We start from the raw sequence: 57,671 nt of genomic DNA on the forward strand, positions 1-57,671 counted from the left end.
TCGCTGAAGCTGAAAATGAAGTAAACGGACCGACTCAGAAAGTATATGATGCCGTGAACCAGATCCGTGTACGTTCGGGACAACCGGAACTACCTACGGGACTGACCAAAGAACAGATGCGTGAACGTATTCGTAATGAATGGCGCGTGGAATTTGTATTTGAAGGTCATCGTTATTTTCAGTTAAAACGTTGGAAATTAATGGAAGAACTGGTGAATGGAGCTGCAGATCCTGCTTTACCTACTTACATAAAAGTATTTAAACCGGCATTCTATTATTTCCCGTTGCCACAAACAGAAATAGATAAGGCTGGCGGTGTTTTGGTTCAGGATCCCAATTATAAATAAGCCTACTCGCTAACTTTGACAGACGATACCGGATGAACAATTTATTTAACCTGATAACCCCGGTATTGCCATTGATAATTAGTCGATTAGTATGCGTATTATAGTGACTAAAAAAAACGGTCGTTTTTTTTAGTCACTATTTTTCAAGAAAATCATTTGATTTTTCTACCCTCTGGTGAATGGTATCTCGCACATTATTAGTATTTTTAGAGGTCTGAATCAATTTTGTGAGGTCAATATAAAAAATGACTAAATAAAACGACCGTTTATTCTAGTCATCCATAGTTTTTAATAAAACTTCATGTAATAGATATTGTGCTGAAATTTAAATTGATACGGGTGGTTTGTGGTAATGTCTTTAATGTGTTATGATGGATACTCGTGATGAATTAGTGAAGTTACAACAAGGAAACCATAAAACTTTTGAATGTCTATTCAAAAAGTACTATGTTTTTCTTTGTTACGAGGCACGTTCTTATATCACAGAAAAGCATATCGTAGAAGAAATTGTCGGAGATGTATTTCGCTGGCTATGGGAAAACCGGGAAACATTGGTTATCACGACCTCTATAAGGGCTTATTTGGTTCGGGCGGTTCATAATGCGTGCCTGTCGTATCTCAGACGAAATCAACCTGAATATGTAGAATTGGATGACAATATAGCAGAAAGGAATACATTGTTCTCGTTGGATGAATCCCCTCTCGATTATGTTCTCTCCAAAGAACTGATAGAACGGGTTGGTAAAGCTGTGAAAGAGTTGCCTCCTCAATATAAAAGGGTTTTTGAACTTAGCCGATATAAAAATCTGAGCTATGCAGAGATTTCGGAAGAAATGGGTGTTTCCGTGAATGCTGTTAAATTGTATCAGAAAAAGGCATTGGCACAACTCCGGCTGGTTTTGAAAGAGTATTTACCGGCTTCTCTGGACTGATCGAATTGAAGTAATTTGTTATCATTCGGGTATAAATAGATTCTATTTCGTAGATTATTAACTTTTTTATGAACGAAAAGTAACATAATCTCAAAATATAAACGCATCTTTGTTGCGATAAGAAATGATCGGCTTATCAGTTGTCGGCTTGTTAACGCAACAACAATAATAAATACTTATGAAAAAGATTCTTATACTTATTGTTTTGTTGGGATTACTGTATCCTGACCGACCGCTTGCACAGAATAGTATCAAGCTGTATCCTTATCAAATGATCCCGTCTCATCATCCCGATTACCTGCGTCATCATGTGAAATCGCCGGATGTCTCTTTTTTTAATAACAAAATTCAGTTTATAGCCCTTCGTGACCTTTCCGGGGATTATAAACAAAAACTCGATCAATGGGTGGTTAAAGATAAGCTTGGAGATATCCTTTGGGTTTCCTATCCGCTGGTTTTTCAGGATAACCTGAAAGAGGTCGTTGCCGAGATAAAGAAAAGGAATCTTTATCTGTTTGACCTTTGGGGATATATTCCCGGCTCCGGCCCGGGCGGATACTGGACCCAGTTCGTTATTCCTGACGGCGTACTGAATCTTTTTGAAACGGAACTGGGAGACCGTTGGCTGGGTATGGATAATGGTGAACAGGACGGCCGTTATGTCGGTAGCTTTGCTCCCCGGATGTATCCTTTAGGGGCAGACCGTCGACAACAATACTTTAATTTCCAACGTCATTTCCAGGAAATGGGCGACCAGTTGGGGAATAAAATGGCCACGCTGGTTTCTCTGAATTTCGGGCATTATTTCCTGAAGGAAGGAGTATATACGCTGATCGGAGCCGAGACAGCCCAGGGGTTACCCAATTCACAGATCTATTATTCTTTTATCCGTGGTGCCGGTAAGCAATATGGCGTTAACTGGTTCGGAAATGCTTCCGTATGGAACCGTTGGGGATATAAGACATACGATTCGAATGCGACTAATATTGATGAAGACTACGGTAGCGGAGGTCCGTTGAAGGGTACTTCGCTCGGATTGCTGAAACGACTGATCTATACCCATCTGATGTATGATTGCGTGGCTGTTGGTTTTGAAGGCTCTATGCGGATCGACGATAAGCAGCTCAGCCCGATCGGTAAAATACAGCAGAGTGCTGTTAAATGGATAGATAAACACGGTGATCCGGGTATAATGTACACACCGGTGGCGTTGATGACCGATTTCTTTTCCGGCTGGTCATTCCCGCGTCATTTATATTCGGGACAGGCTTATAAAGTATGGGGCAATTTACCGTACGAATTACCGGATTATCTGACCGACGGTATGCTCGATATTTTATATCCGGGCTATCAGGATGCCTCTTATTATAAAGATGAAAGAGGGTTTATCGCTCCGAACCCTTACGGAGATATTGCCGACTGCCTGATGAGTGATGCTCCCCTCTGGGTGTTGAAACAGTATCCGGTATTGGTCATTGCGGATGAGCTGCGTCCGGGCAAAGAAATTAATGATAAGCTGAATGCTTATGTGAATGAAGGCGGGCATCTGGTCATTACGGCCGGTTCTTTGAAGAATATGCCGGATGGAATAGCCGGTATCCGTACCGGAGAAAAGACCGTGGTATGTACTGCCCCGGTAACTTATAAAGGACAGTCGTTGAAGGAACGCACACCTTATACGCTGGCGGAGTTGGTCTATCCTGCATCTGCTACCGTATTGCAAAAAAGTAATGAACTTCCGGCTGCAGTCGAACTGAATGCCGGGAAGGGGAAAGTGACGGTTCTTGCTTCTCCTTATGGAGTTACGGAGCAACCGCAATGTGAATTACCCGTAAAGGTGATGGAAGAAAAGCCGTTGGACAAACCTTATCCCATACTGAATCATACAAAAGCATTGATGGAAGATATTTTTGCTTCTATGCAACTGTTTGAGACCAATCCGGAATTGAGCCTTGTGACTTGTTCCAGGGGAAGCGGTGAATATACCGTCCTGATCTCCAATGAATATTGGGAGCCGAAAGATTTCTCGATCAGGGCAAAGACAGGAAAGATCGTTTTCATCAAAGAATTGCCGACCGACTGTTCGGAAATGAAAGCGGTGGGTTATACTCCGAAAGTAATGTTGAATACATCGGTTGGTAAAAATACCTCCCATACGATAGCCGGTGGAAATGTCCGTATTTTCCGTGTCCGCCTGGATAATGGGGCGGATGTGGAAGTCATGCCGGAAAGTACCCCGGTCCCGAATACGACCGGACGGGCACTTGTGCTGCGTAATATCCGGGATGTGAAGGAAGAGATTCTTTCTCGGCCGACGTTCTTCGAGCATTATGACCGCGTCGTAATCGACTGGCGCTATCTGCATAATAAGGAAAAAGAAGCCTTGAGGCAGGAAGCCGGTTGGCTGGGACGGCAAAAACTGAAAATGACAGTCGATCTGACTTCCGGTTTAAACCTCTATCCCGATTTGAGGATCGTAAATAATGACCCTCCTTTCTATCAGAAAAGTATGGAGATTATGAAAGGTGTTATCGATAAGATGGAAATACTGGGGGCTGACGAATTGCTGATATCTACCCAGCGGACCATCGAGAACAATTATACGATGGAACAGTTCTATGCCTCACTGAAAGAATCTTTCCAGGTATTATCCGACTATGCGGCGAAGAGAAATATCCGTTTATTGTTGAGACAATCTGTTTCCCGTACACCTGATACGATCGAAGGGCTTCAGAAACTGGTGGGAGAAGTGAACCGTCCGAATTTTACTTTGGCACCGGCCCTGTCGCTGCTGTTGAATAATGAAGCCGGCCTGGATGCCGATTTGAATCGCCTGAAACAAATGGATATCAGAGATATTCTTATTTCCGCTCCGGAAAAAGATATCCATGGTCAACTGTGGAACACCAATGCCCCCCTATACAGATCCGGTAAAGCAACGCTCATCCGTAAGATACTGGCTGCATTCCCACAGGCAAATTACGTGATGGATGGCCTGTATACTTCGCAGGATGAAGAGTATATGGACGGGAAAGCGATGGACGAATTTGTCACCAAAAAATAATCATCTATGTGGAAAAAATTATTGATTACAGGATGTATGGCCTTCTGCCTGTTAAGCGGAGGGATACTATCCGCACAACCCAGTTGTGAGACGAAAGAGGAGGTTACCTCCGAACAACTGGACAGGACGCAAAAAGGACTGGTTGCCATGATGAAAGAGCTGAAAAACGACTCTTATTTTCAGGCGGAACTGGATAAAGCTGCTGCCCAGTCAACCCCATCCAAACAGATGGAAGCGTATAAGAGTTTGGCAGTCCGTTTGCTTTCTGTCCTGGAGATACAGGCAGAACTGGAATGGATGAAGCCGGAAGCGATTCAGGAAGCGTTGGGTATCATGAAGAAAAACTCCGGCTTTGATGCCGCATTGGCGGATAAACGTTTCAGTGAACTGAAATCGTTGCTTGCCGGAGGATTTGACGGTATTTATACCGGTGATCCCCAGGCTGTCGATAAGGCAAACAAGGCATTGACGCTGAAACGTAAACTGATGCTGATGAGCCCGGATGTGAATGTCGATAAAATGTTGACGGTTAAGTTTGACCTGGGAGAAAGGGCTAATTTCGTAGGTGCGGGCAGTCTGGGTATCCAGCCGAATAACTGGTCGAACCTGAGCTCCGCGAGCCGTAAGAACTTCAAGGCCCAACTGGTTGAGTTATCCGGTCTGAAAAGCGGTGATCTCAGTGAAAAGACACTTTATAAACCGGCTGTAGACGGTTCCTCTGTCACCGACCTGGTATTGAACTGGGACGGGAAGCGATTGATGTTTACCGCTTTGGATACGGCACGGAGATGGCAGGTACATGAACTGAATATCGATGGGGGAGACGCTAGACAGGTAACCAATATACCTGAACCGGATCTGGAGTTTTTTGACGGAACTTATCTGCCTGACGGACGCATGCTGGCGATTTCCAATATCGGCTATCAGGGCGTTCCTTGTGTAAACGGCAGTGATGCGGTGGGTAATATGGTTTTGTATGACCCCAGTAACGGCTACCTGCGCCGCCTGACATTCGACCAGGATGCGAACTGGCATCCGGTAGTGATGGCAAACGGAAAAGTAATGTATGTACGTTGGGAATATACCGACCTGACGCACTACTTCTCCCGTATAGTCATGCATATGAATCCGGACGGAACGGAACAAAAGTCGTTGTATGGCAGCGGTTCCATGTTCCCGAACAGTATTTTCGACGTGCAGCCGTTACCGAAACGTACCAACCGTTTTGTCGGTGTTATCTCCGGGCATCACGGCGTGGCACGTTCCGGCCGTTTGATGATCTTTGACCCGGCAAAGAGCCGTAAAGAAGAAAAGGGTATGATCCAGGAATTGCCTTTCCGCGGTCGTCCGATCATCCCTGAAATAAAGGATGAGTTGGTGAACGGTGTATGGCCTCAGTTCATCAAACCGTATCCGCTGACCGACGAGACATTCCTCGTAACAGCCAAGCTGTCTCCGTATAGCCGTTGGGGTGTTTATCTGGTGGATATTTACGATAACCTGACATTGGTCGCCAATGCGGATGAAGCCGGTATGATCTATTCCGTTCCGGTAAAGAGTACACCGGTTCCTCCGGCTATCCCTGACCGTATCAAACCAAATGAAAAGGAAGCGACAGTGTTTATCCAGGATATTTATGAAGGGGAAGGATTGAGAGGCGTACCGCGCGGAGAGATTAAATCGTTCCGTGTCTATGCCTATGAATATGCTTATCGCCGGACCTTGTCCGACCATTATAATCATGGTATTCAGGCTGGCTGGGATATCAAACGCCTGCTGGGAACTGTTCCGGTGGAAGAAGACGGTTCTGCTATCTTCAAGATTCCGGCTAACACGCCAGTATCCCTTCAACCGCTCGATGCACAGGGGCGTGCCGTACAGTGGATGCGCAGCTGGCTGACGGGTATGCCGGGCGAAGTGGTTTCATGCGTCGGTTGCCATGAAGACCAGAATACGATACCTGTGCCGAAGAGGGTGCTGGCTTCTACCCGTAAACCTCACGAACTGACGATTGCCGACGGCGGGGTTCGCTCTTATGCCTTTAAGTATGAGGTACAGCCGATACTCGACCGGGCTTGTGTGGCCTGCCATGACGGTAGTAAAGCCGGACGCCCGAATTTTAAAGATACGACTTCAGTAGGTATTACCGACTGGAGCGGTACGCGTTATTTCCAGAAGAGCTACCTGGCATTTCATCCTTATGTGAACCGTCAGGGACCGGAAGCGGATATGTATGTCATGAGTCCGTATGAATATCATGCATCTACCAGTGAGATCGTCCGTATGCTGGAACGGGGGCATTATAATGTGAAACTGACCGACAGTGAGTGGGATCATCTGGTGATGTGGATCGATATGAATGCTTCGGGACGCGGTGAGTTCGATGCCGATCCGCTGAATGGGTATGACCAGTATGAACGCCGTATCGAACTGGCTGATAAATATGCGAATAATGCAGGTGTGGACTGGCGTAAAGAGTTGGCCGATTATGCCTCTTATCTGAAAGGTAAAGGTGAAATCCGTCCGGAAATGCCGGAAAAGGTAGCTCCTGTAAAACATAAAGAGGTGAAGATGAAAGGCTGGCCGTTAACAGCGGAAGATATTCAGGCGATGTTGTCAAAGGAAAAGGGGCTTAGAAAAGAGATCGAAGTGGCCGACGGTGTCAAGATCGCTTTCGTTCGTGTTCCTGCCGGTAAGTTCGTGATGGGTACGAATAACGGTTATCCGGACCAGGCTCCTGAATTCAAGGCTGAAGTAAAACAAGGTTTCTGGATGACAGAAAAAGAGTTGACGAACGCACAGTATAATGCCTTGGTTCCTGATCACGACAGCCGTATTTATGCACAGCATTGGAAAGATCATACGACTCCCGGTTATCCGGCGAATAAGCCGAACCAGCCGGTTATCCGTGTCAGCTACGAAGAGGCGATGAAATATTGTGAGATGCTTTCGGAAAAGACCGGATTGAAAGTGACGCTCCCGACTGAAGTACAATGGGAGTGGGCTTGCCGTGGCGGTAGCGACCAGCCGTTCTGGTATGGTGCGATGGATGCGAACTTCGGTCCTTATGAAAACCTGGCCGATGTCCAGTTGGAAAAGATGGCAGTAACAGGTATCGATCCGCAGCCGATGGAGAAGGATAATCCCTGGTTCCCATATTACAATTACATGCCGAAGGTTGAAACGGTCAATGATGGAATGATGATCCCGACCGACGAATATAGTTATAAGCCGAACCCGTTCGGACTGATCAATATGCATGGAAATCTGCAGGAATGGACCCGTTCGTTGTATGCACCTTATCCTTACAGCGAGAAAGCCCAGGCGGCAGCCAACCCCCGTCAGGTGGTAGCCCGTGGCGGTTCATGGGTAGATCGTCCGAAAGATGCCACAGCCACCGCGCGCCGTGTTTATCTGCCCTGGCAGCGTGTTAATAATGTAGGGCTTCGCCTGATCATTGAGGATTGATAATGTTACTCTAATATAAAAGAAGTTGTATTTCACATGAAATACAACTTCTTTTATATTAGAGTAAATAGCGTAGAGATTCAGGATTTCTTCTTGTGTCCCAGACCAATGCTATTCGGATATGTTTCTTTTCTATCGTGTAATATATTTTACAATGATCTTTTACAATAGATCTGTATTTTGACAGTTTACCATCTAACTTCTCTCTCATCCCCATTTCTGGAAAAGTGAGAAGATAGTTGGTTTCATCCTTTATCCGTTGAACGATTTCCAGGGCTTTAGTCCTTCCTGTGTCTGGCTGATAAAAATTATAAATATCTTTCAGGCTTTTTCTGGCAAGTGGAGTCCATTTTATTACCATGATTGCATTTCTTTGTCCAGTTCATCAGAAGTGATGCTTAAACCTGCTTCATCTTCTTTTTCTGCCTGTGCCATATATTCTTTCAGTAAAGAAGAAGGCATTGTATAGCTGGACTCTCCTTTCAGTTTGTGTACTAATTCCTGCAATTTACGGATAGCCTCCTCGCTGTTAATGTCGGCAAGTATTTCTCGAATCAAGAGCGCTTTTCTTGCTTCTATTTCCATTGTTGTCATATTTAGGCTCCTTTCTTTAATCTATTATCCTATACAAAGATAAGCAACTTCTGCTTAAACGGCATTGTTGTCTTTCAATATTTCTGTTAATTCTTTCACCCCTTCGGATGCTCCTTTCTGGATAAAGCGGATATCGTTGCGGTAGGTTTTTATTTCTTTCGGGTCTATCAGGTAGATGGGTTGGCCGCGGCGTACGTAATTCAGTAATCCGGCAGCCGGGTAGACGTTGAGGGAGGTTCCTATTACGACAAAGATATCGCACGACTCGACCATATGGATTGCGGGGTCGATCATCGGGACCGCTTCACCGAACCAGACAATGAAAGGGCGGAGCTGTATGCCGTGAGGATCTTTATCGCCGATATGGATATCCGGATTTTCCGGAGAAAGGTCGTAGGTCGTGTTCAGGTCCCGTACGGAACAGGCCTTCATCAGTTCGCCGTGTAAATGGATCACATCGCTACTTCCTGCCTGTTCATGCAGGTTATCGATATTTTGTGTAATGATATGCACATCGAAATTCTTTTCCAATTCAGCCAGTCCGATATGTCCCGCGTTGGGCTTGGTGTTGAGCAATTCCCTGCGTCTCTGGTTATAGAAGTTGAGGACCAGTTCGGGGTTGGAGGCAAAGCCTTCGGGGGTTGCAACGTCTTCCACCCGGTATTTTTCCCAAAGACCATCGGAGTCGCGAAAGGTCGAAATACCGCTTTCGGCACTCATGCCTGCGCCGGTCAGTACGACTAATTTCTTTTTCATAAGGCTATTGTGTATTTAATTTTACAAAGATAGAAAAGAATGTAGCTAAATGTATCTTCCTATAAATTTTGAAGTGTTTTTTGTTGCACCCTTTAATTATTATCGTACATTTGTCGTGCATTTCATTCCAAAAGGTAGGGAAACCTGCCAATTTCCGTGGCGGGCATTTTTATGTCCGCTTACGCTCATTCTATATGGCGGTTCCGTACCCCCGTGTGGAATATTAATGTATCTACTGCCTTTTGGGGTGAAATGCAACGGGACAGGCGGAACCGCTCTTATATTCAGAAAATCTTCGCCTTCACATCTAATATTAACTAGGTATGGACACAGATTTTTTAACTGCCCAACAAAGTGAAGACCTGCAAAGGTTAAGTGGAAACCCCTCTCCTTTTTCTGAAGAAGAACTAAAAGATTTTTACCTCAAACTGGCCCGTCTGGTCAATCCGAGTGCATGCTCTCCTAAACGCACCGATTTTGAAATATTGAGTATACTTAGCAAAGACCTGAAGAGAAACCTCGGATTTTTATGTAAATATACGCAACACTCCTGGGACGAAGGATTATTAGAAATACAAATGGCCTGCGGAGTTTATTCCGTACAGGACAGTATCCCCAAAACGCAGCGATTAGAAATGAATACTTCCCTGGGGAAGCATTTACAGTTTCTTGCCCGGATGGCATCCAGCTGTTCAGTTGCAAGAAAGATGCATGCGGAATATACCCGGCATTTTATTAATGTAGAATACCTTTTAAGGCAAATGGGAAATAAGACTAACTAGGTGGAGGAAGCCGGGAAAGTAATTTCTTTCTCCCTATAAACAAATTCAAAGGTCAGGACTCTTTTTTACCAGGGCGTACAGGGTGCCGGGACAAGGTGTACAGGGTGTTTCTTTAGGATGTACAGGTTGGCGGATTATCTTGTACAGGGTAGTTATACAAAGCCGGGAGTTAACGATTAGTTGGTCATAGGGTTTGGCTTAATGAGACTGGAAGATAGTGATAGTTTACAGGAACTATTTATCAAACAAGGTTTTGCCTTGTTTGATAAATAGCCTTGGATAACTTTATTATTTTCTATTATCCCAGATTGTTCAGAATATCTGTTTTTCCTTCCTTTACCAGGCGGTAGATCATTTCTCCGAACAGGGTATTTACCCATGCAAACCAGGACCGGGTAAAGTTTTTTGGATCGTCTTTGTGGAACGATTCGTGCATGAAACCGGTATCGCCGTCCGTATCACGAAGCATTTTGACGCAATGACGTATTTCTTCTTTATCGTTGGTGGTATTGCAACGCATAATGATACTCATCGGCCAGATAAAGTCGAATCCAATGTGCGGACCTCCGATACCTTCACCGGCTTTCCCTTTGTAGAAATAAGGATTCATCGGGCTTAAAACCAGTTTACGGGTATTTTGGTAGACCGGATCGTTCACGTCGATGCATCCCAGATAAGGCATAGCCAGCAAGCTGGGTACGTTGGCATCGTCCATGAATACATGGTTATGGAAACCGTCTGCTTCGAAAGCATATACTTTTCCGAATTCAGGGTGTTCTACGATTCCGTATTTTTCGATGGCGGCAGCAACTTCGTCGGCTAATGAGTCGCACTGGCGGGCAAAGTCGTTATCCTTTTTGATGTCGCGCATCATCTCAGCCAGCTGGCGGAGTGAAGTGACGGCAAACATATTCGACGGGATCAGGAAACCGAACAGGGTCGCGTCGTCAGATGGACGGAAAGAAGATACGATCAATCCGACAGGGTTTACCGGGCTACCGTAGCCGTCGTTCAGCAATGTATCGCCCTGACGGTCTGTCTTACGGGAGAAACGATACGGGCCGAGTCCGTCCTTGCGTTGTTGTTCGATAAACGTTTTGTAGACGCTTTTCATTGCCTTTTCCCATTCAGCATCGAAAGGAGAGGTGTCGCCGGTCTTCTTCCAGAAGTGATAAGCCAGGCGGATCGGATAACAGAGTGAGTCGATTTCCCATTTACGCTCATGAAGTTCTTTTTTCATATCTGTCCGGTCGCTTTCCCATTCGCTGCCTGTCGGGCCTTCGTTGAAGCCGTTGGCGTACGGATCGATATTGATGCACCAGGTCTGGCGGTTGATAACACCTGCCAACATTGTTTTTACTTTCGGATCTTCGTTTGCAAAAATAATATGCGGGAAAACCTGTGCGGATGAATCGCGCAACCACATCGCGTGGATATCGCCGGTAAGGACGAAAGTGTCGGGTTTACCGTTCACCATTTTGTGCTCACAAGTCGTGTCGAGTGTGTTGGGAAAACAATTCTCGAACATCCATGCCAGTTTCGGATCTTTCAGCTTGGCTTTTGTCGCCTGGATTGCCTTTTCGACTGCTGCGGAAGTGAACTGGCGTTTTTCCGGTGCCGGACGCTGGCAAGTGTACTGTAATGTGTTAGATACGAGAGGGGCGCCTGGTGTTGCCGATTCTGCTAAATGAGCAAATGATTTCTGCCCGACCAACAGACCTGCCAAAGACAAACCTCCGGATTTTAGAAAGTTTCTACGTGTAGTCATGGGTTTATTATTTTATTTATTGAATGTTACCTGTTTCTGCAAAAAGTTCGATCATACAGGCGTTGTCTAACAGCCATTTGAACTTTTTATTATCAATCCCGGCCCAGTCGTTTCCAAGGAATCCGTTTTCATCCCGTGTATATTGCCAGGCATAACGGGCGTTATCCGCCATGGTATTAACAAATTCATACTTGTTATCCACTTTAGCCAAAGCAAGAAGACCGCGCAATAAAATGACATTGAACCACGGATTTGAGGGGTAAAAATAAGCATCTTTTCCATTAATACCAGTGCGTTTCTGCAAAAAATGTTTATAAGCTCCTTTTGCCGTGTTTTGTGCATCCTTCAGGAAGGCTTCGTCTGAAGTTGCCTGGTAAAGGAGTACGCCTGCCTGGATCATCTGTCCGCTGTTATATGTGAACTTGGCTTTGCCGATCGTTTTATCGAGTCCGATATTGTCCCAATAGACATGATCTGCCGGGTCACAGAGGTTTGCCTTTGTCCAGTTGTAGGTTGCTACAGCCTGTTCCAGATACTTCCGGTCTTTTGTCAGATTATACAGTTTCATACATAAAACGGTAGCGGGCGCATTTGAACAGGTATTTTTGGATGTCTTTTTCTGTTCGCACCAATAGATACCTCCGCCCAACACATCGTCCCATCCGCTGAAAATATAAGCATATAATTCTTCTGCTTTTTTCAGATAGCGTTCGTTTTGGGTGAGTGCATATAGGTTGCAGTAATCAATGGCAAGCCAGTCGTTATCATCGTAAAAACGGTCGCTTTCACCGTTAAACATCGGATAACTTTGATAGCAGAACGGGGTGCGTGTGTCGTCCCAGTATTTTTCAAGCCCGGGAAGGATGCGTTCTTCCAGTATTTTCAGGTATTTCTCATTTCCGGTGACCTCATACAGCGAGATACAACCGGACAACATACCGGAATAAGGCCATAGGAAAGATACTTCCTGTCCCTTTTTCTGTTCGGTCCCTTCGGCAAGATAAGTGACGGTGTTTTCCGGATTGACAGGATAAGTCTCTGAAAGTAATCCATACTTTTCAACGTTGTATTTCGTAAGGATATTGTTCAATAGGGAGTCTGCAATAAGTATATCTCCGTTTGTTTGTTGAACTGGTTGTTTGTTGCATGAACAAATACAAAATGCAAGCACGCAACAATGAAGAATTGAAGCAAGTTTCATGGTCTATATCGATTGAATTAAAAATTAAAACGTGCAAATGTAATACATTTTCTTGGATTCGTTAATAATAAGCGGACATACGTGATGTTTTTATATCAATATGATGTATTTTTGCTAATGGGATAATCTAAAAATTCTATAGATATGATGAAAAAACTGTTTTTAATATTTGTCGTACTGTTGAGTGTAATGCCTTTATTCGGACAGGAAAATGTCCATTCTGCGAAATATACCTTATTGTTGACCGGGGCTTCTTTTGCTTCCCCGGAGAATGGATGGTTTGAATTGGGATGTGAATCTTTGGACGCCGTACCTGTAAACCGGGCGGTAGGTGCGGAAGCGATTGCGAATACAGCCAATAAAATGGAAGATGGCACTCTTTATTCTTTGGAGGAGCTGGATGAGGTCGATGCATTTATCATTATGCATGTGCATGATAAAGATGTATTTGACGAGACGCAGCTAAAAGAGAAATATACTGATTATTCAACTCCTTTCGACCGTTCCAATTATGCGGCGGCATACGATTATGTCATCAAACGTTATATAATCGATTGTTATAATCAACAATTCAATGAGCATTCCAGATATTACGGGAATAAATACGGTAAGCCTGTAAATATTATTTTCTGTACTCATTGGCACGATGCCCGTACTGTGTATAACTCGTCTATCCGTCGACTCGCCTCTAAATGGGGATTTCCGCTTATTGAATTTGATAAGTATATCGGGTTTTCTAAAAATGTTCTCCATCCGGTAACCGGTAACCAGTTTAGTCTGATCTATGCTCAGGATACCCAGGAAACGGATGGTGTTACATATGGCTGGCATCCGCAACGGGGAAAAGAGAAGTTCATTCAGCGAAAGATGGCGGCTATTTTTGCCGATATGATGAGGAATGTGTTGCCGGCCAGATAAAGGATTAATCCGACCGGCTAACAGGTCAGCGGTGTGTTATCTTTAATGTCGTTAAGATGTTGATTCCGTATTTCTTGTCGGATGAATTCCACCATTCTGTATCTCCGTTGGCACAACGAATGGCATACCGGTTATTATATTTCAGACGTTCGGAACCATCCGGTATCCATAGGCCTACTCTATATTTGCCCGTTTTCAGATTTTCCGGAATAGTAAATTGTCCTTTGATGGTATGAAGCAAAGGTTTACACTCCGGATCTGTGGGTTGGTATGGTTGGAAGCTGTTGACGTTCGTCTCGGTCAGTAACTCTGTAACCCGGTCCTGCTCATCGACCAGAACAAAATAAACGGGATGCTCATTGAATAAGGTAGAAAAACCTCTGTTAATCAGCGAAAGATCCAGCGAGATTTCTTTTCCGGCTACCAGGGTTCCGTTTATTTTGAGTTGTTGTAATTCCAGCCGGTAACCCAGATGATCCCGGATATAATCGAATACGTTTCGTGTAGCCGGACTTCCGTCCTGATTTTTAAAGTAATGGTCGGAAACGGGCATATGGTTTTCAGATAAGAATGTTTCTTCCACAGGAGTTTCTTTCCAATACATCATTGAATATTTATCTTTGGTCCCTTTTTCCTTGTAATTATGAATGGCACTGAGCGAAGTATAATGCTGAAGGAAAAGCTGTCTGGCTGTCGCTTTGCCGTCGATAATCCATCCGGCTTCCGGATTGTCGGGATCTTCATTCATACTCCAGGTACCCCAGGGAAGTTCTCCGTCTACGGCTAAATAAGGACTTTCTTCGACGATTTGGTTGAAATAAGGAGTTCCTTCATGCATGTTTCCGTCCCATTTATGAGGTTTTATAATGATGAAATCATCATGGAAAGAAACTCTGTTATATGATTTACTTTCTTTGTTTATCAGGTTTTTATATTCCGGGACTCTTACTTGCACCATTCTGTTTTCCGGAGTCATCCAGACTATCTTTTCCAGGATAGTACGCTTACTGTCGTTTGTGCTTTCCAGTCCGTGGTATGAACTGTGCCATTCGCCCCATGCACCGATGAATCCGGCTTGCACAACTTGAATGACATCTGTGTTTTGTGCAAGGAATGGTTTCAGTTGTTCCATATGGCGGAGCACATCTTCCAGGGTAGGGCCGCTTCCCGCTCTTCCCATAAAGGCGGTTTCATAAGCAAATCGCAATACTGCTTTTTTACCTAATTCTCTTAGTTTGTTGAAATAGGTATCCATTGTGGTAAAAGCATCTTCCGATAAGTCTTTTCCTACGAATCCGGTGAGATAAAAATAACTTTGAACCAGGCTGACACTGTCTGATGCATAGATAGCGGACTCTGATTCTAAATGGCTGGTTATGTCGGGGAATTGTTTAGGGTTCCAGACATCTTTCCCGCTGGCAATGTCGACTGCTATTTCCAATCGGAAGCCTCTTTCCGGATTATACAGACCTTCCTGTCCGGCAGGGTCGTCGGCATAAATGCCGCGGAAGGTGATTGTCTTTGCTTTTCCGTTGCCTTTATCCGGGTTATTTCCGTGTATGCAACTAGCAAAGCAAAAGAATAACCCTGATAGAATAAGAATAAAGTATCTTTTTTGTTTCATGATATATGATTTAAGAGAGAATAAGCCCTATACTAAACTATCTAGTATAAGGCTTATCTGTTTTATAATTAATTAGTTGTTACCAAAGAGGGTTCTGTACCAGAAGCCGGCTTTTTTGTATTTCATCCTGTGGTATCGGATAAAGGTACATGGCACGTCTCCAGGCACGGTTTTCAAGAACGATGCGGGTAAAGAAAGAATTGTTGGCTCCGATCGGTTGGTCTTTGTATCCGTTCATATTCATTGAATGGAGAACGCTTTGATCTGCCTCTTCACCTTCTCCGCAAATCATCCAGCGCCGGATGTCGAAGTAGTGTTGTCCTTCCATAAACAATTCAACAGTACGTTCGCGTTGAATCATTTTTCGTTGCAGTTCCTGATTGCCGATAATATTCTTTTTACCGGAAGCGGCCAGTTCCTTATATCCGGGAATACCGGCACGTTGTCTTACCATATCCAGGTATTTGATGATATTGGGATCGTTCGGGTCTATTTCATTACAAACTTCTGCATAGTACAGATAAAAGTCTGCCAAACGGAATAGAATGGAAGGACGTGCCCAGGCCTTCAAATAGTTTCCGGTAAACAGGATTTGGCGGTTTTTGAATTTAGTTGGCAGGTAACCGGTACGAGGGTTATCGGCAGATGAGTTGTCGCAACCTTCCCCTTTGGCAAATCCGATTGTGTAATCGGGTCTTCCGACCGGTTGAATATGCCAGCTTTTACCTTCATATCCTACACCGGCATAGAAACGAGGTTCGCGGTTGGCATACATATTGAATACATTTGTATCTACCCGCTTGTTTTCGTTACATGGGTTAACGACATCGGTAAAACCGTTTTCTTTATACATGCTACCTGGATCGTCGATTGTTAATCCGTCTTTAACGAAGAAGGCATCCACTAAATTCTGAGAAACTCCAAGATATCCCCAACCTGTGTAACAGTCTCTGGGGTTGGTGTTCTGTTCCATTGTCGAACCGTTCCAAAGGTTATCTCCGGTAGCCCACAATATTTCGTCATTGTAGTTTTGGAATAATTGATAGACCGATTCATCCGGATTAATGGTTCCGTCTGTATTATATACGGTAAACAAGGTGTGCTTGTTTTGTTCTGCATTATTCAATAGATCTTCCAGGCGGCTTTTAGCGGTGAGCCATCTGTTGGCATCGTAAGAAGCAAATATTTTTTTACCGTCGGTATTGGCAACATCCAGTGTTTCTTTGTAACCACCATTGAATAGCGGCGAAGCTGCATATACCCAAAGCTTGGCTCTTAATGCTTTAGCAGCAGTCACTGTCGGACGGACGATCTCATTCAGATTGTACCGGTCGTTTCCGGTAGCTGAATGATTCTGGATAATTGATTCAGGCAGGTCACCGGATTCGATGACTTCTTTTAATAAGTTATCGATGTATTCAACGGTTTCATCCACGGATGCTCTGGCATAATCCAGGCCTTTATCTTCCGGATCGGCTAGTTCATCCAGGATAGGAACCGGGCCATACAGTTCGAAGAGTGAGAAATAACTGTAAGCGATAAGGTATTTTGCTTCAGCCTTCATTCTCTTAACATCTGCCTCCGTTAATTGATATTGGTCGTTAATGTTACCTTTAGGATTTACTCTTTCCAGAAAAATATTAGCATCACGAATATATTGATATAAGTCTTTCCAGCGTTGTTGGAATGGCGCATTAGCAGAAGTGAAACCGGATATCATTTCACTCATACCGACACCACTAAGTGTTGTTTCTCCACACATGGATACCCAAACCCCGGAAAATCCATTGGCTTTATTCTTACCGATACTGGAATATTCTGAAATACTGTTGAACAAATTACCATGCCAACGGCGCATGTAGTTGGGGTTATCGAAAACTTCATCTAATGTAAGGTTTTCTGCCACTTCATCCGATACATCCAGATAATCACTACATCCTGTGAGGGCTAAAGTTAGAAAGCATGCAGAAGCAATTGATGTTATTTTATTTAAGAATTTCATATTTGTTGTTTTTAAAATGTGACTTCTAATCCAAGAGAATATGTGCTGCATATAGGATATTTGGCACCTGAATTCGCACTACCTAATTCAGGATCCCAGAATTTGATGTTATCCCAAACTGCCACATTGTTCCCTTGCAAATAAACTCTCAAATTTTTCATACGGAGTTGCTTGAGTATTTTATCATTGAATTGATAACCTATCTCGATGTTCTTCAGTCGGAGAAATCCAGCATTACGATGCCACCAGGTACTTGCTTGTGTGTTATGACTGAAGTTGCTGGTATGCAAACGTGGAAAAAAGACATCTTGATTGTATGGACTCTCTGCTAGCCAGCGGTCTGAAATTTCTGTCCGGCCCGACCCATTATCAACCCCTTGTGTGAATGGAAGCAGGGCATAATTGTTTGCTAACATATTGGCGGATGTATGTGCTGTTCCCTGAAAGAAGACGCCAACGAAGAATCCTTTCCATTCTGCATTTACTCCGAATCCATAGACGATTTCCGGTGTCGCTTGATAATATTTATGATCATAAGTACGGTCATAAGAGTCAATGACACCGTCATTATTCAAATCTTTGTATTTGATATCACCAGGGGCAACATTTGCTGCGGGGGTGGGTAGGCCGTCTTTCAATTTATAAGTTTGGCCGCCGTATTCGTTTGTTGTAATATTGAAATCATCCGGAGTATAAAGTCCTTCCGCTATATATAGCAACGGCTTGTCAATAGAGTTTCCTGTATATGTCTGATAATCGTATTTCTGAGGGATTTCGTCTCGTTCAAGAATCTTGTTTTTTGCATAAGTCAAGTTACCTCGTGCAGAGAGATCTACATTTCCTACTTTTTGTTTCACAATAAGATTGGCATCGACTCCCTGATTTCTAACAATACCGAAATTCTGGTATGGCTTTACCCGGAGACCGGAAACGTTTGAAACGGTTTCTCTTTGCAATAAGATATCGCTACGACGGTTATAGAAATAATCGGCACTTAAATCGACACGACCTCTGAACAACCCCAGGTCGATACCAGTATTCAGTTTCTTTTCAATTTCCCATGACAGGTTAGGCATGGCGAAGCTACCTTCTGCAATCCCATTGCCAGGAGAGTTCCCTTTTCCGCCATTGGCTCCTGGTGTTAGTCCGAAACTGTAACTGTTAAGACCTGTATTAATATTTTCTCTGTATGGGAAACGTGTATCTTCACCAATATTATCATTTCCGGTTATACCGTAAGAAACTCTTAATTTCAGTTTACTGATATAATCTTCCACTCCTCTCATGAACTTTTCATGGCTGACAAACCAAGCTGCACCTACGGCAGGGAAAATTCCCCATCTATGGCCTTGCGCAAAGTTTTCACTACCGGTCATACCCATACTGGCTTCCAGCATATAGCGGTCATCGTATCCGTAAGTCGCACGGGCAACCACACTTTGTTTGCGATACGGTAAGAGTTGTAAACCATTATCTCTATTCTGATATTGCGTCTCTTTTTGCATGTACAATACCATACCGGTTACATCGTGTACTTTATTGAAGGAACGTTGATAATCCAAAGAGGCTTCCAGGTAGATCTTTTTCGTACCATCACGACCGGATATGGCGGGGTTACCTAAAGCAGAACTTTCTTTGATTGTTTTTTTATCGAGGCTTCCGTCTTCATTTCTCCCTAATGCATAAAAGGTTTGCGGAGTTTTCGATCTCTTCATGGTTGAATAGAAATCGGCATCAAAGCTGACAGACCCCTTTACTGATAATCCTTCTGTGATGAATTTTAGGTCTTGCTTCAACGTCACTTTGGTTTGTAAGAAAGCACTCCATGTTTTGTTGTATCCGCTATTGTTTAACATGTTGTATGGCTGATATTCAACCCCCCAGCCGGGAGCACCATGATCCGAGGCTGTACCGTCGGAATAGTACATCGGAATAACATGTACAGGGAAGTGGCTGATATAATTGAAGATTTCATCTGAGGTATATCCCGGTTGATTTTTCTTCAAATACTGGCCGCTCATATCGATAGATAGTTGAGTTGTTTTTGTCAGGTCCATATCCACGTTGGAACGCAGGTTGAAACGTTGCAATCCGATATTGGCATTGTAATCCTCTTTGGGAGTAGAATCGAAGATACCGTCTTCTGAATAGTAAGCTCCTGAAGCAAAAAAACGTACTTTCTCGGAACCACCTCTGAAGTTTACCGTATATCTCTGGCTTTGTGTGTGATTCTGTAGTAAATCATACCAGTTTACAGAAGGATATAGATCCCGGTCTATCCCGGTTCTGTATTTTTCAAGTGTTTCGTCGGAATATTGGGGATTGAAATATTCTTTGTTCGGATTACCCTGGTCATTCCACAATGCTTCATTATATAATGACAGGTAGTCATAAGAATTTAATGTTTCAGGCATGCGTGTCGGAGTGACAATACTGTATTGTGCACTGAAGTTGACAGATGTTTTCTGTGCTTTACCTCGTTTGGAAGTAATCAACACAACCCCATTAGCTCCTTCTGCACCATAAACGGCTGTCGCTGCAGCATCTTTTAAAACGGTGAAACTTTCGATTTCGTCTACGTCGATATCGTCCATACTTCTGGGAACACCGTCTACTAATACCAATGCGGATGTTCCGCCGGCATATGAACTTTGTCCGCGAATATAGAATGCGGCTGCATCGTTACCTGGTTCACCACTGCGTTGTACGGCAATGACACCGGCTATTTGTCCGGCCAACGTATTACGCAAGTTTCGTTGTTTTACATTTAACTCAGCCGGTCCGATCGTGTTTAATGAAGAAACAACGCTCTCTTTTTTCTGTTGACCGTAACCGATAACAACAACATCCTCCAGGCCTACGGTAGCTTCCATCATGCGGATGTTGATGGATGCTTCGCCTTTATAGGTTTTTTCTTCCGTGTTAAATCCGATATATCGGAACTCAATAACGTCACCTTCGTTGACGTTATTGAGTTCCGATATATCGGAACTCAATAACGTCACCTTCGTTGACGTTATTGAGTATATATTTACCATCTATATCAGTTGTTACACCATGGGTGGTACCTTTGATAGTGACTGTTGCTCCGATAACCGGATTCCCGTCAGCGTCGGTTAATAAACCTGTCACTGTTTTTTTCTGTTGATCGGAATTTAACACCTCGGTGTTTTCTTTTGTCGGTGTTTTTTTGACAATGATCTGTCGGCCTTTTATGGAATAGGTCTCATTTGTTCCTGCAAAAACTTCATGAAGGATTGCTTGAACCGGTTGGTCACTGAGATTTATGGATACTTTTCTGTCCAGGTCGATTTTAGTACCTTGATAGATAAAAATGAATTCGCTGTTTTTTTCGATATGGGAAAATACATCCCGTACCGTTTTGTTATTCATTTTTACAGTGAAGTAAACTTGTGTTGAATAATTTTCTGTGAAATTGGCAGCTGCTTCTCCTGCAAAACATAATAAACAGCTACTTAAACAAATACTTTTTAGATAATTAAATCTTTTAGATTTGATACTCTTTTGTTTTTTCATACATTTGTACGTATTTTTTAGTAACGAACTAGATTAATACTATCCTGAGCCAGGCAATATGACAGTATTGTCTGGCTTTTTTTGTATCATAATACATTCTCTCTTAAGGGGGAGAGGTGGAATTCCCTTTTCATTTCGTGTGTTTATTTCATAAGCAAATATTTTTTAAGGTTAAACATTTATTGAAAGATCCGGATATTTCCATCCGGGGTGGTCTCATATTTAATATCCAGTAACTCTGTAAGAATATCCAGAGAGTTGTTTATACCATTTTTTAAATCCAGTTTTCCTGAAACCAGATATGAAGCTATCGATGGTTCGTATTCAATTTGAACACCATAATAACGTGATAAACGTGTAAATACATCTCCGACACGATGCTCAGCAAACAGCATGATATAATCTTTCCATGAAATATATTCATTTACGTCTACAGTACTGACTGTTGATTCTCCTTGGGTAATAGCGATTTTTTCATTCGGTCTGATGGTGGTTTTGTGATTGTTGTTATCCACTTCCACTTTACCTTCTACCAATACAACGGAAGCTATGGCATCGTCTTTGTAGGCGGATACGTTAAACGTTGTGCCCAATACTTTTACATCGAAATCCTTTGTCTTAACGAAGAATGGACGTTTGGGGTCCTTGGCTACTTCCAGGTAGACTTCTCCTTCTACAAGAATTTCCCTTTTGTCTTTTTCAAAGTCGGAAGGATAAATAACATGACTTCCGGAGTTGATATACATAGATGTTCCGTCTGAAAAGGTTATAGTAGCCCTTTTCCCTTTCGGGACAATAATGTGGTTGAGTTTTTCTTTGCTGTGGACAGAACTTTCTTTAGTAACATTTTCTTTGTTTACCTGTAGTGTCCCATTTTTTTTGTATTCCAAAGAGGCTTCATTGGAAAGTTTCATCCGGTCGTTTTGGGTGATCAGGGTGATCTCCTTCTCCTGGTGAGGTATGCTATCGTTTAGTAAGGAGGTTGCTAATATGTCCCAGTCGTAGGAGTTAGGAGAATATAGAAAGTTGATTGATAAGGTTATTATCAATACCGAAGCGGCAGCGGAAGCCGCATAAAGCCATAGTCTTCTCTGTTTGTGTCGTCTCTGATATCTGTTTTTTAGATCTTCCAGAGATTGTTCAATTTTTTGCAGGTCGACCTTTTCGGCCTCCTGTATATTATCGATCAATGCCTGTCCGGCCTTTTTGAAAGAAGTTTTTCGTATGTTGTTTTCTGTTTTATTCATGCTTTTTTCATTGTCTCTCTATTATAAGTACGGTGAAATCGAGAAAAGGTACTTGTAAGAAACCGAAAAAAGTCATTTTTTATTCAGGAAAAATATTTTACGTAATTGTACGAGTGACTGAGAAAGTCTGTTTTTGCTTGATTGATAGTTAATATTCAATATGTCGGCGATCTCTTTGTGAGATATGCCTTTGATATAAAAAAGATATAATATTTCTTTTTGTTTGGCAGAAAGTTCCTGATAGGCCGACGACAGATTACTTATATCTTCTTTGAGGGCCGTTTCTTCTTCGGTCGTAGCGTGGTCTACTTCCGGTATTTCGTCGATAAAGATGAAATCATTGTGCTTCTCTTCTTTTTCAAGGCTGTCAAGCAAATTGTTGCGGAAGGCTTTAAGCAGATAACCTTTTACAGATGGGGTATCCGATAAGTTACGTGATTTAGACATCAGTTTTATAAATAAATTCTGAATACAATCCTGTACCATATCCTGATTGGAAGAGAGTCTGCATCCGTAATTCAAAAGTAATGGATAGTATCGTCTGTATATCTGTTCAAGGGCTTCTTTGTCCCCTTTCAGATAAAGTGACCATAGTATTTCATCAGACTGATTTTCCATTAATGAGTATTTGAATTGTTTAAAACTATGTGGATAAATTTAAGAAATCTCCTCGTATCCCGTCTGCAAATGTATGATATTTTTGTGGATAGAATATAATTATTCGATTGTTTTCAAAGAAAGCGGCTGCTCGAAAGTATCGGAAAAGATATCTTCGGGCAACCGCTTTTATATTCTTTAAAATTAGCTATCGTTTAAAATTCAGTAGATAATAAAGGCCAGTTTACATCTTTGGTATGGACCTGTTCCATTAATGTTTTCAGTTCGACAAACTTTTCGGGATTACGGTCGATCATGTTATGTACTTCGGACGGATCGGCAGCAATGTTGTACAATTCGTATTTCGGTTCTTTCTGGATATTCAGTAAGATCAGTTTCCAGTTTCCTTTGATAATAGCCTGTCGACCGTTCATCTCATGGAATTCAAAGTAGAAATAATCATGTTGTTTCTGATTTTTTTCTCCTTTTAATGTTGGAAGGATACTGATACCATCACACTCAGGTGCTTTTTTAGTGTTGATGACTTCGGCGAAAGTCGGCATCATATCCCAAAAGGCACAAGGATGATGAGAGATGGTTCCCTCTTCGATCTGTCCGGGCCATGCTGCGATCATCGGGACACGAATTCCCCCTTCATACAAGTCTCTTTTGATACCCCGGTAGATCCCGTTGCTGTTAAAGAATTCGGGATCGGCTCCTCCTTCGCGGTGCGGACCGTTATCGCTGGTAAAAATGATCAGGGTGTTATCATAGAGTCCTTCTTCTTTCAGTTTGGCGACAATCTGTCCGACATAGACATCATAACGATACACCATAGCCGCAAATGTCGCATGCGGATAGACCTGTGAACAATATCCTCCTTTGCGGAACATAGGACCGGAGTCTGTTCCGTGGTGAGGTTGTTCCGGATACATTCCCCTGAACTTTTGAATGATACTGTCTTCCGGCACCAACAATTCGGCATGAGGCAATACATAGGGAATGAACAGGAAGAATGGTTCTTCTTTATTGTCGTCGATGAATTTTAGGGCATGTTTATGGATCTCATCCTGTGAATAAGTGCCGTAGGCTCCGTTGGCATTTTCCGGATAGTCGACTCGCTTGTCGTTGTCCCACATGTGGTCGGGATAATAATTGTGCGCCAGAAGCTGGCTGTTATATCCGAAGAAAGTATCTACGAACTGCTTGTTCGGATCGCCGGTACTGCCGACTTCTCCCAAACCCCATTTGCCGAATGCACCGGTTTTGTATCCCGCTTCTTTGAATATCTTGAAGATCGTATTTATGCCGGTGGGCAGGGCCACTTCATAATCCGGATTCACGCTTGAGTTACCACGTATGCAGGCATTTCCGGTATGTCTGCCGGTCACCAGGCTGCAACGGGAGGGGGCACTGACCGTCGTCCCCGAATAGCACTGGGTAAAACGCATACCCCGTTGTGCCAGTTCATCTATATTAGGGGTCTGGAATTTTTCCTGTCCGTAACAACTCAGGTCACCGTAGCCAAGATCGTCTGCGAGGATAAAAACGACATTTGTTTTCTCCTTAGCTACCAGGGAGACAGTGCTGCTGCCTGCAGTGAGCAGGCAGAGACTGTAAAGTGAAATATTTCTTTTCATGGAATTTAAACTATTTATTCAGCATTGGAACGTGGATAACCTTCGTTCTGATCTAGATTCTGATTCAGCAGCAGTTCATTGCTAGGCAACGGGAACAGGTAATGACGGTCTACCCATCCAACTGGTTTACTGAAGAATACGATGCGTCCTTCATCACCGTTGCGGTCCAGTTTCAGTTTGAAGTTGGACGGATTGGCCTTATCTCCCATATGGCGTGTGTCTTCCAGGTCTGATTTTTTCAGGTAAACACCGAATTGTTGTGTATTCATGTATTCAGCCTTTTTCCAGCGGCGCAGGTCATCGAAACGGTATCCTTCGAACATCAGTTCCACACGGCGTTCACGGCGGATCTCCCATAAAACCGGATCGACGCTCTGGTCTCTTTTCGGGTCGAATGAAGCATTGATTTCGCTGACTTTCATATCTGCGACATGTGCTCGTTTGCGTAATACATTGATCGTAGCATCGGCAACGCTTTGGTTGAACTGTCCCAGTTCCCAGGCTGCTTCTGCGTGATTTACCATCACTTCACCCATACGGAACAGCGGGAAGTCGGTGGAGTTTACGCTACCTGCCGAGTTGACCGGAGTAACCGTGTTATAATATTTCCATACATAGTAACCGCCGTAAGAGGTCATAAAACCTTGTCCCATATTATATGAGTTTTCGCGGAAATGAGGAACCTCACGTAATATCTGTCCGGCCCATTGTAAAGCAGGAAGTGTCTTTGTCGAACCGGCTGTATTCGAGATCTGAGCCATCAGGTCGATATATTCTTTATCTCTCGGATCGTCCGTGAAAGTGACTTTCGACATATCCATATTGGTTGCTGACGGGCTGTTCACCTTGTAAGGCGGACATACATTATAATATAACCGGTAGTCCCTGTTTCTGAATTCGGTATATACATCGGCGTCTCCCGTTTCTTTATTTCCTTCGAACAGGTCGCTGGTATAGATCGGTTTGCCGTCCTGGCAAAGATAAGCTGCGATACCATCCGAGCTGATCTCCGAATAATGGGAAGATGTTCTTACGTAACGGGTCATATTGTGACCTTTTCCGTCAGACAGGAAGTTTTTGTAAAGCAAGATCCCTGTCGTGCCTTGTAATTCTTCGGAGTTGAACAGTTCATCGTAATGATTGTGTACAGTAGGATGCGCGTTAATCAGTTCCTTTGAAGCATCGAAACTTGCCTGGAGATATTTCAGACCATCAGAGATGCTGTGATATTTCTGCCAGGTTCCTTCAAACAGTCCGTAACGGGAGATCAGTGCACAGACAACATCACGGTTGATCGTATTTTCTCCGTCACCGTCCGGATTAATGTTCTCTTTGGCATATTCCAGCATTTCCAGAACTTTGGCTGCCAGTTCCGTACGAGGAGTTCTTTTGGCATACAAAATTTCCGTATCGGTATCTTTCAAGGCATTTTCTACCCAGATAGCACTTCCATAATGAGCGATCAAACGGTAATATTCATTCGCTTTAAAGAAATACCCGAGACTGCGCCAATGCGCTTTTTCCGATTCTGTCATTTGTGAATTGTCCAGGTTGTCCAGCATGATATTGATGGCACGGATACGTTCGTACGGTTTACTCCATTCGTCGGCCGTACTGGGAACGGTTGTTTTTTCAGGCCATGTCCAGGGATTTTCACTGCCCGGGTTCCCATAAAAACCATTGTCGGAATAACTATCGAAAATATATTTTTCGTTAGGTCCTCCTTTGATCGCTGTCGGTCCGGCATAAGCTGTCAGATAGGTATAGAATTTCCAGGAGTATGTTTTAAAATTGTCATAACTCACAAATACGGTCTCTTCTGTCTGCTTATCGAGCGGAAGTCTTTCCAGGTAGTCGTTGTTCAGACATGACTGAAACAGGGTGGTACCTATTGCCAGGAAACTTATTAATAACTTTTTCATATATAGTGAATCTCCTTTACTTTAGAATGTTACATTAATACCAAAAGAAAATTGTCTCATCAACGGATATGACCATCCTGCAGCTTTCGAGTCGCCTTCGATATTAGCGTTCACCTTGTTGCTACCCGGTGCCATGCTGTATGAGTCAGGATAATAACCTTCCGGCAGATGATGCCATGTGAAAAGGTTTTCACCACTGAAGAATACTCTCAGTTTCTGAATGTACAGTTTGTTGCACAGATCGGCCGGTAAATTATAACCGACAGTCAGGTTCTTTAAGCGTACATACGAACCGTCTTTCAGGTATTTGGTCTGGCGTTTGTTGTTGTAACTGTTGTTACCGCCTTCTCCGTATACTCTCGGATAGTAAGCATTCTGGTTGTCTTCCTGCCAGTAATCGGTCTGGTAGTCGAATACGGAGGAAACGAACTGTCCGTTAGGAGCCCATAGATCACTGATCCATAAATCGCGTTTGCCGACACCGGTGAAGAATAAAGACAGGTCGAAATCTTTATACGAGATACCGGCATTGATACCATACTGGAAGCGTGGAGTGCTATTCCCGATTTTGCGCAGGTCGCCCGGGTTGTTTTCCGAATTGTCTCCGTTACTGATCTTTCCATCGCCGTCGAAGTCTTTGTATAAGATATCTCCGGGCTTTACGTTATCTCTGTTTTGACCCAGGAATACAGGAATATCATCTTTCAGCTTTCCATCAACGAAGTCGTTTTCCGTGTAGAAGCGATCTGTTGTATAACCCCAGATTTCACCAAATTCCATACCTTCGCGATAATACATTTTTTCGATATTGTTATCTGAAGCATCTGTATAAGTCAACAAGTTATCGTCATTACTGTATTTAGTGATTCTTGAACGTGAGTCATACAGGTTCAGGCCGATATTGTAGCGGATATCCTTACCTATCTTGTCGCTCCATGTAATAGCCAATTCCCAACCTTTGCTGCGCATATCAGCCGCATTCACTTTCGGTGCTGTTGCACCCAGTACGGCCGGTAACGGTTTGGCTGCTGTAAGCATATCCTTTGTATCGCGTTGGTACCAGTCGAAAACAATGCCGAGGCGGTTGAACAGGTTCAGGTCGACACCAATGTCCAGAGTATTGACTGTTTCCCAGGTAAATGATGAACTTACCAGTCCCGGAACACCTAATGTAGTTACATATTTATCTGTACCCGGCAGAATCCAATTATAGTCGTTTTTCGCATCGATCGTCGGCAGATAAGCATAATAATCCACATTCTGGTTACCGATACTACCCCAGGAAGCTCTCACTTTCAGGTTGTTCATCCAGTCTTTTGTATCTTCCATAAATGATTCTTCTGAAATACGCCATCCGGCAGAGAAAGAAGGGAAGAAACCGAAGCGGTCGTTTTTCGGGAAACGAGACGAGCCGTCATAACGTCCGTTGGCTTCTACCAGATATTTACCTTTGTAAGAATAAGTCAGACGATAGAACAAACTTCTAAGAGCATATTCTTTGAATGAGTCTTCGGAAGTGATCGTTCCGGTAGATTGTGAGATAGATGGCAACCCCTGGTTGATCGGGTCTTCACGGGTTGCTTTCAGTGATTCGTAATACCAGTTTTCCTGATTATAACCACCCATGACAGAGAAAGAATGATCGTCGATATCTTTGGAATAGGTCGCAAAAATGTTGATTGCATTCGTCGTTTCAAAGAACTGTTTCATCTGATACTTTGAGTTCGTATAAGTATCTTTCTTTTCTCCTGTTACGGGTGCAATATATTTATAAATTTCATTGAACTGTTTTTCCGAACCCCAGTTACGGTTGAAGCTGTATTCTCCGATGATGTCCAGACCTGTAAACGGTTTGATCATGACACGGCCCAGGATACGGGTGTTGTTTGCCCGGTTGATTTTAGGTGAAGCCAGTCGCAACAGGTTGGACGGCGTACCGTAAGGCAGTAATTCGTTATCATCTTCGGTGGCATAGTCATAACCCAGCGGGCACATACTCGGCATACTGCTGGCAAATGACCAAACCGCATTTTCCCCATGTTCGGAAGTTCCGGATTGCGCCGTCGATGTTTTTGAATCCGTATAACGGAAGTCAGCCTGTAAAGTCAGCCATTTGTTGGCATCCATACTAACGAATGCAGATGCATTATAACGTTTGTAAGAGTCCTTGTCAGTCACCAGGATACCGTCTTCGTCCATCATACCGAAAGATACGCGGTAAGTCGCTTTGCTGCTACCGCCTGTTACGGAAACATTATGCTGTTGTTGGAAACCGAAGTTATCCATCATATCATCGATCACATCGGTCGGAGCCAGGTTGTAACGTACACCGTCCGACCATACGTAACCATCCTTGTGTTGTCCGTTGCGATATTCGTCCAGGTATCCTAGCCATTGTTCCGTATCCTGTCCGCCATAATAACGTTTCAGACCCATATTGGCATACGTTTGAACCGTTGTATAAGGGTCGACCTTATTCGGCAGGGCAGCCGGAGTGGAGAAAGAGAAGTTATTGTTATAGCTTACACGCATTGGTGTATCTTTTTTTCCCTGTTTGGTTGTGATCAGGATTACACCGAAAGCAGCACGCGCACCGTAGATTGCTGAAGCGGCGGCATCTTTCAATGTCGTAACGCTTTCAATATCATTCGGGTCCAGCAAATCGATATCCATCGGTACGTTGTCGACCAATACCAGCGGGGCACCATTCGTATCGTCATTGATACTGGTAGCACCACGAACGTTCATATTGATGGTTGTACCCGGTTTACCATTGTTGCGGCTGACTTGCAGACCGGGGATCGCTCCTTCCAAAGCCTGTGCCGTATTACCGACCGGGCGGTTACCTACGACATCTTCCATTTTAACGGTTGTGATCGCACCGGTCAGGTTTACCTTTTTCTGGGCACCGTAACCAACCACTACCACTTCGTCGAGTGCCTGGCTGTCTTCTTCCAGCAGGATGTTGAGGGTAGATTCGTTGCCAACCTTTACCTCTTTGGTGTTATAACCGATATAAGAAACTTGCAACGTTGCTCCGGGTTGTACGGTCAGGGAGAATTTACCGTCTATGTCTGTAATGGTACCGTTCGTGGTTCCTTTTTCGACGATGTTGGCACCGATCACTTCCAGTCCGCTTTTATCTTTGATAATACCGGTGATCGTTTTCCCGTCCTGCTGGGATTGAGAATTGATGCTTTTCCCAGGAATGTTATTTTTCATGGAGAGCACAATGTGTTTGCCTTCCATTTCATAGGTTATATTCGTCCCGTTGAAAAGATCGGACAACACTTTGTCCACAGTTTTGTCTTTTGCTTTCACGGAAGTCACACGGTTCACATTTACATTATTCTTGTTGTAAATGAACAGGTAATCGGTTTGCGACTCGATTGTATTTAAGATTTTGCTGACTGCCACGTTATTCTCGTTCAGAGTAACTTTGGCGTTCTGAGAACTTACATTTCCCGCAATGGAAGTGAATGTGCAAGTTAACAGAAGGAATGTTGATAATTTCATAATCCGTCCCAAATGGTTTGATTTGCGCTTTTTAGGCACAAAAAAGGTTTGACAAAGAAAATTTATCATAACTTTGTGTGGATTTAAATGTTAATAATGAGATAATTAAAAAGTCGTCTCTTGTTAGCTCCGGCCGGAAGATGTGGGGACATTTTCCGGCTTTCTTTTTTGATTATGGGTCTCTGTTCATAAGATGTAGATTAGAAGGTGAATGAATTATATAATTGTAATTGAATTTAATTCGTCGTTTCTGAGGTATTTGAATTTTACGTCTTTTTGAAGAACTCTCAAGGCGTATTCAATGCCGTCGGTTTGCCTGAACTTCCCGGTGCATTTGTATTTCAATACATTCGGGTTGTTAATAACAATGTCTATGCCATAATACACGGCGAACTTTCTCATCAGGTTTTCAAAAGGTTCGTCATCCAGGCAGATCAGTCCTTCCCGCCAACGTAAATGTTCCGGATTATTAATTGTGTCTTTTTGTAGGATACCATCTATTTCTGTCACCTTTTCGTTCGGCGTGAGCGATATCCATTCAGTCTGGTCACCGGTGGATACATCGATCGCTCCTTCCAGCAGGGAGGTTTCAAATGCACTTAATTTGTTTTGATAAGCAGATACGTTGAATGTCGTACCCAATACTTTGATGTCGTATTTTCTGGTCTTGACAATAAAAGGAGCTTTCTCGTTTTTCGTAACTTCGAAATAACCTTCTCCGTCCAATTCTACTTCTCGTATGTTTTTTCCGAAAGAGGTAGGGTAAGTGAAGGTCGATTTAGAGTTCAGCCACACTTTTGTGCCGTCTCCCAGGACGAGTTGTACTCGTTGCCCGGCCGGAACCATGACAGCCTGCAGGCTTTGCGGTTCTTCTTTGTTGGCGGTGAAAATAATCCAGGACAGGGAGATCAGTAAAGCTATGGAGGCAGCAATACTACCTATTTTCCAGAGAATAAATGATTTATTCTGAGCTGAGAAGGTTGAAGCCTTCTCAGCAGATGTTGTATAGTGAATTAAGAGTGCGTTCCAGATTTTGCGCTCTTCCAGATATTGCCGGTAATTACCGGCCGAAGCTTCCGCCCAATCCATAACCTGTTTTTCTTCCTGTGGGGAAGTGTCGCCTCTGAAATATTTATGTAGTAATTCTTTTTCCATTCTTTCGTATTGATTTAGGTTCCCGTTCGGGCCCTTTCGTTATAATAACACACCACTTCCGGTTTACCCTAACGAAGAATGGAATATTTTTTTCAAATAAATAGAATCCTACACCTCTGATGCCTATAAAAACAGGATGAATGAGATCAGGCTTGTTTTGAAAATCAATTAGTCTTTGAAGTAACTGTGTTCTTTGACTACTACACCTTTATCATCGAAATAAACTTTCTTTTCTTTGCCTTCACGTGTTTCCAGTACCACTTTATATTTTACATACGTGCTGTTATTGGATACGTAAACCGATTTGATCCGGCAATCCTGATAAGCATTATTTACTCCCTCCTGCAGAATTTGGGGAATGGCCGTAATGTCTATCTCGTAGAACTTATCTTGCTTTTCAACTTCTGTTTTATCATTACCCGGTGTGTTTTGTGCCTGGATCTGTGACGTAAAAGCGGCGCACATGGCAATCACTGCCATTAAAACAATCTTTTTCATACTTTTTCTTTTTACTTAAAAACCTAAAACTAATACCTTAATTTGCCTTTTGCTCCTATTGCCCAATATCCGTGCCAAAAATACAGAATGAACTATCTTTTATGCTAAATGGTTGTAAATTGTAGATTTATATATTGAATAATACCCTTATTAAATAACGTAGTTTCGGAAAGTGTGGAATTTTTCCATATCAGTGTGGCTTTTTCCATGACTAGAAGTACCCCCTAGTTGGATATAGTAAAAGGGGGTACTTCGGTTTTTAGAGTTAAAAATATAACTCACTGTAAAATGCATAATTTGAGTCATTTAATATCATTGGTCAAATACCCGTAAACAGCGACAGCCGGTGCTATTGTCTGATGAATTGTAAATTCGGCAGAAGGTGGACTATATCTTTGCTGGAACCATAATTCATGTATAGGCCATGCTCGGAAATGAGGGTAGCAGGTTGTCAGATTGTAATCATTGTCCCACCATCCCCAGGAATTATCTTCCCCATTTAAACCGGGCATCCAATCGCCCGGATGACAAATGCCGTACGGGATAAGTCCTGGTATAATACCTTTTTTATGCTCTTTATTATACCAGGAGTCCATGTGAAAAGCTTGTTCTACAGAGTATTCGTTTAGCCCGGTAATCCAGACGATATCTAGTGGGTTTCCTCCTAACATATAATCGCAGGCACTGTATACTGCTTTAATAAATTTGTTTTCTTTTGAAACCTCATAAGCTAATATGGCTGGCATAACCAGCGGTGTGGAAGAATGCCCCAAAAAGACCATCCGATCTTTTTCTGTTCCTAGATTGAAACTTCGTCCACTCTCTATAGCTTGTGTAACTTCAACTTCACCATACTGGACTGTTTGTTCTTTCATTGTTTGATATAAGGAAGTGTCTATTTGCTGATACTTTTTGGGTAGAGTAGCAAAAGCCCATATTCCCCACGGATAGTTTTCGCTGCTGCCGGCCGAAAGATGGAAAGGTTCAACTGTTTCTTTAAATATCTGCAAAAACTCTTTTTCTCCGGTTTGTTTAAAAAGCCAGGCAGCTGCATCTGCTCTGTTTTTTTTGATTTTTATAAAATCGCCTTCTCTGAGATTTTTTTCGGCCCATTTAAAGGCCTGTATTGCTTCATTTGTCCAAAACTGGATTGAATCGGCAACCTGAATCTGGCTACCTAATAAATGGTGTTGTTCGGCTAAATTGAAGGCATAAGCATATTGGGCAGATAATCTGGCATAAATATATGACATATTAGGTTCTTCTCCATATACAATCCAATATGGACGGATGTCTTCATACGAAGGATACCCTTTCCCTGCTTCGTTGTTCGGATAGTTATCACCTTCTATACGTCCTCCGGCATTTCCTCCGGTAGGACCTTTTGTGCGTTGGTAATGATGGATGAGCCAACCTGCTTCATCCAAAATATCGGGAATACCGTTTCCGCTTTCCGGAATATTTAGTTCGCTATCTTTGAAATGGGCTGGTTTTAGTTCGAATGTCGTCAGAAGGAAGGCCGGTACTACGGAGTGACTGGTATACGCATCCCAATCTCCAGCATCTTGATACCATCCCCACATGTTGCTGGCATCCACTGTCGTGTCGATTTGGGCTTCGAGAAGTTCGAGCGGTGCATTTTCTATACTTGTGTCCATATATCTAAAATGTGAATATTTTAGACTGAACCCTGGGGTTATCTGAGGATTGTGAGGTGCTGGTCTTGTCCATTCGGTGTAGGGAGATTCCAGCGCAATACCACTTCTTTGATGATATAATGCTCTTGTTACCAGGTTGAAAGGAATCCTGTATATATCATTTTGTATATGAAAAGGTACGGAACAGCCGATTTTGTTGATAACAACTTTATACATGCCTGTATCGCAGAATGATGAGAAATCACATTCCCAAACGTCTGTTCCAACATAATTCCCGTTAGGACTTTCGGAAAGGAGGCCATCTCTGCCTCCGTAGAAAAAGTCTTTTTGTTTTTTCATAGAACCGCTGAATACTTGTTTACCGTCGGATAAGCGGTATAAAGAAAAATTACATCCGGCAAAAGTATCGAAGGATACCGGTCCCATGTCACCGGCCCACATGGAGATATACCCTTTCTTTATAGGCGCGTCAGGCCTGAATCCTACTGTATTAATATGGATCGCTGCAGATAAGGTTTTGGCAGGATCGTATTGGAATGTATGTGGAACATCGTCTTCAGTGAGGTCTTTTATACGTAATGTATAATATGTACCAGCCTTTAGGGAATCTGCCAATTCGAGGTAAATCCAATGTTCCTGTACATATTGGCTCATATGTTTTCCTATAGGAGCATTTATTCCTTGTTTCATAGATATGCCGTGCGCTTTACTTTTTCTTCCTATACGCAGTGGGTTCATTGTTTTTCTCCCTGTTTCGGTAAGTTCATAAGTGTTTACTTGTGAGGCTTTTTCGATATCCAAAGGCAGATTAAATATCTCATCATTTTCTCCTGTCTGATGGTAACCGTGATATTTTATGTTTCCATCAATAAAATGAAGTACCAGCAGTTTCTGATGTATGGTCCGGATATCCTGTAATGTAGAACTATATGCGAAAATGTTCTGTATTAAAAATAATATGTAAAGTATATATTTCATTTTTTTAGTGATGGAAGGAACCCTGGACAACATTCTGTTATCCGGGTTCCTTGCTCTTTTTCTTAATTATTAATAATCAGGATTGTTGCCTTCTGCCGACATTAACGGGTTTGTATCTATTTCGCTTTGAGGTATCGGAAATAGCAGATGTTTTGGGACCTTGAACTCGAAATTCTTTTCGCTGAAGTTGTAACCGAAATCGGAAGCCTTCCAAGTCGACAAATTGATAAATCCAGCTGCATGCCAGCTACGAAGGTCACTCCAACGGATGCCATCTTCACCGGCAAGTTCACGAAAGCGTTCGTCCATAATATCGTTCATATTGACAGTTTTCAGATCAGCAGGAATAGCAGAGACAGTTCCGTCTTCGGTGGATCTCCGTGCTCGTTCTCGTATATCATTTACTTCTTTCAGGGCAGCTGCCGTATTACCGGTATTCAGGTAAGCTTCGGCTGCTAGTAATTTTACATCTGCATAACGAATCAAACGATAGTTATTGGTAGAATTCAAACCCCAGTTAGGCTCGAAATAACAGCGTCCGGGGCGTACGTATTTCTGAAACTGATAACCATCGAAAAATTCCCAACCATAGTCTTGCGGAATATTTATATCCCCATAGATGTTCGTGAAGTTTGTCTTCGATGCTGTTTGTTCCAAACGCGGATCACCTTCTTCAAAAGCCTTTATTAGTTTTTTAGTCGGTCCGTAGGTACCTGACTGGTAGTTGGCCCAATGGCTGGTGAAGTAGTGGTAGTAAGCGCCCATCTGACCTACGCCGCCACCGAAGTTATTATCGAGCCACGCATTATCTTGTGCAATATTATGGCCTGCCTGGAATTCAAATAAGGATTCGGCATTGTTTTCAAAATGATAGTCGAAATTGTCGGAAAAGGAGACCAATTGACGAGTTGTTATTTTATTGAAAGCTGTCAACGCCTTGTTATAGTCCTCAGTATTTTTATTATTATACCGTGCCCTTAACGTGTAGCATTTGACTAGAAGACCATAAGCGCTTTCATTGAACACGCGTCCAGCTTCTGTGTCATAATCCCAGTAGCTGGCAGGAGGAAGCAGGGTTGCTGCCAGTTCAAGGTCGGAAATTGCTTTATCCAACATCTCAAAACCTTGGGTAGGGGGGAGGAAAGCGTCTTTTGCGGAATAGATACGTTTATCTTGTATCGGTGCTTTCCGGAAGTTATCCCATAACTTATAGAAACACCAAGAGCGAATGAAAAGAGCTTCCCCTTTATTGGCATCGAGTAGACCCTGTCTTGTTACCAGTTCCTGTATTTCGGGTGTTTCCAGTTTCTCAAGGATGAAATTGGTACGGTAAATAATCTGATATAGACGTTGCCAAACAGAACGTACAAATCCATCGTTCGCTTCTAGGCCAGAAAAGGCTTCCATGTTAGCAAAACCTGCATCTTTATTTGTTAAATCATCTCCGGGGAGCATCCAAAACGGATGGGCACCGGAACCGTCCAAAAGAGCGGAATAGATGTTCGCAAATCCGGCATAGCAAGCGCCTACACCTTGTTGGACACGCCATTCGGAGTCAAAGAATTCGTTCTCCAATTCGGCTGTCGGTTTGATGTCCAATTCTGAAGAACACGAAGTGAGGTGTAGTGAACCTACAATGGCTATGCAAAAGAGTGCATTTTTTATAATTGTATTCATATCAAATCTTTATTAATCAGGTTTAAAATTTAGCGGATATTCCCATAAAGAATACTTTAGGCATCGGATAAGAATCGTTTTCAGGATCCAGACCGGTATATTTTGTTATGGTAAACAAATTGGAAGCACCGACATATACCCGTACATTGCGAATGTGATTTCGCACAGCATCATATACGTTTTTAGGTAAGGTATAACCTAGTTGGACATTTTGCAATCTCAGGTAGGCGCCACTCTCAAAGAAGAAGTCGGAATAGCGCAAGTTGGCTGTCGGATCACCTAAGACTAAGCGTGGGTATGTAGTCGAATGGTTTTCAGATGTCCAGGCATTATCCACGATATGCGTCATGTTATCTCCTGTTGTAGGATAGAATGTGCTGGCTTTGATTGAGTTATATTTTACAACATCTCCTACGCCCGAAAATTGGGCAGAGAAGTCGAAATTGTTATAATCCAATGCCAGATTGAAGCCGTAGAAGAAACCGGGTATCGACTTGCCGACATAGACCATATCGTAGCTGTTAATCTTGCCGTCGGCACCTTCCGAATAGAACTCACCTTCTTTCTTGGGTGCTCCTCTCATATCTTTAAAATAGAAATCGCCGGCACCTACCTTTGATTTTTGATAAGAGACATCTTCTGTTTTTTCCATCCAGGCCTGGGCTTCTTCGTCGGATTGGAAAATACCGGCTACTTTGTATGCTTTGTGGTACCAGATGGGATAGCCTTCTTCGATCGTGCCTCCACCGGTAGGTATGTGGTTGTAGGTTTCGAGTACACGATTGCGTACAGTGGAGAGGTTGGCACCGACCGTATAGTTTAGTTTACCCACATGATTATTATAGTTAGCGGTGAATTCAAATCCCCGGTTTCCTACTTTCGCTATATTTGCTACAGGTGATTCTACTAAACCTACACTGAGTGGAAGATCCATTGTCTGTAGGATACCTTTTGTTGTTTTCTGGTAATATTCGGCAGAAAAGGTCAACCCTTCGAACAATTGAGAGTCGAAGCCGATATTGAATGTTTCAGTCTTTTCCCATGTCAAATCACGGTTTGGCATTCCGAATATCGTTGCTCCTTCATTGTAGTTTCCAGATGCCGGATGACTGCCGGCTCCATTACCCCATGCAAAAGACGGTTTCTTTGAAATAGCTGACAGGTAGGCCATATCGCGTACCTCCTGGTTCCCAAGTTGTCCCCAGCCGACACGAAGTTTTAGATCGTCCAACCAATCAACGCTTTCCATGAAATGTTCATTTTTCATACGCCATGCAGCTGAGAAAGAAGGGAATGTTCCCCATCTGTTTTCTGGAGCAAAGCGGGCACTGCCATCGCGGCGTACTGTTGCGTCCAGATAATATTTGTATGCATAGTTGTAACCTATTCGGAATAGATACCCCTGCAAAGCCCAGCGCATAGCACCGGTTTCCACCTGTGTGTATTTACGTTCTGCATTAACAAAACGCAGGTAGTCTTTTTTGGTTGTCATATAATCGGTTTCAAACATCTTGAAATCGGAATCATACTTTTGATTCGAGAAGTTGAAAAGGAAGTCTACTGAATGTTTACCGAATGTGTTGGCATAATTAACGGAGAATTCCTGGCTAAGGTTATAGTTCTTCACGTTACGATGGTTGAAAAAACCCACGGATTTCCCTCCTCCTACAGCACTTGGATCCTGTGCATCGGAACTAAAGGCATTTGCATCGTAATCTCGAAATTCATATCGTTTGGTAGTGTACATATCCAAACTTATTAATCCTTTGATCGTAAGTCCTTTAAATGGGCTTATTTCCACATATGCGTTCCCCAGATTTCTCAGTGATTCGTAACTTGTGTCGTTGGAAGCTCCGGTACCTAACAGATTGTTTCGTGTTCCTGTTCCATAAAGTTTGCTTTGCGAGAAACTTCCGTCTGCCTGTTTACCTCCTACTACATAAGCATAACCATTATAACCGGGGATGCCGTCTGTCTGATAGATAGGTTGCCAGGGAGCCGGACGCGACATATCGAAATAATTCAGTCCGTTCCATATTTCTTTACCTTCTGCACTAACAATACGATAGTTGATGCCGAACTTAACCCAATCATTAATTTTAGTATTTACTTTGATTGCCCCTGAGTAGCGCGACAGGTTATTATTCTTCAGAGCTCCTTCCTGGTCTGAATAACCGAGTGAAATATAATAATCGGTGTTGTCTGTTCCTCCCGAAATTGTTACTGAATAGTCCTGTGTAGGAGCATTTTTGTGGCGTACTTCATCCTGCCAGTTATATGTGGGCGAATTGCCGAGATATTTGGAACTGGTAGGATCGAAAAGACCTTCATTCAGCGGGTCAACTGAAATTTCTGGATTTGAGGCATACATGCGGTTCACGAATTTAGTGTAGTCAGGGGTAGAAAGCCAGTCTAGTGTCTGTGTAATATTTTGGATGCCGAACCTGCCAGAGAAGTCAACGGTAGGTTTATCTTTACGGCCTTTTTTAGTTGTAATTAATATAACACCGTTTGCAGCACGTACGCCGTAGATAGCTGCGGCAGAAGCATCTTTCAATACGGAGATGGATTCGATGTCATTCGGGTCTATCATTGTCATAATATTCAGAGGTCCGCGCAGATCTTTTACACGCGCATCTTCTCCTTCTACTCCAGCGCCCATTTCTGTGATGGGGATACCGTCTACTACATATAATGGATCAGAGACGCCCCATGAGTTTGTTCCACGGATACGAATAGTCGGGCGACTCATCGGACTACCAGCATTACCGGAAACCTGTACACCTGTCATGGTACCCTGCATTGCATTCTCGGCTGTCATGGAGATTGTTTTTGCTATACTTTCCGATCCTACGTTTGAAATAGCTGTAGTCACATCTCTTTTGGATCGTGTGCCGTAGCCGATTACAACGACTTCATCTAACGTTTTTGAGTCTTCGGAAAGAGTAATCAAAAATTCTGTTTTCCCCTTTACCGGAAATTCTTGTGTCAGGAAACCGATGTAGGAGACTACAAGTGTTGCATTGTCAGGAACCTCTAGTGCAAAATTACCATTGATATCGGTGACAATACCTGTCGTTGTGCCTTTAACCACTACCGAGGCTCCGGTTACAGGTTCGCCGATGTTGTCTTTTACAAGTCCTGTGATTTTTTTGTTTTGTTGTGTTGCATGTGTAATGAAAGTTTCCGCAGGAACAGGTATTGCCATTGTATCAATGGTAGATGTGCAGAACATCATCGCTACAGCCAGTCTTCCTATTTTTTTAGGAAGTAAAATGAACCTTTGCTCTTTTCTCATAATTTTGATGAAATTAGATTTAACAATTTGTTATGAAGCAAAAGTAGTGGGATAGTTTATGATGGTGATATAAAAATAAGCATCATTCTGTAAGTTTTAATAGGAGAGACTTTAGCTTTTAGCACATTTCTTTTATATTTTATTCCATTCGGTCTATTTTCTTCTTATAAGAGGGGTATTGCCTTATTCCTTTTCGGAGCTAATGAATTCTTTAGGTGTCACTCCATAGTAATCCCTGAATGCCTGACTGAAGTAGGATGGGGATGAAAAACCTACGGTAAATGCGATTTCAGATATCGTCAATGATTTTGATTTGAGAAGGCGCGTAGACTTTTGCAAACGTATCTGCCGTATATAGGATGCAGGAGATTCGCCTGTCAAATCTTTCATTTTCCTGTTCAGGTGGGTTCGACTCAGACCTAGTTCCTTACATAGAATATCAACACTTAGTTCCGGATTATCCAGATATTTATCGATTACTTCATTCAATTTGTTCAGTAATTTATCATCTAGAGATGGTAGAGGGACCTCTGTTTGATGAATAGTGGGAAGTTGAGTATATTTCTTCCGTAGATTTTCTCGGTTGGCAATTAACCTTTCGATCGTGGCTTGCAGGTAATGGATGTCGAATGGTTTTGTAATGTAAGCATCTGCACCATGTTCTAGTCCTTCTATCTGTTGTTCCATGGATGTGCGTGCTGTTACCATAATAAAAGGAATATCCCGTGTTTGTTCGTTGTTTCGTATTTTTTCACAGAATTCTATTCCATTCATTTCTGGCATTAGTATATCGCTTATGATAAGTGTCGGTTTTTTTTCTAAAGCAAGAAGTAGGGCTTCCTTTCCGTTGACAGCTTCCATAATATGGTAATCGTTTCCAAGTTCCGTGAGCAGAAGATTACGGATATCAGCGTTATCCTCTGCTATGAGAATAGATATATGAGTGTTCGAAACTGTTTTTGCAGGATTTTTCTGTTCTTGTATGACAGTATTGATGGATAAACCCAACTCTGGTTTTGTGCGGATAGTATCAACTGATACATTGATTTCGTCTTCACGAAAGTCTTTTCTTTGATAGGGGACAGTTATTTGGAAACGACTGCCTTTACCCGGTTCGCTTTTCAAGAGTATGGCTCCGTGATGCAATTCTACAAGTTTACGAGTCAGATGCAAGCCGATGCCACTACTGTTCACAGATGTATGTTTCCCGTTAATTATGTAGAAGCGTTCAAATATCAGTGCTTGTTGATCGGGAGAAATTCCCTTGCCGGTGTCTTCGATTGTTATAATCAGCATATCGGCTGTTACTTTGACTGATACGCTGACTGTACCTTTTTCCGTGTATTTGAAAGCATTGGAGATCAGATTAAATAAAATTTTAGTGATGATATCCGGGTCTATGTATCCGGTAATTACCTCAGGAACTGCCTGGAAAGTATACGCCAGATTTTTCTCTTCAGCCAGATTGTTGAATGAATTTTTCAATTCCTGCAGAAAAGAGATTATTTCAGTCTTTTCCGTATGTAATCTTTTTTTTCCGAACTCTAACGCACGCAAATCCATGATTTGGTTCACCAGTTGCAGGAGTCGAATACCATTTTTATACATGGTATTATATGTTTGTGTAAGTACTACATCTTTGTTTTGGCTGATTAATTTGCTTAAGGGAGATAAAATAAGTGTGAGAGGAGTTCTGATTTCATGCGATATATCCGTGAAAAACTGAAGCTTATCCTGTATCAACTGTTCCTGGCGCTTGGTATGCAACCTCTCTTTTGTATAGCGGTAAGCCATATACCCCAGAATCAGTAAAATCATAAAGTAAGTCCCTTTTGCCCACCAGGTTGCCCAAATGGGAGGCAATACCTGAATCTCCAATTGCTTTACCAATCCTTTTTCTTTATTATTGCGCCAGGCACGGACCATAAGCGTGTAAGTGCCGGGGCTCAGGTTGGTGTATGTCACGGTTTTATTTTGTACCGGTAGCCAGGTCTTGTCGAATCCTTGCATGGTTACTTCGTAGTGTATCTTTTCAGGGAAGGCATATTCCAGGGCCGAAAATTCGATGGAAAAGCTGTTTTGATTGTAGCTGAAAAGCAGTTTTCTCGTATGGTTAAGTGTTTTCTTCAGAACAGAACCTGGCTGGTTTTCAACTTTGATTTGTTGATTGAAAATATAAAGATTAGAGAATATCAGATTTAAAGGTTCCGTTTGTTCCTGTTTTACGTCTGTCGCAGTGAAGCAAGTGAAGCCTTTTATGGAGCCTGCAATAAATTCATTGTCTGAGGTTTTTATGAAGGCATTTCGGTTAAATTCATTTGTTAGCAAACCATCGGCTGTTGTATAATTAGTGAATTTGTTTTTTTCAGGATCATACATGGATAATCCATAATTTGTGCTAATCCATAAATTCCCGTTATTATCTTCGTCGATACCGTTGATGATGCTGTTGGGGAGTCCTTCTTTTATATTGAATATACGTATTTTTTTATGACTACTATCGATACAGGCTAATCCATCCTGAGTACCAACCCACATATTGCCCTTTTTATCCTGTTTTAAAGTAAGAACGATGTTATTGGGCAATTTCCCATTTTCAACGGTGTAATAAACATATTTATTTTGTCGTTTGTCAAATGTGCACAATCCCCTGTAAGTTGCAATCCAATATAAGCTGTCCTGGCCAATATACATCAAATTACACCAGTTGTCTATCAATTGATTGGAGCCTGTTTCTAAATCATTGTGAGTGATGTATCTGAAAGTCTTACTTTCTTTATTATATATATTAATTCCTCCACCGTTAGTTATGATCCATAAATCCCCTTTTTCATCCTCTTTAAAATCTGCCACATGCGTGCTGAGTAACCCGTATGGAGGTTTTCCTACTTTCAGGCTAAGATCGAACAGGTCTTTTTTCCTGTTATACCGGATGGCCCCGTTCAGATAGGTACCCAGCCAGATGTTTTGTTCTTTATCTTCATAAAGACTCAATACAATATTACCGGGAATAGGGTCTTCACTTCCTATTTTATAGTGTTTCCGAACTTTTTTATATTTATCCAACCGATAGACACCTCCGGCGTCCAATCCCAGCCATATGTCGGATTGGGAATCTTCCAGGATAGGTTGTACGGCTCCGTTACCTATTGTTTCTTCAGGAGCGAACGGGTTGAAAGAGTAGTTGGTGAAAAGAGATTTTTCTTTTGGTATCATGAACAGGCCTTTCTGGAAACATCCTATCCAGATATTACCTTGATGATCTTCATAAAGGGTTTGAATTTTAGTCTCGTTAAAATTAATATAGGGAGCATTAATGGATACGTCCAGCATACTTTGGGTGGTAGTCGAGTAGATTTCAAAACCGTTTCCCATCGTTCCTATCCAAATATTGTTGGATTGGTCGCGCAGCAATGAACCGATTTCATCTTTGTTACTGGAGCCGGGGCGGTTGAAAATGCTGAATGATTGATTAGCAAAGGAATAGATATTTACGCCGCCTGTTAATGTTCCTATCCATACATTTCCGGAATTATCCTCGCAGATAGAGGATATGGCATTAGAGGAAATACCATTTTCATTTTCCGTATAGTTGCGAAAAGTACGGAATGTTTTGTTATTGGGATTGTAAATACTTATCCCGTCTCGCCCGGAGCCCAGCCATATATTACCGAACCGATCTTCATATATAACATTGATATGGTCGCTGCATATCCCGGAATTGACTGTGTTGAAATAGGTATATTCTTCTTTATCGGCATCTATACAAATCACGCCATTTCCAGAAACGGAAATCCATACATATCCTTGATGGTCTACCATAAGATAGAATAATTGAGTAAACTCCTTCGTTTTATCCTGCGATAGGATTTTATATCTGGAAAATCGATCTGTGACTTTATCATACAGGCATAGTCCACTCATCGTCGTAACCCAAAAACGGTGCTTGCTATCTTCACAAATACTCTTTATATAATTGTTGGGAAGTGATGTTGAGTCATCCGGGATATTTCGGTAAATAACAAAGTGGCTTCCGTCAAACCTGTTGAGTCCATCTTCCGTTGCAACCCAAATATACCCTTCACTGTCTTGTAAGATCGAGTTTATACGGCTACTGGACAAGCCGTTGTCAACATCGTAGAATTTGTATTGTTGTGCATATCCGGAGATGAAAATAAACCATACAAATATAGTTTGTATAAACAGGAATCTATGCCGTAATGCGATGCTGTTTGGGATCATGATTAGAATTAAGACTATCGGAAAGCAAATTTACATGATAATTTTAAATTTCAGTGCAAATGTAGGGGAAAAGCACCGTGATGGATTGTTTTCTAAACTAAATGGGTTGATTTTATGATTGGATAAGAGAATTAGGGGACCATAAATGACCGATTTTGAGATTTTGCCGGATATATAATAAGTAGTTTTGTCAATATAAGAAAAACTAAATCCAGATTATCGATGTATAAAATATTGTTGGCTCACATAATTATTTTGTCCTGTTTTTTCGGGTGTAAAGAAAAGTATAAGGAAAAGAATTTTGCATTCGATAAACTTTCTGACTCTGTGAGGGTCGTGGCAAGTCAGACTTCTGTGCTGATTACACCGGATGCCTTAAATGTGTTACCGATAGACTTTGTTACAATACGGACGGAAGCTAAGACATATTGTGATGTTCCGGTTTATGAGATAGATAAAACGTTGGGTGAGAACCCTGATGCATTTTATGTGATTTACCCTTTTGAAGTAAAAGAGAATATTGATTTTTCGACGTTGAAATGTGCTTTGAATATTGATATGGCTTGCGAAGTAAGGATTAACCAGAAGCGAGTGTTTCCGATACCTTCCGGTTGTTTTATCAATGAAAATTACCTTTTGTATGAAATTGGAAAACATACTTTTTGTGGGCGGAATGAAGTTTCAGTTTCTTTTCAGTCAAAAAATCAGGTAAGAGATCAGCTGGCCTTTATATTGGGTGTATTTAGTGTCCAACCGGCAACTAAAGGGTTTAGAATTTTACAACCAGCTTTGCTTCATACCGGAAATTGGTCGGAGCAAGGCATGCCTTTTTATCATGATGCTGTAACTTATTCAAAAATTTATATTTTTGGGGAGGATCGACCTATGGGAATCCTTTGTTTACCGGAATGGGATGGTTCGTCGGCTATGGTATTTGTTAATAAAGAGCTGGCAGGGACAGTGGGGAATGAAGAAAGAAAATTAGACATTAGTCGTTTCCTTATTTCCGGAGAAAATAAGATTGATGTTAAAATTGGGGGGATGCGGGATAATACGATTGGCCCTTTTTATCTGCAGGATACGTTATCGCAAATACCACCATCAGGCTATTGTTATAAATTTCTCCCATCTGGACTTTATGATGATTTTTCAATTGTGGAACGGTGATAATAGAAGAAATTGAACATAATCACAGAGTTAAAAATAGGATAAATGTCGGATTTAGTGATTGACAAAATGATATTACTATCCCATGTAAATGGGATTAATATAGCGACTAAATGAAATTAGTATGACGACTAATATTTTTTAACGTATTAGAAAGTTAGCAAAAAACGATTTGTCAGGTCAAATTGTCAAAGTTAATTATGGGTGTCGCCTTTACTTTGAAATGTGGAAGAGTACCAAAAAATTACTACCTTTGTACGAATTGTGATAGAAATAAAAGATGAAACAAACGAGTATACTGATCACTATCCTCTCGATCCTTTTGTTGACGGCCTGTGTGACCAAACAGACGGATGAGAAGATCGTAACTGTTACGATCGAACCCCAACGTTATTTTGCAGAGCAGATAGCGGGAGATAAATTTAAGATCAATTGTGTGGTTCCGGCTGGACAAAGTCCTGAGACGTACGACCCTACTCCCCAACAGATGATACAGGTCGGCAGAAGTGTCGCTTACCTGCAAATCGGGCATATCGGCTTCGAACTGGCGTGGATGGATAAGATACGTGAGAATAATCCGAAATTGACGTTCTTCGATACTTCGGAAGGATTTAATCTGTTGAAAGAGACTGCAGAAGAACATGACCATGGGCATGATGCACACGATCATGATACCCATGCCGGAGAGGGAACACATCACCACCATCATCACGGTGGCGTAGACCCGCATATCTGGAGTTCCATTGCAGGAGCTAAAGCGATTGCCTGGAATACATTGAACGCTTTTATCGCACTGGATCCGGATAATACGGATTATTTCTGGCAGAATTATAATAAACTGTCGGACGAGATAGATAAAACGGATGCGGAGATCAAAAAACTGCTCGATCCGTTGACCGACCGGACATTTATTATTTATCATCCGGCACTGACCTATTTTGCCAATGAGTTCAATCTCACGCAGCTTTGCATCGAGATGGACGGCAAAGAACCTTCACCTGCCCAGTTGAAACAATTGGTGGAAACGGCTCGTGCCAATAACGCCCGTGTCGTATTTATCCAGCAGGAGTTCGACCAGAAGAATGCCGAACTGATCGCCGGGGAAACCGGTTGTAAACTAACAGTGATCAATCCGTTGGCTTATGACTGGTCTAAAGAAATGATTCATATAGCAAAAGCGTTGGCAGATGGACAAACTCATTGAGATAGATCATATAACAGCTGCCTATGGGAATAAGGTTGTTCTGAAGGATGTTTCCCTGACCGTATGGAAAGATGATTTCCTGGGAATAATAGGCCCTAACGGAGGAGGTAAGACGACTTTACTGAAGGTGGTCCTCGGATTGCTGCAGCCGGTATCCGGTGCTATCCGCTTTTTTCGGGATGGGACGGAGGTGTCTTCTTTACGGATCGGTTATTTGCCGCAGCTGAATAATATAGACCGTAAATTCCCGATCTCTGTCTGGGAGGTGATCGCTTCGGGCCTGGCTGCGGAAAAGCCCCGTTTCCGTTCCTATACGGATGCTCAGAAGAAACGTATCGAGGAGGTGATCCGGCAGATGGGACTGGAAGATCTGTACACCCGTTCGATCGGTGAGTTGTCGGGAGGACAGTTACAGCGTGTTTTATTGGGACGCTCTATCGTTTCCCGTCCGCAGCTCCTGATTCTGGATGAGCCGAATTCGTATGTCGATAAACGGTTCGAATCCCGTTTTTACCAGTTGCTGGAGGAGATAAATAAAGAGAGTGCGATCATTCTGGTATCCCATGATATCGGAACGGTGCTGGCAATGGTCAAGAATATCGCTTGCGTGAATGAGACATTGCACTATCATCCCGGTGCGGATGTATCCGAGGAATGGCTCGGTGAGAAATATGCCTGCCCGATCGAGCTGGTCGGCCACGGAAATTTGCCGCATCGCGTATTGAAAACACACGAACATTAATATTCTATTCCCATGTCACACACACTTTGTTTAATCTCATTACCGGAAATCGGATTTATCGTAGGTATTGCCGTTATCCTGTTTGGCTGTAAGGCTGTCATGCAGAATCCGTTTATCTCCAGGGGGCAGAAAATCGTATGGATACTGATTATTGTTGTACTTAACTGGATCGGACTGTTATGGTATTATTATACCTATTATATGAAGAATAAAGACTAAGATATGAAGATACTGATTACAGGGGCAAGCGGATTTATCGGGGGCTTTCTGGTAAAAGAGGCGTTGCGCCGGGGATATGAGACCTGGGCGGGGGTGCGTGCTACGAGCAGCCGTGAGAACCTGCAGGACGAACGGATCCGTTTTATCGATCTGAAATATAATAACCGGGAAGCCTTGACTACCCAGTTGGCGGATTTTGCCCGTGAACAGGGGGGATGGGATTATGTGATCCACAATGCCGGACTGACCAAGACTTTGGATAAACGAAATTTCTTTCGTATAAATGCGGAGAATACACATAACTTTATAGAAGCATTGGCGGCCGCCGATTGCAAGCCCAGGAAATTTTTATTGATGAGTAGCCTGAGCAGCTATGGGTGCGGAGACGAAGAAACTTTCCGTCCGATCCGCCTGGATGATCCGCAAGAACCGGATACTGCTTACGGGCAGAGTAAGCTGGAGGCGGAGAACTATGTGCGCAGCCAGTCTTATTTTCCTTATGTGATCCTACGTCCGACCGGTGTGTATGGCCCCGGCGAGAAGGATTATTTTATGGAGATCAAGAGTGTGAAGTCCGGATTCGATTTTGCCGTGGGATATACTCCTCAGCGTATTACATTTATTTATGTAAAAGACCTGGCGCGGGTCGCTTTCCTGGCGTTAGAGAATGAAGCGATATGTAACCGGCATTATTTTGTGGCAGACGGAGATGTACATACCGACGAATCGTTTGCCCGGATGATACAGGAACTTTTGGGAAAGAAGCATGTACTGCATGCCCGTATCCCACTGGGACTGGTAAATGTGGCATGCCATTGTTCCGAATGGATCGGCAAGTTGCTGAATAAAGGTATGACACTAAATACCGATAAATATATCATCCTGAAACAACGCAACTGGATTTGTGATGTTGCGCCACTTCAGGATGAATTAGGTTTTACTCCGGAATATCCTTTGCGTAAAGGACTGGAGGAAAGTATCGAATGGTATCGGAAAGAAGGATGGTTATAACCCGTTGTTATCCGGCCTTTGCCGGAAACATTTGGTCAATCCACTTTCTTAACGGAACCTAATCCCGCTTTATCCACTTTGACAGAAGGATTTCCTTTATATTTTACTGTACCCATTCCGGCTATCTCGGCGTCGATCTGATCCTTTGCAAATGTTTCGATCAGACCTTTTCCGGCGATTTCGCATGATAATGTCGAAAGTTCGTAATCAAATGCATGCACTTTGCCGCTCCCGGCTATTTCAAAGTCAGCTTTTTCGCCTGCCCCTTTCAGGTTGAACGTTCCTTTTCCTGCTATTTCACCTTTAAACACTCTTGCATATAAGGCGTTAGCATTCAACGTAGCTTGACCTGCCGTACTTACTTCCATTTGATCGACAGTCACTGTATCTCTTAACTCTATTGTCGTACTGCCTGCCGTACTGAATTTCACTTTCTCATTGGATGCGAATTTACCGTTCAGGTTAAAAACTTTCACCCCACCCATATCGGCTTTTTTCAATGAGGAGGAGTTGGAAGTGATCGTAAATTCTGTCGGACGGAATCTGATCTGTTTCTTGCTACGTTCTTTAGGCCGAATCACCAGTTTTTCCCCGTCCGTTTTAAACTCAAACAAATCGTAAATATTCTGATCGACCGTTACGCTCAGAGCCGGAGCAGACTCCTGCTGTGAATAATTGAATATGATTGAAGTGCCCTGCACTTCAATTTCATCGTAATCGGCAATATCGATTGTCTGGGTAATTACGTTTCCGTCACCTCTGACAGACGGCATAAAGATGCATCCCGAAGCGAGCAACAAGATGGCGGATAGTACTGAAAAATAGAGTGTTTGTTTCATATCGTTTTATTATTTTACTTCTTCTACGGAGCCTTTGCCCAATACCTTCTGCTGGACGGCTGTCGGGCCTTTGTAGCGGATTTTTCCTTTACCGACGATGTTGGCCTTCAGGTTATTGGTGGCATGAACTTCCATTGAACCGTTTCCTGTCATTTTACAGCTTAACTCAGGAACGGCTACTCCAAAAGCCATGATTTCACCGCTGCTGGTGATACTGTATGCTCCTTCTTTCGCATCTCCCTTTTTCAGGTTGATAGTACCTGAACCATTGATGCTGCATTCCAGTTTGTCTGCCTGCAATTCGTTGATAACCATATTGGCACTGCCTGATACATTCAGGTCGAGCTTTCCCATTTTTACCGGTTCTTTCAGTTGAACCAGGCAGTTAGAGTTAGCATTGATTTTTATTTCGTCTCCGGTCAGCGGACTGTTTACCATGAAGTTGGCATTACCGGCAGCTTTCACCTCTTTCAGCCATTTGGAGTTCGTTTTTACGATGAACTTGGTGTAATGGTCTACTTTCACCCCTTTGAAACCAACGGAGAGTTCCCGGTCTTTTATATTGATATTGACATATTCATGCAGGTTTTCATCTACAGTCACTTCAATATAAGGTGCTGCATCAGATTGTTCATAATTGAAATCAATTACCCCATCAATTTTAATTGAATTATAGTCATCGATAGTGATCTTTTTACTGGATAGTTTTCCGTTACCTTTTACGTGGTCTGCTGCCTGAGCAGTGAATAACAATCCCAATAACATGATAATAGATAATAAGCCTTTTGTTCTCATAATTTATTTGTTTAGTATTGCCTTTCCTTATAATAGACGTGACCTTGACAGGGTCGGTTACAAAAATAGGAGTAATTTAATTTATAATTCCTACATTTGCTATATTTTTATATGGAATTAAGTTATGGAACAGCGTTTGTTTAGCTCTGGCAAAGAGGATTATTCGAAAATATATGCGATATATTTTCCCAAACTGGTACGCTTTTCACAGACCTATTTGCATTCGCAGGAAGATGCTGAAAATCTGGTACAGGATATTTTTCTTTATCTTTGGGAGAACCGGGAGCAAATACCTTCGCTGGGGAATATGAACGCTTATCTGTTTACGGTAGTCAAGAACCGTTGTATCGATTTTCTCCGCAGACAGGCAAAAAATGATGAAAAAAAACGATCTTTGTCTGAACTGGAAGAAAAGGAATTGCAATTTAAATTATATTCTTTGCAGAAATTTGATGAAAACAATTTCTCTGTAGCAGATATTGAACATCTGATTTCACAGGCGGTAGATTCGTTGCCTGCCCGTTGTAAAGAGATATTTATATTGAGCCGTATGGAAGGACTTCGGCATAAGGAAATTTCCGAGCGTCTGAATATCTCTGTGAATACAATTGAAAGCCAGATTGCCATTGCTTTGAAAAAACTGAAAGTAGCACTGAAGGATTATATGCCTTTGTTTATTTTTATTATTTGATCGTACCCCTAAAGAATTTCAACCTCCCTTTGAGAGTTTTATAAGAAAAGGAGTGACTACCCGAATGTTAAAATCATATTTTTTTGATTTTTTCTTTGGTGGCATTTCTTCTTTCTGCGTCATACCTATAAAGAAGTAATAATTTTATGAAAGAACAATTAGATAAATATTTTGCAGGGACACTGGCGGATACCGAGAAGTTGACTCTTTTCCGGCAGATGGAAGAAGATGCCGCTCTGAAAGATGAAATGGCGGATATGCAGAATATTATGGCTCTATCCGGAATGATGGATAGGGATGGTGACGATCTGCTGGTAACAACAAAGATCAAAGAGTTGGAACTGCGGGCCAATAAACGGAGAATGTTTCGTTTGTCGATTGCTGTTCTGAAGTATGCCGTCGCTGCGACTTTGCTTTTCTGTACCTGGTTTTTATCTGAAAAATATACCTTGGATAAACATAAAAGTGAAATGATCCGGATAGAAGCGCCACAGGGGCAACGGGTGTATCTGACATTGGCGGATGGAACAGAGGCATGGCTCAGTTCGCGGACGAAGCTGAATATTCCGCATCAGTTCAATGACAAAGAACGGGTAATAGAGTTGGACGGGGAAGGTTTCTTTGCGGTAAAGAAAGATGCGAAGCGGCCGTTTATTGTGAAAACCAAACAATATAACGTACAGGTTTTGGGTACGCAGTTCAATGTGTTTGCTTATTCGGAAAGTACGGATTTTGAAACCGATTTGCTGGAAGGTTCGGTATATGTGTATCATAAGAACAATGAAGCCGACGGACTTTACATGAAACCGGATGAAAAGGTCTTTTTAAAAGGTGGTGAACTGTTGAAGACAACTTCCAATTTTAAGCAGTCTAAATATTTAAAAAACGGAATATTCACGTTTGAAGATAAACCTTTCGGTGAATTGTTGACCCGCCTGGAACTATGGTATGACGTCAAGTTCAAGGTAAGCCGTCCGGAGATCAGGAAGTATGTTTTTTCGGGTAAGTTCAGGCAGAGTGATGACATAGCGAATATCCTGCAAGCCATTCAGGATGTGGGAAAATTTAATTTCCGCATGATCACGGAAAATGAGATAGAGATTTATTAACCTTATTTGTAGAACACTATAAAAAAAGAATGTTGCCTATGTAAATACCAGAAATGAATTGGATAGGACAAAACAAGGGAGTGTTGGTACCACTCCCCTGAAGTAGTCAATACTATCATCTTAGCGTTGTGACCTAAATAAAAGTATTAACATTATTGGAAAGCAAAGTTACTACAAAAAAGTGAAATGCGGAAAGATATAGTGATAGAATTGAGTTACAAGGGTTTTGGTTGAAGTGGCGATAATCCGTGAAGCCATTACAATCCCTGCCGAAGCCAAATCCTGACGCCGCTACGTTACTTGTTCGTAACCATGCCCGAAAATGCGACAAACGGGTACGAATAGCGAAACAAGGCTCTAAGGAATAGTGAGTTATCCATAACTCATGCGAAAAATCAGGTTACGGAAAAAGATTGCGCCGTTCCTCCCCGTTTTGCGTACCAACACCGGACTCTTCACCAACTAATTTTGAAACCCAAAAATTAAGGACAATGAAGAGTACATTTTCAGTAATCTACTACCTCAAGCGTCAGGTAGTGAAAAAGGACGGGACAGTTCCCGTCATGGGACGCATCACGGTGGACGGCAGCCAGACACAGTTCAGCTGCAAACTGACTGTCGATCCGAAACTGTGGGACACCAAAGGTGGACGTGTCACGGGCAGAAGCACGGCGGCACTCGAAACGAACCGTATGCTTGACAAGATGCGGGTACGCATCAACAGGCATTATCAGGAAATCATGGAGCGTGACAACTTCGTCACGGCGGAGAAGGTGAAGAACGCCTTTCTCGGACTGGAACACCGCTACCACACGCTGATGCAGGTGTTCCGCCAGCACAACGAGGACTACGAGAAGCAGGTGGAGGCAGGCATGAAAGCCAAAGGCACGCTGCTGAAGTACCGCACCGTTTACAAGCACATGCAAGAGTTCCTCGACATCCGCTACCATGTGAAGGACATCGCCCTAAAAGAGCTTACCCCGGCTTTCATCTCCGACTTCGAGATGTTCCTGCGCACGGACAAGCACTGCTGCACCAATACCGTGTGGCTGTACGTCTGCCCGTTACGGACGATGGTATTCATCGCCATCAACAACGAGTGGCTGACGCGCGACCCGTTCCGCGAGTATGAAATCAAGAAGGAGGAAACAACACGCAGTTTCCTGACCAAAGATGAGATCCGCCTGCTGATGGAGGGGAAACTGAAAAACGCCAAACAGGAATTGTACCGCGACCTCTACCTGTTCTGCGCCTTCACGGGGCTGTCGTTCGCGGATATGCGCAACCTTACGGAAGAGAATATCCGCACCTACTTCGACGAACACGAGTGGATAAACATCAACCGCCAGAAAACGGGCGTGGTGTCCAACATCCGCCTGCTCGACATCGCCAACCGCATAATCGGCAAATACCGGGGACTGTGCGGGGACGGCAGGATATTTCCCGTTCCGCATTATAACACGTGCCTTGCCGGTATCCGTGCCGTCGCCAAGCGTTGCGGCATCACCAAGCATATCACGTGGCATCAGAGCCGCCACACGGCAGCCACGACGATATTCCTCTCCAACGGTGTTCCCATCGAAACGGTCAGCTCCATGCTCGGACACAAGAGCATAAAGACGACGCAGATTTACGCAAAGATAACCAAAGAGAAGCTCAATCAGGACATGGAGAACCTTGCCGCAAGATTGAACGGCGTCGAGGAATTTGCAGGTTGCACCATCTAAAAAGAAAAGCCATGAAACGTGACACAATCATCATCGAGGACAAGGCAGTCAGCGTAACCGGTAACGACGTGTGGATGACCGCCACCGAAATAGCCGGATTGTTCCATACGACCGTCCCGGCAGTGAACGCCGCCATCAGAGCCGTCCGCAAGTCGGACGTGCTGAACGACTACGAGGTGTGCCGCTACATGCAGCTTGAAAACGGGCTGCACGCGGACGTGTACGCCCTTGAAATCATCATCCCGGTCGCTTTCAGGGTGAATACCTACAACACCCACCTGTTCCGCACATGGCTGGTGGGAAAGGCACTCTCACAAGAGAAACGGCAGACATACGTGATGTTCATACAGAACGGAAAAGCCGGGTATTGCTGATTGCACATACCCCATAAGACAAGTAAACGGGTAGCACCACAAAAGGTGTCACCCGTTTACTTTTTCATGAAACCGCCTCACTCCAGCGGCTTGCGGTAGTTCGCTTCCAGTACCCCGCGCAGCCCCGTTTCCGGGTAAAGCACCTTCCCTCCCAAAAGTATGAAGGGCAACACGCGGTTGTTGCGGTATTCCTGCAAGGTGCGCCGGCTCACACGGAGCAGTTCCGACACCTCGCCGTCCGTCAGGTAACGTTCCCCGTCCAGCGGAGGACGGTAGCTTTCCAGAAATGCGGACAGCCATTTCGAGCCTTTGCGCATATCCTGCACCACAGAGGCTATCGGCTCGTCTTCCATCGTAAAAACATCGTTGTTCTCGTTCATCATAACTTCGGATTCAGTGGGTGAATAAATCAAATCATCTGCCGTGCGGATAGAGCGTGCCGACAAGCGGTATCAGCCGCTTCACCTCCTCTGGCTTGTAATAGAACCTGCGGTTTATCTGCGAGTAGCCGATAAGCCGCCTGTCACGCAGCGTCTGCAACGTGCGCGGGCTTATTCTCAACTGCCCGCAGACCTCCTCGCCCGTGAGCCATCTTTCCATGCGCCCCGTGTCGCTTTTGCGCCTCAGGGCGGCGACCTTCTCCGAGAGTGCGCCGAATGCCGCCACCATCATCTCGAAAGTCTTTTTCTCGATAGATACTATTTCCATATTCATGTCATTTAGAGTTTGCCGCAAAGGTAACGAAACGGCATACAAGACGTATCGTTTTCCGCTGAAAGGCTGCCTGTTGCGCCGTTTGACCGGGTTACGGAGCCATCTTCCGCAAAAATCTTACGTGAGTCACGTAGTGAGTTGTTAAAGCCCCTTTTGTTTATTGCCGAATTTTGTCGCAGAAACAAAAAGAAAGGACTGAACATGAAAGTGATAACAATGGAAAGTTCCGCCTACAAGGAGATGATGGCGCAGATTGCGAACATCGCAGGGTACATCCGCGAGGCAAGGGACGAGAAGAAACGGAAGCGGGAAACCGAAGACAAGCTGCTTGACACGGCACAGGCGGCGAAGATGCTCAACGTGAGCAAGCGCACCATGCAGCGTATGCGCACCGACCACCGTATCGAGTATGTGGTGGTACGCGGAAGCTGCCGCTACCGCCTTTCCGAGATACTGCGGCTATTGGAGGACAACACAGTAAGGAACGAGGAAGGGACAATAGACACCCTGTTCCACAACCACACGCTGCGCACGGGCGGCAAACCAAAAGGAAGGAGGACATAGGTCATGGAACTGCTCACACGAAACAACTTCGAGGGCTGGATGCAGAAGCTGATGGAACGGCTCGACCGTCAGGACGAACTGCTGCTGGCGATGAAGGCTGAGGGGAAACAGCCCACTATCACGGAAAGCATCCGCCTTTTCGACAATCAGGATTTGTGCATGTTGCTCCAGATAAGCAAACGCACCCTCCAACGCTACCGCAGCGTAGGCGCATTGCCCTACAAGACGCTGGGCAAGAAGACCTATTACAGCGAGGAGGACGTGCTGACATTCCTTTCCAACCATATCAAGGACTTCAAAAAGGAAGATATAGCCTTCTACAAGGCTCGTATCCATAATTTCTTTCATAAATAACCCATTAAAACATTTTTCAGATGGCAAAGAAAAAAGACGAAAAGGACGTGCTGGTAGTCCGTGACGAGAAGACAGGCGAGATCAGCGTGGTAGCCGGGCTGAACGCGGACGGCACACCCAAGCGCACCCCCGCAAAAGCGGAGAACGCGCAGAGTTTCCTGCAATTCGACCGACATGGCGACGTGCTGGACAACTTCTTCAAGAACTTCTTCCGGCAGTGCAAGGAACCCAGCCGCTTCGGTTTCTACCGCATTGCGGCAGACCAAGCTGAAAATCTCTTAGAGGTGATGAAGCAACTGCTGAAAGACCCCGAAGCGAACAAGGAGCTGCTCGCCCCTCACAAGGTGGACACCTCCGACTATGAGAAGAAGGTGCAGGAAGAGATGGCAGCACAACAGACAGAGAAACAAGAACCTCAAAAACAGGAGAACATGGAACAACGGAAAGAACAGCAACAGGACAAATCCGAACAGATGCAGGGCAAACGTGGCTACCAGCCCATCGACGAGAGTAAAATCAACTGGCAGGAGCTGGAGGACAGATGGGGCGTAAAGCGGGACAACCTTGAAAAGTCCGGCGACCTTACGAAGATGCTCAACTATGGCAAGTCCGACTTGGTAAAGGTCAAACCGACCTTCGGCGGCGAATCATTCGAGCTGGACGCCCGCCTCTCCTTCAAGAAGGACGGTGAGGGAAACATCAGCCTCGTGCCGCACTTCATCCGCAAGGAGCAGAAGCTGGATGAGTACAAGGAACACAAATTCTCCGACAATGACCGGAAGAACCTCCGCGAAACGGGCAATCTCGGTAGGGTCGTGGACATTGTGGACAGGGAAACGGGCGAGATCATCCCCTCCTACATCAGCATCGACCGCAAGACGAATGAAATCACGGACATTCCGGCAAGCAGGGTGCGCATCCCGGAGCGCATCGGCAAGACGGAAATCACCACGCAGGAGCGGGACATGCTCCGCGCCGGACTGCCCGTACGCGACAAGCTCATCGAGCGCAACGACGGCAGAAAGTTCGTCACCACCCTGCAAGTGAACGTGGAGCAGCGCGGCGTGGAGTTCGTGCCGGGAACCGGCAAGTCGCCCCGTACCGCACAGACACAGGAAACCAAAGGCGACACATCGAAAAGTCAGGCGCAGGGCGGGGAAAATGCCGCACAGACCAAGAAGGAGCAACGCCGCAACACGTGGACGAACGAGGACGGCAGCATCCGCCCCATCAGCAAATGGAGCGGCGTGAGCTTCACCGACCAGCAGAAAGCCGACTATGTGGCGGGTAAAGCCGTGAAGCTGGAGAACGTGACCGACAAGCAGGGCTTCCATGCCACGATGTATATCAAGTTCAACCCGGAGAAGGGACGCCCGTACCGCTACGACACGAACCCTGACAATGCACAGCAGGTTGCTCCGTCCAACGAGAGCCGCACGCAGGTGGCGGTGAACAACGATGGCAAGACCAACGAGGCTACAAAGAATCTGAGAGAGCCGTTGCAGAAAGGTCAGACCAACCCGAAGGACGCCCGCCAGCAACAGCAGCAGGAGAAGCCGCAGAAGAAAACGGGCAAGGGCATGAAAATGTAATCCCGTGTCCGCCACTGAATCCAAAATAAAATCCAAAGTATCAACAAAAAAGAAGAAGACATGAAGACAATCATTGCAGAAAAGCCCTCCGTGGCACGTGAAATCGCCCGCATCGTGGGCGCGACAAAGAGAGAGGAAGGATATTTCGAGGGAGGCGGTTATGCCGTGACATGGGCATTCGGACACCTCGTTCAGCTTGCCATGCCCGACGGCTACGGCGTGCGCGGATTTGTCCGTGACAACCTCCCGATTATTCCCGACACATTCACGCTCGTCCCCCGTCAGGTCAGGACGGAGAAAGGTTACAAGCCCGACAGCGGCGTGGTGTCGCAGATAAAAGTCATCAAAAGACTGTTCGACACAAGCGAACATATCATCGTGGCGACCGATGCCGGACGCGAGGGAGAGCTTATCTTCCGCTACCTCTACCACTATACGGGTTGCACCACTCCTTTCGTGCGCCTGTGGATCAGCTCTCTCACCGACAAAGCTATCCGCGAGGGACTGCGGAAACTCGAAGACGGCAGCAAATACGACAACCTCTACCTCGCCGCCAAAGCGCGGAGCGAATCCGACTGGCTCGTGGGCATCAACGGCACACAGGCGTTATCCATCGCCGCCGGACACGGCACGTATTCCGTGGGGCGGGTGCAGACACCAACGTTGGCTATGGTATGTGAACGCTACTGGGAGAACCGCCGCTTTACGTCCGAAGCATTCTGGCAGCTCCATATCGCAACGGACGGTTGCGACGGCGAAGTCGTGAAATTCTCATCCTCCGAGAAATGGAAAGAGAAAGAACCGGCGATGGAACTATATAATAAGGTAAAGGCGGCAGGTTGCGCCACTGTCACGAAAGCCGAGCGCAAGGAGAAGACGGAGGAAACTCCCTTGCTCTACGACCTGACCACGCTCCAGAAAGAAGCCAACGCCAAGCACGGCTTCACGGCGGAACAGACGCTTGAAATCGCGCAGAAACTCTACGAAAAGAAGTTGATAACCTATCCGAGAACGGGAAGCCGCTACATCCCCGAAGACGTGTTTGCCGAAATTCCCAAACTGCTCGCTTTCATCGGCACACAGCCCGAATGGAAAGACAAGGTGCGGGCAAAAGCCGCCCCGACACGCCGCAGCGTGGACGACGGCAA

43 protein-coding genes (2 of these 43 cut by a window edge) are annotated in these 57,671 nt (G+C 43.7%); 19 read left to right on the plus strand and 24 right to left on the minus strand.

The genetic code is table 11. The annotated features are described in order from the left end of the window. The 4 genes from DWW23_RS20765 to DWW23_RS20780 all read left to right on the plus strand — a co-directional run. Positions 1-347, plus strand: partial view of a RagB/SusD family nutrient uptake outer membrane protein gene (locus DWW23_RS20765; RefSeq protein WP_122355768.1) — the 3' portion only. It extends 1,276 nt beyond the left edge of the window; only the last 347 of its 1,623 coding nucleotides appear in the window; its start codon lies beyond the left edge, outside the window; it ends in the stop codon at positions 345-347. A 368-nt stretch (positions 348-715) separates the two neighbouring features. Beyond that, positions 716-1,279, plus strand: coding sequence for an RNA polymerase sigma-70 factor (locus DWW23_RS20770; RefSeq protein ID WP_122355770.1), 564 nt, complete (start codon positions 716-718; stop codon positions 1,277-1,279). Positions 1,280-1,457: 178 nt separating this feature from the next. Beyond that, positions 1,458-4,343, plus strand: coding sequence for a hypothetical protein (locus tag DWW23_RS20775; protein ID WP_122355772.1), 2,886 nt, complete (start codon positions 1,458-1,460; stop codon positions 4,341-4,343). A gap of 6 nt (positions 4,344-4,349) precedes the next feature. Next, positions 4,350-7,811 (plus strand): SUMF1/EgtB/PvdO family nonheme iron enzyme, encoded by a 3,462-nt coding sequence (locus tag DWW23_RS20780; RefSeq protein WP_122355774.1) that lies wholly within the window; start codon positions 4,350-4,352, stop codon positions 7,809-7,811. A 58-nt stretch (positions 7,812-7,869) separates the two neighbouring features. Here DWW23_RS20780 and DWW23_RS20785 read toward each other — a convergent pair whose 3' ends face one another. The 3 genes from DWW23_RS20785 to DWW23_RS20795 are packed head-to-tail and all read right to left on the minus strand — an operon-like array spanning position 7,870 to position 9,161. Further along, positions 7,870-8,172, minus strand: coding sequence for a type II toxin-antitoxin system RelE/ParE family toxin (locus DWW23_RS20785; RefSeq protein ID WP_122355776.1), 303 nt, complete (start codon positions 8,170-8,172; stop codon positions 7,870-7,872). Next, positions 8,166-8,405 carry a hypothetical protein gene (locus tag DWW23_RS20790; protein ID WP_122355778.1) on the minus strand — a complete coding sequence of 80 codons (240 nt, stop codon included), beginning with the start codon at positions 8,403-8,405 and terminating at the stop codon, positions 8,166-8,168. The genes DWW23_RS20785 and DWW23_RS20790 overlap by 7 nt, the downstream gene beginning before the upstream one ends. A gap of 54 nt (positions 8,406-8,459) precedes the next feature. Next, positions 8,460-9,161: an NAD-dependent deacylase gene (locus DWW23_RS20795; RefSeq protein ID WP_122355780.1), complete on the minus strand. Its 702-nt coding sequence runs from the start codon at positions 9,159-9,161 to the stop codon at positions 8,460-8,462. Between the two features lie 323 nt (positions 9,162-9,484). Between DWW23_RS20795 and DWW23_RS20800 the strand changes: the two genes are divergently transcribed. After that, complete coding sequence (locus tag DWW23_RS20800) at positions 9,485-9,943, plus strand: hypothetical protein (RefSeq protein WP_122355782.1); 459 nt, start codon at positions 9,485-9,487, stop codon at positions 9,941-9,943. A 298-nt stretch (positions 9,944-10,241) separates the two neighbouring features. On the opposite strand, the gene DWW23_RS20805 is transcribed toward DWW23_RS20800, so the two are convergent. Together DWW23_RS20805 and DWW23_RS20810 are read right to left on the minus strand one after the other, a co-directional pair. Further along, positions 10,242-11,711 carry a glycoside hydrolase family 125 protein gene (locus DWW23_RS20805; RefSeq protein ID WP_122355784.1) on the minus strand — a complete coding sequence of 490 codons (1,470 nt, stop codon included), beginning with the start codon at positions 11,709-11,711 and terminating at the stop codon, positions 10,242-10,244. Positions 11,712-11,727: 16 nt separating this feature from the next. Further along, positions 11,728-12,912: a glycoside hydrolase family 76 protein gene (locus DWW23_RS20810; RefSeq protein ID WP_122355786.1), complete on the minus strand. Its 1,185-nt coding sequence runs from the start codon at positions 12,910-12,912 to the stop codon at positions 11,728-11,730. A gap of 144 nt (positions 12,913-13,056) precedes the next feature. Between DWW23_RS20810 and DWW23_RS20815 the strand changes: the two genes are divergently transcribed. Then, positions 13,057-13,830 carry a DUF5040 domain-containing protein gene (locus DWW23_RS20815; protein ID WP_187576567.1) on the plus strand — a complete coding sequence of 258 codons (774 nt, stop codon included), beginning with the start codon at positions 13,057-13,059 and terminating at the stop codon, positions 13,828-13,830. A gap of 25 nt (positions 13,831-13,855) precedes the next feature. Here the strand turns inward: DWW23_RS20815 and DWW23_RS20820 are convergent, their stop codons facing one another. From DWW23_RS20820 to DWW23_RS20885, 15 genes are all read right to left on the minus strand, one after another. After that, the gene (locus tag DWW23_RS20820; RefSeq protein ID WP_122355788.1) at positions 13,856-15,454 is read right to left on the minus strand and encodes a DUF4874 domain-containing protein; all 1,599 of its coding nucleotides are present in this window, start codon (positions 15,452-15,454) and stop codon (positions 13,856-13,858) included. A gap of 79 nt (positions 15,455-15,533) precedes the next feature. Then, complete coding sequence (locus DWW23_RS20825) at positions 15,534-17,456, minus strand: RagB/SusD family nutrient uptake outer membrane protein (RefSeq protein ID WP_122355790.1); 1,923 nt, start codon at positions 17,454-17,456, stop codon at positions 15,534-15,536. An 11-nt stretch (positions 17,457-17,467) separates the two neighbouring features. Further along, positions 17,468-20,494: a TonB-dependent receptor gene (locus DWW23_RS20830; protein ID WP_233564411.1), complete on the minus strand. Its 3,027-nt coding sequence runs from the start codon at positions 20,492-20,494 to the stop codon at positions 17,468-17,470. Then, complete coding sequence (locus tag DWW23_RS26815; protein ID WP_233564412.1) at positions 20,424-20,993, minus strand: STN domain-containing protein; 570 nt, start codon at positions 20,991-20,993, stop codon at positions 20,424-20,426. The genes DWW23_RS20830 and DWW23_RS26815 overlap by 71 nt, the downstream gene beginning before the upstream one ends. 179 nt (positions 20,994-21,172) lie before the next feature. Then, complete coding sequence (locus tag DWW23_RS20835) at positions 21,173-22,240, minus strand: FecR domain-containing protein (RefSeq protein WP_122355792.1); 1,068 nt, start codon at positions 22,238-22,240, stop codon at positions 21,173-21,175. A gap of 72 nt (positions 22,241-22,312) precedes the next feature. Next, positions 22,313-22,858: an RNA polymerase sigma factor gene (locus DWW23_RS20840; protein WP_122355794.1), complete on the minus strand. Its 546-nt coding sequence runs from the start codon at positions 22,856-22,858 to the stop codon at positions 22,313-22,315. 194 nt (positions 22,859-23,052) lie between these two features. Further along, the gene (locus DWW23_RS20845) at positions 23,053-24,477 is read right to left on the minus strand and encodes an arylsulfatase (protein WP_122355796.1); all 1,425 of its coding nucleotides are present in this window, start codon (positions 24,475-24,477) and stop codon (positions 23,053-23,055) included. A gap of 14 nt (positions 24,478-24,491) precedes the next feature. Next, positions 24,492-26,399, minus strand: coding sequence for a RagB/SusD family nutrient uptake outer membrane protein (locus DWW23_RS20850; RefSeq protein WP_122355798.1), 1,908 nt, complete (start codon positions 26,397-26,399; stop codon positions 24,492-24,494). Positions 26,400-26,420: 21 nt separating this feature from the next. Then, positions 26,421-29,915: a TonB-dependent receptor gene (locus DWW23_RS20855; RefSeq protein ID WP_233564413.1), complete on the minus strand. Its 3,495-nt coding sequence runs from the start codon at positions 29,913-29,915 to the stop codon at positions 26,421-26,423. Positions 29,916-30,131: 216 nt separating this feature from the next. After that, positions 30,132-31,070 carry a FecR family protein gene (locus tag DWW23_RS20860; protein ID WP_122355802.1) on the minus strand — a complete coding sequence of 313 codons (939 nt, stop codon included), beginning with the start codon at positions 31,068-31,070 and terminating at the stop codon, positions 30,132-30,134. Positions 31,071-31,238: 168 nt separating this feature from the next. Continuing rightward, the gene (locus DWW23_RS20865; protein WP_122355804.1) at positions 31,239-31,568 is read right to left on the minus strand and encodes a hypothetical protein; all 330 of its coding nucleotides are present in this window, start codon (positions 31,566-31,568) and stop codon (positions 31,239-31,241) included. Between the two features lie 302 nt (positions 31,569-31,870). Beyond that, positions 31,871-34,204, minus strand: a complete 2,334-nt coding sequence (locus DWW23_RS20870; protein WP_158583217.1) for a glycoside hydrolase family 9 protein — start codon at positions 34,202-34,204, stop codon at positions 31,871-31,873. Positions 34,205-34,273: 69 nt separating this feature from the next. After that, a complete protein-coding gene (locus DWW23_RS20875; RefSeq protein WP_122355808.1) occupies positions 34,274-35,881 on the minus strand; it encodes a RagB/SusD family nutrient uptake outer membrane protein in 1,608 nt (535 codons plus the stop codon). A gap of 22 nt (positions 35,882-35,903) precedes the next feature. Further along, positions 35,904-39,179, minus strand: coding sequence for a TonB-dependent receptor (locus tag DWW23_RS20880; RefSeq protein WP_122355810.1), 3,276 nt, complete (start codon positions 39,177-39,179; stop codon positions 35,904-35,906). A gap of 183 nt (positions 39,180-39,362) precedes the next feature. Further along, the gene (locus DWW23_RS20885) at positions 39,363-43,421 is read right to left on the minus strand and encodes a hybrid sensor histidine kinase/response regulator transcription factor (RefSeq protein WP_122355811.1); all 4,059 of its coding nucleotides are present in this window, start codon (positions 43,419-43,421) and stop codon (positions 39,363-39,365) included. 222 nt (positions 43,422-43,643) lie between these two features. Here DWW23_RS20885 and DWW23_RS20890 point away from each other — a divergent pair, with 222 nt between their 5' ends. From DWW23_RS20890 to DWW23_RS20910, 5 genes are all read left to right on the plus strand, one after another. Then, positions 43,644-44,588, plus strand: coding sequence for a hypothetical protein (locus DWW23_RS20890; RefSeq protein ID WP_122355813.1), 945 nt, complete (start codon positions 43,644-43,646; stop codon positions 44,586-44,588). 280 nt (positions 44,589-44,868) lie between these two features. Continuing rightward, complete coding sequence (locus DWW23_RS20895; protein WP_122355815.1) at positions 44,869-45,792, plus strand: metal ABC transporter solute-binding protein, Zn/Mn family; 924 nt, start codon at positions 44,869-44,871, stop codon at positions 45,790-45,792. Further along, entirely contained in the window at positions 45,776-46,534 is a 759-nt protein-coding gene (locus DWW23_RS20900; RefSeq protein WP_122355817.1) for a metal ABC transporter ATP-binding protein, read from the plus strand. Before DWW23_RS20895 ends, DWW23_RS20900 begins: the two co-directional genes overlap by 17 nt. A 12-nt stretch (positions 46,535-46,546) precedes the next feature. Then, positions 46,547-46,753 carry a hypothetical protein gene (locus tag DWW23_RS20905; RefSeq protein WP_122355819.1) on the plus strand — a complete coding sequence of 69 codons (207 nt, stop codon included), beginning with the start codon at positions 46,547-46,549 and terminating at the stop codon, positions 46,751-46,753. Between the two features lie 3 nt (positions 46,754-46,756). Further along, positions 46,757-47,764: an NAD(P)-dependent oxidoreductase gene (locus tag DWW23_RS20910; RefSeq protein ID WP_122355821.1), complete on the plus strand. Its 1,008-nt coding sequence runs from the start codon at positions 46,757-46,759 to the stop codon at positions 47,762-47,764. 35 nt (positions 47,765-47,799) lie between these two features. Here the strand turns inward: DWW23_RS20910 and DWW23_RS20915 are convergent, their stop codons facing one another. Continuing rightward, on the minus strand, positions 47,800-48,603 hold the full coding sequence (locus DWW23_RS20915; protein WP_122355823.1) for a GIN domain-containing protein: 804 nt from the start codon (positions 48,601-48,603) through the stop codon (positions 47,800-47,802). A 9-nt stretch (positions 48,604-48,612) separates the two neighbouring features. Further along, positions 48,613-49,398, minus strand: coding sequence for a head GIN domain-containing protein (locus DWW23_RS20920; protein WP_122355825.1), 786 nt, complete (start codon positions 49,396-49,398; stop codon positions 48,613-48,615). A 124-nt stretch (positions 49,399-49,522) separates the two neighbouring features. On the opposite strand from DWW23_RS20920, the gene DWW23_RS20925 reads away from it, so the two are divergent. The 4 genes from DWW23_RS20925 to DWW23_RS20945 all read left to right on the plus strand — a co-directional run bounded on the left by DWW23_RS20925 (position 49,523) and on the right by DWW23_RS20945 (position 53,299). After that, positions 49,523-50,089, plus strand: a complete 567-nt coding sequence (locus DWW23_RS20925) for an RNA polymerase sigma-70 factor (RefSeq protein ID WP_122355827.1) — start codon at positions 49,523-49,525, stop codon at positions 50,087-50,089. A gap of 146 nt (positions 50,090-50,235) precedes the next feature. Next, the gene (locus DWW23_RS20930) at positions 50,236-51,198 is read left to right on the plus strand and encodes a FecR family protein (RefSeq protein ID WP_122355829.1); all 963 of its coding nucleotides are present in this window, start codon (positions 50,236-50,238) and stop codon (positions 51,196-51,198) included. Positions 51,199-51,689: 491 nt separating this feature from the next. Next, positions 51,690-52,925 (plus strand): site-specific integrase, encoded by a 1,236-nt coding sequence (locus DWW23_RS20940; RefSeq protein WP_004291422.1) that lies wholly within the window; start codon positions 51,690-51,692, stop codon positions 52,923-52,925. Positions 52,926-52,936: 11 nt separating this feature from the next. Further along, on the plus strand, positions 52,937-53,299 hold the full coding sequence (locus DWW23_RS20945; protein ID WP_004291423.1) for a hypothetical protein: 363 nt from the start codon (positions 52,937-52,939) through the stop codon (positions 53,297-53,299). A 77-nt stretch (positions 53,300-53,376) separates the two neighbouring features. Here DWW23_RS20945 and DWW23_RS20950 read toward each other — a convergent pair whose 3' ends face one another. Continuing rightward, positions 53,377-53,682 (minus strand): helix-turn-helix domain-containing protein, encoded by a 306-nt coding sequence (locus DWW23_RS20950; RefSeq protein ID WP_004291424.1) that lies wholly within the window; start codon positions 53,680-53,682, stop codon positions 53,377-53,379. Between the two features lie 31 nt (positions 53,683-53,713). Beyond that, the gene (locus DWW23_RS20955) at positions 53,714-54,013 is read right to left on the minus strand and encodes a helix-turn-helix domain-containing protein (protein WP_004291426.1); all 300 of its coding nucleotides are present in this window, start codon (positions 54,011-54,013) and stop codon (positions 53,714-53,716) included. 201 nt (positions 54,014-54,214) lie between these two features. Here DWW23_RS20955 and DWW23_RS20965 point away from each other — a divergent pair, with 201 nt between their 5' ends. The 4 genes in view from DWW23_RS20965 to topB are tightly spaced (at most 60 nt apart) and all read left to right on the plus strand, a layout consistent with a single transcriptional unit that may run on beyond the window. Further along, positions 54,215-54,577 carry a helix-turn-helix domain-containing protein gene (locus DWW23_RS20965; RefSeq protein ID WP_004304264.1) on the plus strand — a complete coding sequence of 121 codons (363 nt, stop codon included), beginning with the start codon at positions 54,215-54,217 and terminating at the stop codon, positions 54,575-54,577. A 3-nt stretch (positions 54,578-54,580) separates the two neighbouring features. Next, a complete protein-coding gene (locus DWW23_RS20970; RefSeq protein WP_004291454.1) occupies positions 54,581-54,931 on the plus strand; it encodes a helix-turn-helix domain-containing protein in 351 nt (116 codons plus the stop codon). 20 nt (positions 54,932-54,951) lie between these two features. Next, entirely contained in the window at positions 54,952-56,523 is a 1,572-nt protein-coding gene (locus DWW23_RS20975; RefSeq protein WP_004291455.1) for a DUF3945 domain-containing protein, read from the plus strand. 60 nt (positions 56,524-56,583) lie between these two features. After that, positions 56,584-57,671, plus strand: partial view of a type IA DNA topoisomerase gene (gene topB, locus DWW23_RS20980; protein ID WP_004291456.1) — the 5' portion only. The gene runs 1,000 nt beyond the window's last position; only the first 1,088 of its 2,088 coding nucleotides appear in the window; the start codon lies at positions 56,584-56,586; its stop codon lies beyond the right edge, outside the window.

The organism is Parabacteroides sp. AF14-59, assembly GCF_003479515.1.
Classification (GTDB): domain Bacteria; phylum Bacteroidota; class Bacteroidia; order Bacteroidales; family Tannerellaceae; genus Parabacteroides; species Parabacteroides faecis.

Excerpts from the sequence above, each read along its gene's own strand:
- DWW23_RS26815 (WP_233564412.1), bottom strand. The coding sequence starts at position 20,993 with ATGAAAAAACAAAAGAGTATCAAATCTAAAAGATTTAATTATCTAAAA.
- DWW23_RS20890 (WP_122355813.1), top strand. The coding sequence starts at position 43,644 with ATGTATAAAATATTGTTGGCTCACATAATTATTTTGTCCTGTTTTTTC.
- DWW23_RS20825 (WP_122355790.1), bottom strand. The coding sequence starts at position 17,456 with ATGAAATTCTTAAATAAAATAACATCAATTGCTTCTGCATGCTTTCTA.
- DWW23_RS20795 (WP_122355780.1), bottom strand. The coding sequence starts at position 9,161 with ATGAAAAAGAAATTAGTCGTACTGACCGGCGCAGGCATGAGTGCCGAA.
- DWW23_RS20885 (WP_122355811.1), bottom strand. The coding sequence starts at position 43,421 with ATGATCCCAAACAGCATCGCATTACGGCATAGATTCCTGTTTATACAA.
- DWW23_RS20975 (WP_004291455.1), top strand. The coding sequence starts at position 54,952 with ATGGCAAAGAAAAAAGACGAAAAGGACGTGCTGGTAGTCCGTGACGAG.
- DWW23_RS20950 (WP_004291424.1), bottom strand. The coding sequence starts at position 53,682 with ATGATGAACGAGAACAACGATGTTTTTACGATGGAAGACGAGCCGATA.
- DWW23_RS20860 (WP_122355802.1), bottom strand. The coding sequence starts at position 31,070 with ATGGAAAAAGAATTACTACATAAATATTTCAGAGGCGACACTTCCCCA.
- DWW23_RS20830 (WP_233564411.1), bottom strand. The coding sequence starts at position 20,494 with ATGGTAAATATATACTCAATAACGTCAACGAAGGTGACGTTATTGAGT.
- DWW23_RS20955 (WP_004291426.1), bottom strand. The coding sequence starts at position 54,013 with ATGAATATGGAAATAGTATCTATCGAGAAAAAGACTTTCGAGATGATG.
- DWW23_RS20845 (WP_122355796.1), bottom strand. The coding sequence starts at position 24,477 with ATGAAAAGAAATATTTCACTTTACAGTCTCTGCCTGCTCACTGCAGGC.
- DWW23_RS20840 (WP_122355794.1), bottom strand. The coding sequence starts at position 22,858 with ATGGAAAATCAGTCTGATGAAATACTATGGTCACTTTATCTGAAAGGG.
- DWW23_RS20910 (WP_122355821.1), top strand. The coding sequence starts at position 46,757 with ATGAAGATACTGATTACAGGGGCAAGCGGATTTATCGGGGGCTTTCTG.
- DWW23_RS20805 (WP_122355784.1), bottom strand. The coding sequence starts at position 11,711 with ATGACTACACGTAGAAACTTTCTAAAATCCGGAGGTTTGTCTTTGGCA.
- DWW23_RS20875 (WP_122355808.1), bottom strand. The coding sequence starts at position 35,881 with ATGAATACAATTATAAAAAATGCACTCTTTTGCATAGCCATTGTAGGT.
- DWW23_RS20815 (WP_187576567.1), top strand. The coding sequence starts at position 13,057 with ATGATGAAAAAACTGTTTTTAATATTTGTCGTACTGTTGAGTGTAATG.
- DWW23_RS20855 (WP_233564413.1), bottom strand. The coding sequence starts at position 29,915 with ATGAAATTATCAACATTCCTTCTGTTAACTTGCACATTCACTTCCATT.
- DWW23_RS20965 (WP_004304264.1), top strand. The coding sequence starts at position 54,215 with ATGAAAGTGATAACAATGGAAAGTTCCGCCTACAAGGAGATGATGGCG.
- DWW23_RS20925 (WP_122355827.1), top strand. The coding sequence starts at position 49,523 with ATGGAACAGCGTTTGTTTAGCTCTGGCAAAGAGGATTATTCGAAAATA.
- DWW23_RS20790 (WP_122355778.1), bottom strand. The coding sequence starts at position 8,405 with ATGACAACAATGGAAATAGAAGCAAGAAAAGCGCTCTTGATTCGAGAA.
- DWW23_RS20835 (WP_122355792.1), bottom strand. The coding sequence starts at position 22,240 with ATGAATAAAACAGAAAACAACATACGAAAAACTTCTTTCAAAAAGGCC.
- DWW23_RS20895 (WP_122355815.1), top strand. The coding sequence starts at position 44,869 with ATGAAACAAACGAGTATACTGATCACTATCCTCTCGATCCTTTTGTTG.
- DWW23_RS20810 (WP_122355786.1), bottom strand. The coding sequence starts at position 12,912 with ATGAAACTTGCTTCAATTCTTCATTGTTGCGTGCTTGCATTTTGTATT.
- DWW23_RS20945 (WP_004291423.1), top strand. The coding sequence starts at position 52,937 with ATGAAACGTGACACAATCATCATCGAGGACAAGGCAGTCAGCGTAACC.
- DWW23_RS20785 (WP_122355776.1), bottom strand. The coding sequence starts at position 8,172 with ATGGTAATAAAATGGACTCCACTTGCCAGAAAAAGCCTGAAAGATATT.
- DWW23_RS20880 (WP_122355810.1), bottom strand. The coding sequence starts at position 39,179 with ATGAGAAAAGAGCAAAGGTTCATTTTACTTCCTAAAAAAATAGGAAGA.
- DWW23_RS20905 (WP_122355819.1), top strand. The coding sequence starts at position 46,547 with ATGTCACACACACTTTGTTTAATCTCATTACCGGAAATCGGATTTATC.
- DWW23_RS20870 (WP_158583217.1), bottom strand. The coding sequence starts at position 34,204 with ATGAAATATATACTTTACATATTATTTTTAATACAGAACATTTTCGCA.
- DWW23_RS20970 (WP_004291454.1), top strand. The coding sequence starts at position 54,581 with ATGGAACTGCTCACACGAAACAACTTCGAGGGCTGGATGCAGAAGCTG.
- DWW23_RS20775 (WP_122355772.1), top strand. The coding sequence starts at position 1,458 with ATGAAAAAGATTCTTATACTTATTGTTTTGTTGGGATTACTGTATCCT.
- DWW23_RS20930 (WP_122355829.1), top strand. The coding sequence starts at position 50,236 with ATGAAAGAACAATTAGATAAATATTTTGCAGGGACACTGGCGGATACC.
- DWW23_RS20940 (WP_004291422.1), top strand. The coding sequence starts at position 51,690 with ATGAAGAGTACATTTTCAGTAATCTACTACCTCAAGCGTCAGGTAGTG.
- DWW23_RS20900 (WP_122355817.1), top strand. The coding sequence starts at position 45,776 with ATGGACAAACTCATTGAGATAGATCATATAACAGCTGCCTATGGGAAT.
- DWW23_RS20800 (WP_122355782.1), top strand. The coding sequence starts at position 9,485 with ATGGACACAGATTTTTTAACTGCCCAACAAAGTGAAGACCTGCAAAGG.
- DWW23_RS20820 (WP_122355788.1), bottom strand. The coding sequence starts at position 15,454 with ATGAAACAAAAAAGATACTTTATTCTTATTCTATCAGGGTTATTCTTT.
- DWW23_RS20865 (WP_122355804.1), bottom strand. The coding sequence starts at position 31,568 with ATGAAAAAGATTGTTTTAATGGCAGTGATTGCCATGTGCGCCGCTTTT.
- DWW23_RS20915 (WP_122355823.1), bottom strand. The coding sequence starts at position 48,603 with ATGAAACAAACACTCTATTTTTCAGTACTATCCGCCATCTTGTTGCTC.
- DWW23_RS20850 (WP_122355798.1), bottom strand. The coding sequence starts at position 26,399 with ATGAAAAAGTTATTAATAAGTTTCCTGGCAATAGGTACCACCCTGTTT.
- DWW23_RS20920 (WP_122355825.1), bottom strand. The coding sequence starts at position 49,398 with ATGAGAACAAAAGGCTTATTATCTATTATCATGTTATTGGGATTGTTA.
- DWW23_RS20770 (WP_122355770.1), top strand. The coding sequence starts at position 716 with ATGATGGATACTCGTGATGAATTAGTGAAGTTACAACAAGGAAACCAT.
- DWW23_RS20780 (WP_122355774.1), top strand. The coding sequence starts at position 4,350 with ATGTGGAAAAAATTATTGATTACAGGATGTATGGCCTTCTGCCTGTTA.